At 33.0% G+C, this 51,726-nt stretch carries 56 protein-coding genes, 1 pseudogene and 1 riboswitch (1 of these 58 cut by a window edge); of the genes and pseudogenes, 10 read left to right on the forward strand and 47 right to left on the reverse strand.

Translation table 11 applies throughout. The features are described 5' to 3' along the window. Positions 1-190, forward strand: the final stretch of a protein-coding gene (hflX, locus tag FC55_RS03520; RefSeq protein ID WP_003701299.1) for a GTPase HflX. The gene continues 1,070 nt to the left of window position 1, outside the view; only the last 190 of its 1,260 coding nucleotides appear in the window; the start codon falls outside the window, past its left edge; its stop codon occupies positions 188-190. 128 nt (positions 191-318) lie between these two features. On the opposite strand, the gene FC55_RS03525 is transcribed toward hflX, so the two are convergent. After that, positions 319-1,155 carry a MurR/RpiR family transcriptional regulator gene (locus FC55_RS03525; RefSeq protein ID WP_003701298.1) on the reverse strand — a complete coding sequence of 279 codons (837 nt, stop codon included), beginning with the start codon at positions 1,153-1,155 and terminating at the stop codon, positions 319-321. Between the two features lie 130 nt (positions 1,156-1,285). Between FC55_RS03525 and FC55_RS03530 the strand changes: the two genes are divergently transcribed. Both FC55_RS03530 and FC55_RS03535 read left to right on the forward strand, forming a co-directional pair. Next, positions 1,286-1,963, forward strand: coding sequence for a ribose-5-phosphate isomerase A (locus FC55_RS03530; protein WP_003701296.1), 678 nt, complete (start codon positions 1,286-1,288; stop codon positions 1,961-1,963). After that, positions 1,956-2,933 carry a Gfo/Idh/MocA family protein gene (locus FC55_RS03535; RefSeq protein ID WP_003701294.1) on the forward strand — a complete coding sequence of 326 codons (978 nt, stop codon included), beginning with the start codon at positions 1,956-1,958 and terminating at the stop codon, positions 2,931-2,933. The genes FC55_RS03530 and FC55_RS03535 overlap by 8 nt, the downstream gene beginning before the upstream one ends. Before the next feature lie 54 nt (positions 2,934-2,987). Here the strand turns inward: FC55_RS03535 and FC55_RS03540 are convergent, their stop codons facing one another. Continuing rightward, entirely contained in the window at positions 2,988-3,380 is a 393-nt protein-coding gene (locus tag FC55_RS03540; protein WP_003701292.1) for a GNAT family N-acetyltransferase, read from the reverse strand. 249 nt (positions 3,381-3,629) lie between these two features. Here FC55_RS03540 and FC55_RS03545 point away from each other — a divergent pair, with 249 nt between their 5' ends. Then, entirely contained in the window at positions 3,630-4,949 is a 1,320-nt protein-coding gene (locus FC55_RS03545; protein WP_003701291.1) for an APC family permease, read from the forward strand. Positions 4,950-4,998: 49 nt separating this feature from the next. On the opposite strand, the gene FC55_RS03550 is transcribed toward FC55_RS03545, so the two are convergent. The 8 genes from FC55_RS03550 to FC55_RS03585 form a co-directional block, all read right to left on the reverse strand. Continuing rightward, positions 4,999-5,652 (reverse strand): amino acid ABC transporter permease, encoded by a 654-nt coding sequence (locus tag FC55_RS03550; RefSeq protein ID WP_003701289.1) that lies wholly within the window; start codon positions 5,650-5,652, stop codon positions 4,999-5,001. Between the two features lie 20 nt (positions 5,653-5,672). Next, a complete protein-coding gene (locus FC55_RS03555; protein ID WP_003701287.1) occupies positions 5,673-6,311 on the reverse strand; it encodes an amino acid ABC transporter permease in 639 nt (212 codons plus the stop codon). Further along, positions 6,308-7,138: a transporter substrate-binding domain-containing protein gene (locus FC55_RS03560; RefSeq protein ID WP_003701285.1), complete on the reverse strand. Its 831-nt coding sequence runs from the start codon at positions 7,136-7,138 to the stop codon at positions 6,308-6,310. Before FC55_RS03560 ends, FC55_RS03555 begins: the two co-directional genes overlap by 4 nt. 15 nt (positions 7,139-7,153) lie before the next feature. Next, a complete protein-coding gene (locus FC55_RS03565; RefSeq protein ID WP_003701689.1) occupies positions 7,154-7,891 on the reverse strand; it encodes an amino acid ABC transporter ATP-binding protein in 738 nt (245 codons plus the stop codon). 216 nt (positions 7,892-8,107) lie between these two features. Continuing rightward, positions 8,108-8,653 carry an SA1002 family membrane protein gene (locus FC55_RS03570; protein ID WP_420897142.1) on the reverse strand — a complete coding sequence of 182 codons (546 nt, stop codon included), beginning with the start codon at positions 8,651-8,653 and terminating at the stop codon, positions 8,108-8,110. 39 nt (positions 8,654-8,692) lie between these two features. Then, a complete protein-coding gene (locus tag FC55_RS03575; protein ID WP_035150203.1) occupies positions 8,693-9,610 on the reverse strand; it encodes a DUF6681 family protein in 918 nt (305 codons plus the stop codon). 15 nt (positions 9,611-9,625) lie between these two features. Beyond that, positions 9,626-10,102, reverse strand: a complete 477-nt coding sequence (locus tag FC55_RS03580) for a hypothetical protein (RefSeq protein WP_003701278.1) — start codon at positions 10,100-10,102, stop codon at positions 9,626-9,628. 98 nt (positions 10,103-10,200) lie between these two features. Beyond that, entirely contained in the window at positions 10,201-10,632 is a 432-nt protein-coding gene (locus FC55_RS03585) for a Fur family transcriptional regulator (RefSeq protein WP_003701276.1), read from the reverse strand. A 218-nt stretch (positions 10,633-10,850) separates the two neighbouring features. Here FC55_RS03585 and FC55_RS03590 point away from each other — a divergent pair, with 218 nt between their 5' ends. After that, the gene (locus FC55_RS03590; protein WP_003701275.1) at positions 10,851-12,248 is read left to right on the forward strand and encodes an APC family permease; all 1,398 of its coding nucleotides are present in this window, start codon (positions 10,851-10,853) and stop codon (positions 12,246-12,248) included. A gap of 134 nt (positions 12,249-12,382) precedes the next feature. Here the strand turns inward: FC55_RS03590 and guaB are convergent, their stop codons facing one another. The 10 genes from guaB to FC55_RS03640 form a co-directional block, all read right to left on the reverse strand. Beyond that, positions 12,383-13,867 carry an IMP dehydrogenase gene (gene guaB, locus FC55_RS03595; protein WP_003701273.1) on the reverse strand — a complete coding sequence of 495 codons (1,485 nt, stop codon included), beginning with the start codon at positions 13,865-13,867 and terminating at the stop codon, positions 12,383-12,385. Positions 13,868-14,033: 166 nt separating this feature from the next. Continuing rightward, positions 14,034-16,886, reverse strand: a complete 2,853-nt coding sequence (locus FC55_RS03600; protein WP_003701272.1) for a DUF3427 domain-containing protein — start codon at positions 16,884-16,886, stop codon at positions 14,034-14,036. A 25-nt stretch (positions 16,887-16,911) separates the two neighbouring features. After that, the gene (locus FC55_RS03605) at positions 16,912-17,691 is read right to left on the reverse strand and encodes a tyrosine-protein phosphatase (RefSeq protein ID WP_003701271.1); all 780 of its coding nucleotides are present in this window, start codon (positions 17,689-17,691) and stop codon (positions 16,912-16,914) included. Between the two features lie 78 nt (positions 17,692-17,769). Continuing rightward, a complete protein-coding gene (locus tag FC55_RS03610) occupies positions 17,770-19,089 on the reverse strand; it encodes a hemolysin family protein (RefSeq protein ID WP_003701269.1) in 1,320 nt (439 codons plus the stop codon). A 125-nt stretch (positions 19,090-19,214) separates the two neighbouring features. Further along, the gene (locus tag FC55_RS03615) at positions 19,215-19,700 is read right to left on the reverse strand and encodes a hypothetical protein (protein WP_003701268.1); all 486 of its coding nucleotides are present in this window, start codon (positions 19,698-19,700) and stop codon (positions 19,215-19,217) included. Positions 19,701-19,760: 60 nt separating this feature from the next. Further along, positions 19,761-20,696 carry an RluA family pseudouridine synthase gene (locus FC55_RS03620; protein ID WP_035150198.1) on the reverse strand — a complete coding sequence of 312 codons (936 nt, stop codon included), beginning with the start codon at positions 20,694-20,696 and terminating at the stop codon, positions 19,761-19,763. 122 nt (positions 20,697-20,818) lie between these two features. After that, positions 20,819-22,039: an ABC transporter permease gene (locus FC55_RS03625; protein ID WP_003701264.1), complete on the reverse strand. Its 1,221-nt coding sequence runs from the start codon at positions 22,037-22,039 to the stop codon at positions 20,819-20,821. Further along, positions 22,039-22,722, reverse strand: coding sequence for an ABC transporter ATP-binding protein (locus tag FC55_RS03630; protein WP_003701262.1), 684 nt, complete (start codon positions 22,720-22,722; stop codon positions 22,039-22,041). Before FC55_RS03630 ends, FC55_RS03625 begins: the two co-directional genes overlap by 1 nt. Continuing rightward, complete coding sequence (locus FC55_RS03635) at positions 22,715-23,788, reverse strand: efflux RND transporter periplasmic adaptor subunit (protein WP_003701261.1); 1,074 nt, start codon at positions 23,786-23,788, stop codon at positions 22,715-22,717. The genes FC55_RS03630 and FC55_RS03635 overlap by 8 nt, the downstream gene beginning before the upstream one ends. A gap of 186 nt (positions 23,789-23,974) precedes the next feature. Then, positions 23,975-24,841: an ROK family protein gene (locus tag FC55_RS03640; protein WP_003701260.1), complete on the reverse strand. Its 867-nt coding sequence runs from the start codon at positions 24,839-24,841 to the stop codon at positions 23,975-23,977. Between the two features lie 277 nt (positions 24,842-25,118). Here FC55_RS03640 and FC55_RS03645 point away from each other — a divergent pair, with 277 nt between their 5' ends. Together FC55_RS03645 and FC55_RS03650 are read left to right on the forward strand one after the other, a co-directional pair. Next, positions 25,119-26,456, forward strand: a complete 1,338-nt coding sequence (locus tag FC55_RS03645; protein WP_003701258.1) for an MATE family efflux transporter — start codon at positions 25,119-25,121, stop codon at positions 26,454-26,456. Continuing rightward, entirely contained in the window at positions 26,453-26,839 is a 387-nt protein-coding gene (locus FC55_RS03650; RefSeq protein ID WP_003701256.1) for a VOC family protein, read from the forward strand. The genes FC55_RS03645 and FC55_RS03650 overlap by 4 nt, the downstream gene beginning before the upstream one ends. Positions 26,840-26,943: 104 nt before the next feature. On the opposite strand, the gene FC55_RS03655 is transcribed toward FC55_RS03650, so the two are convergent. Continuing rightward, a complete protein-coding gene (locus FC55_RS03655; RefSeq protein ID WP_003701255.1) occupies positions 26,944-27,789 on the reverse strand; it encodes an alpha/beta hydrolase in 846 nt (281 codons plus the stop codon). A gap of 90 nt (positions 27,790-27,879) precedes the next feature. Then, positions 27,880-28,584: a glucosamine-6-phosphate deaminase gene (nagB, locus tag FC55_RS03660; protein ID WP_003701253.1), complete on the reverse strand. Its 705-nt coding sequence runs from the start codon at positions 28,582-28,584 to the stop codon at positions 27,880-27,882. Between the two features lie 165 nt (positions 28,585-28,749). Between nagB and nagA the strand changes: the two genes are divergently transcribed. Continuing rightward, entirely contained in the window at positions 28,750-29,886 is a 1,137-nt protein-coding gene (nagA, locus tag FC55_RS03665; RefSeq protein WP_003701252.1) for an N-acetylglucosamine-6-phosphate deacetylase, read from the forward strand. Between the two features lie 52 nt (positions 29,887-29,938). On the opposite strand, the gene FC55_RS03670 is transcribed toward nagA, so the two are convergent. From FC55_RS03670 to FC55_RS03745, 16 genes are all read right to left on the reverse strand, one after another. After that, positions 29,939-31,075, reverse strand: a complete 1,137-nt coding sequence (locus FC55_RS03670; protein ID WP_003701251.1) for an ArgE/DapE family deacylase — start codon at positions 31,073-31,075, stop codon at positions 29,939-29,941. Between the two features lie 146 nt (positions 31,076-31,221). Continuing rightward, complete coding sequence (locus tag FC55_RS03675) at positions 31,222-31,980, reverse strand: 3-oxoacyl-ACP reductase (protein WP_003701249.1); 759 nt, start codon at positions 31,978-31,980, stop codon at positions 31,222-31,224. Then, positions 31,980-32,207 (reverse strand): DUF2829 domain-containing protein, encoded by a 228-nt coding sequence (locus tag FC55_RS03680; protein ID WP_003701248.1) that lies wholly within the window; start codon positions 32,205-32,207, stop codon positions 31,980-31,982. Before FC55_RS03680 ends, FC55_RS03675 begins: the two co-directional genes overlap by 1 nt. A 13-nt stretch (positions 32,208-32,220) precedes the next feature. Continuing rightward, entirely contained in the window at positions 32,221-32,718 is a 498-nt protein-coding gene (locus tag FC55_RS03685; RefSeq protein ID WP_011476359.1) for a QueT transporter family protein, read from the reverse strand. Positions 32,719-32,728: 10 nt separating this feature from the next. After that, a riboswitch (PreQ1 riboswitch) is annotated at positions 32,729-32,773 on the reverse strand. Positions 32,774-33,218: 445 nt separating this feature from the next. Further along, entirely contained in the window at positions 33,219-34,091 is an 873-nt protein-coding gene (locus FC55_RS03690; RefSeq protein WP_003701245.1) for a DegV family protein, read from the reverse strand. A gap of 71 nt (positions 34,092-34,162) precedes the next feature. Beyond that, positions 34,163-34,507: a fluoride efflux transporter CrcB gene (crcB, locus tag FC55_RS03695; protein ID WP_003701243.1), complete on the reverse strand. Its 345-nt coding sequence runs from the start codon at positions 34,505-34,507 to the stop codon at positions 34,163-34,165. Beyond that, the gene (locus tag FC55_RS03700; RefSeq protein WP_035150261.1) at positions 34,504-34,893 is read right to left on the reverse strand and encodes a fluoride efflux transporter FluC; all 390 of its coding nucleotides are present in this window, start codon (positions 34,891-34,893) and stop codon (positions 34,504-34,506) included. Before FC55_RS03700 ends, crcB begins: the two co-directional genes overlap by 4 nt. A gap of 57 nt (positions 34,894-34,950) precedes the next feature. Next, positions 34,951-35,274: a thioredoxin gene (gene trxA, locus FC55_RS03705; RefSeq protein ID WP_003701240.1), complete on the reverse strand. Its 324-nt coding sequence runs from the start codon at positions 35,272-35,274 to the stop codon at positions 34,951-34,953. A gap of 73 nt (positions 35,275-35,347) precedes the next feature. Continuing rightward, entirely contained in the window at positions 35,348-36,181 is an 834-nt protein-coding gene (locus FC55_RS03710; RefSeq protein ID WP_003701238.1) for a Cof-type HAD-IIB family hydrolase, read from the reverse strand. Between the two features lie 99 nt (positions 36,182-36,280). Next, a complete protein-coding gene (locus tag FC55_RS03715) occupies positions 36,281-37,417 on the reverse strand; it encodes an LCP family protein (RefSeq protein ID WP_003701236.1) in 1,137 nt (378 codons plus the stop codon). Positions 37,418-37,615: 198 nt separating this feature from the next. Then, positions 37,616-38,059, reverse strand: coding sequence for a threonine/serine exporter family protein (locus FC55_RS03720; RefSeq protein ID WP_003701235.1), 444 nt, complete (start codon positions 38,057-38,059; stop codon positions 37,616-37,618). A 14-nt stretch (positions 38,060-38,073) separates the two neighbouring features. Further along, positions 38,074-38,823: a threonine/serine exporter family protein gene (locus FC55_RS03725; protein WP_003701234.1), complete on the reverse strand. Its 750-nt coding sequence runs from the start codon at positions 38,821-38,823 to the stop codon at positions 38,074-38,076. 113 nt (positions 38,824-38,936) lie between these two features. Next, positions 38,937-39,137, reverse strand: coding sequence for a cold-shock protein (locus FC55_RS03730; RefSeq protein ID WP_003701233.1), 201 nt, complete (start codon positions 39,135-39,137; stop codon positions 38,937-38,939). 147 nt (positions 39,138-39,284) lie between these two features. Then, positions 39,285-39,932: a metal-dependent transcriptional regulator gene (locus FC55_RS03735; protein ID WP_003701231.1), complete on the reverse strand. Its 648-nt coding sequence runs from the start codon at positions 39,930-39,932 to the stop codon at positions 39,285-39,287. 126 nt (positions 39,933-40,058) lie between these two features. Continuing rightward, complete coding sequence (locus tag FC55_RS03740) at positions 40,059-40,949, reverse strand: RluA family pseudouridine synthase (RefSeq protein WP_003701229.1); 891 nt, start codon at positions 40,947-40,949, stop codon at positions 40,059-40,061. 2 nt (positions 40,950-40,951) lie between these two features. Then, positions 40,952-41,839, reverse strand: a complete 888-nt coding sequence (locus FC55_RS03745; protein WP_003701228.1) for a hypothetical protein — start codon at positions 41,837-41,839, stop codon at positions 40,952-40,954. 73 nt (positions 41,840-41,912) lie between these two features. Here FC55_RS03745 and FC55_RS03750 point away from each other — a divergent pair, with 73 nt between their 5' ends. Beyond that, complete coding sequence (locus tag FC55_RS03750; RefSeq protein WP_003701227.1) at positions 41,913-42,539, forward strand: phosphatase PAP2 family protein; 627 nt, start codon at positions 41,913-41,915, stop codon at positions 42,537-42,539. 44 nt (positions 42,540-42,583) lie between these two features. Here FC55_RS03750 and FC55_RS03755 read toward each other — a convergent pair whose 3' ends face one another. From FC55_RS03755 to FC55_RS03775, 5 genes are all read right to left on the reverse strand, one after another. Beyond that, positions 42,584-43,405 (reverse strand): hypothetical protein, encoded by an 822-nt coding sequence (locus FC55_RS03755; protein ID WP_003701226.1) that lies wholly within the window; start codon positions 43,403-43,405, stop codon positions 42,584-42,586. A gap of 52 nt (positions 43,406-43,457) precedes the next feature. Beyond that, complete coding sequence (locus tag FC55_RS03760) at positions 43,458-44,279, reverse strand: alpha/beta hydrolase (RefSeq protein WP_003701670.1); 822 nt, start codon at positions 44,277-44,279, stop codon at positions 43,458-43,460. Between the two features lie 72 nt (positions 44,280-44,351). Further along, entirely contained in the window at positions 44,352-44,693 is a 342-nt protein-coding gene (locus FC55_RS03765) for an AzlD domain-containing protein (protein WP_003701691.1), read from the reverse strand. After that, a complete protein-coding gene (locus FC55_RS03770; protein ID WP_003701222.1) occupies positions 44,693-45,472 on the reverse strand; it encodes an AzlC family ABC transporter permease in 780 nt (259 codons plus the stop codon). The genes FC55_RS03765 and FC55_RS03770 overlap by 1 nt, the downstream gene beginning before the upstream one ends. Positions 45,473-45,561: 89 nt before the next feature. Next, a complete protein-coding gene (locus tag FC55_RS03775; RefSeq protein ID WP_003701221.1) occupies positions 45,562-45,801 on the reverse strand; it encodes a hypothetical protein in 240 nt (79 codons plus the stop codon). Between the two features lie 93 nt (positions 45,802-45,894). Here FC55_RS03775 and FC55_RS03780 point away from each other — a divergent pair, with 93 nt between their 5' ends. Next, positions 45,895-46,722 carry an exodeoxyribonuclease III gene (locus FC55_RS03780; RefSeq protein ID WP_003701219.1) on the forward strand — a complete coding sequence of 276 codons (828 nt, stop codon included), beginning with the start codon at positions 45,895-45,897 and terminating at the stop codon, positions 46,720-46,722. A 47-nt stretch (positions 46,723-46,769) separates the two neighbouring features. Here the strand turns inward: FC55_RS03780 and FC55_RS03785 are convergent, their stop codons facing one another. The 4 genes and pseudogenes from FC55_RS03785 to FC55_RS09970 form a co-directional block, all read right to left on the reverse strand. After that, positions 46,770-49,526 (reverse strand): YhgE/Pip domain-containing protein, encoded by a 2,757-nt coding sequence (locus FC55_RS03785; RefSeq protein WP_003701218.1) that lies wholly within the window; start codon positions 49,524-49,526, stop codon positions 46,770-46,772. Between the two features lie 175 nt (positions 49,527-49,701). Then, on the reverse strand, positions 49,702-50,643 hold the full coding sequence (locus FC55_RS03790; RefSeq protein ID WP_003701217.1) for a zinc ribbon domain-containing protein: 942 nt from the start codon (positions 50,641-50,643) through the stop codon (positions 49,702-49,704). 119 nt (positions 50,644-50,762) lie between these two features. Then, positions 50,763-51,365, reverse strand: coding sequence for a hypothetical protein (locus tag FC55_RS03795; protein WP_003701215.1), 603 nt, complete (start codon positions 51,363-51,365; stop codon positions 50,763-50,765). 14 nt (positions 51,366-51,379) lie between these two features. Further along, positions 51,380-51,726 (reverse strand): annotated as a pseudogene (locus tag FC55_RS09970) (hypothetical protein); the annotation flags it as partial.

The raw sequence follows: 51,726 nt of genomic DNA on the forward strand, positions 1-51,726 counted from the left end.
CAAAGAAAATCTATTTCAGGACTACGTTACTCATACTTACTTAATTCCATTTTCTGAGGGACGCTACTTAGAAATAATTAACAAGCAAGCAAATATTTTAAAAACTGACTATCTTGCTGAGGGTACTAAAATAACAGCTGAATCAACGCCTATCATGGCACAACAACTCAAGCAATTCATTATAGACTAAAAAGAAGTTGAAAAAAACAACATTTCAAGTTAAACTACAGAAACTATCAACAGCAAAAACGCCAGAAATCAAGTTTTCATAACGTGATTTCTGACGTTTTTTAATTTTGAGACTTTTACCAACCTCTTTTATATTTTTGTAACAGCAATTAATTCTTCGTGATTTTTTATAGATTCTAGCATTTGTTTATCTTCAACAATTAACAATAGGAATAATAATTCTATTACTGACATAGCAGCAACTCGCGAAAAATAATATTCAGACTGCAATACTCTTTGGCGGAAAGTTGTTTTTATATGATAGTCTGCTAACAATGCTAATGGTGACTCAGAATGGTTTGTAATAGCTATAACCTTTATCCCTTTCTTCTTAGCTTCTTCTATTTGCTTTAAAAGTCTAGATGATTCCCCTGAATTAGAAATGGCCACGATACAATCTTGACTGCTCATATTTAAAGTCTGTGCCAAGGCATTCTCCCACATATTAGAAGAGATTGCTAAACGACCTATTTGATTAAATTTATACTCTGCATCTTGAGCCACAATATAAGTATCTCCTTCAGCAGCAAATTGCACTATCCGAGATTTTTTCAAAATATTCATTATCTCTTTTAATTCTGTTTTTGAAATTCCTTCTATTGTATTCTTTATCTCTACTATTTTATTATCCAAGATACTTTTTATAGAATTACCTACATCATCTTTATCTAATTCTTTATAGTAGTTATCTTCATTCTGTGAGGCCTTAGCTAACTCAACTTTCAACTGATGAAACCCAGACAATGACAAATTTTTACAAAAACGAGATACAGAAGCATCGCTCACCTGCGCTAACTTGGATAATTCTGAAATTGTGAAATCCACTGTTTTTTGAGGATTTCTCAACACAACTTCTGATATTTTTTTATCAGTTTGCGACATGTGAGGCATTTTTTCATATATAGTATCGATAATATTTTTATTCATTTGCTCACCTCGTTATTACTTTACTACATTTTAACTTACTATTAAATTCTACTCTTGACAAAATTAATTTTCAATATTATTATTTTGTTGAAAATTAATTTCTACAATAAATTTATTTGGAGGAATCGTTATGGATAATGTTATCAATCTTGCGTTCAATTTACTCCACCCTGACACTACTATTAGCTTAGGTGGAGGAAGTAATGTTAAAAAACTCGCTCATAAATTGAGTCAGCATCCTGAATTGAATATTAAAGTTTGTTCTCCTTCAGAATATACTAGACAAATTTGTCGTGATTTAAATTTAAATCTCATTGATATAACCGAAACCTCTACTATCGAATTGGGTTTTGATGGTTGTGACGCTATTGATTTTGATTTAAATGTCTTAAAAAGCAACGGTGGTATCCATACATTGGAGAAAGAGTATGCCTATAAAGCAGAAAAATATATTATTATATCTCCACCAGAAAGATTAAAGGCTTCTCTTAATCCAAATGTTCAACTTTGTTTAGAAGTTGTTTCTCCTTCTGTTGACTCTGTTTTATCTACAGCTAAACAATTAGGTTTAAAAGCCAAATTAAGATTGGGCAGTGCTGTTGCTAGTTACGCCCGTACACCTCTAGGCAATTATCTTATTGATTGCTACTGTGAAAGCTGGCAAGACATTAAAAAAATAAATAGCATACTAAGTTCACTTAACGGAGTTGTATCAACTTCATATTTTGAAAACATTGTCCACTCTGTTTTAACACTTGATAAAAACAATAATCCTATTGAAATAAAGAAAGGTGATTTACATGCATAAATATAATTGGGGCATTATCGGAACTGGTTGGATCGCACATGAAATGGCTGACGCTTTGAATGAAGTTAATGGCGAAATTTACGCTGTATCTAATCCTAATGAAGAATCTCTATATAAATTTGCTAAAGAAAAAAGCGTTAAGCACACTTTTATAAATCCTGATGAAATGATCACAGATCCAGATGTAGATATTATTTATATCGCCACTCCACATATATCTCATTATGACTATATAAAGAAAGCATTGAATGCAGGAAAACATGTTTTTGCTGAGAAAGCTATTACTACTAGTGCTAAACAATTAGATGAGGTTATTGCCTTAGCTAAGTCTAAAAACTTAATTTTAACTGAAGGATTCACTCTTTATCACATGCCTATCTATGAAAAAGTAAGAGACCTGATCTCTAGCGGTAAATTAGGCGATATCAAACTCGTTCAAGTAAACTTCGGTAGTCTTAAAGACTATGATCCAAATAATCGTTTCTTCGCAAAAGAATTAGCTGGTGGTGCTTTACTTGATATTGGGGGATATGCTACTGCCTTTGCTCGTATGTTCTTAAATGAACAGCCTGAAGTAACTCTAACAACGGTTAAATTCTTTGAAACTGGAGTAGATGAACAATCTGGTATCATTTTAAAGAATTCTCAAGAACAATTAGCTGTCATGGCTCTTTCAATGCGCGCTAAGCAGCCTAAACGTGGTGTTATATCTGGTACAAAAGGATATGTAGAAATAAATAATTATCCACGCGCAACAGAAGCTAAAGTAACATACACTCTAGATGCTCATACTGAAAGTCACGAAACAATAACTGCAGGCGATTCTGCTAAAGCTTTAAATTACGAAGTTATGGATATGCAACGTTATATATCACAAGGTCATGATGAAGGTCAGCTATCACTTTCACAAGATGTAGCTCATATTTTAAATCGTGTTCGTAACAATTGGGGTATGAATTATACTAAATAAAATAAAATCGGATGATGAATCAATTTTACCTTGATCCATTATCCGATTTATTTATTAGGAGTATTCTAAAATTTTTTGATCTTGTTCCTCAAAGCCTACGCTCTTTAACAGAACTAATTCTGAAGTATCTGTGTCACTAGTAGATATTATAATTTTAGGAACTGCTTTATAATAACTTTTTAAGTGTTCAATCAAGAATTTTCCCACTTTTGATTTATCAAAATTAGGTGATATTAAAAGGTCTTTTACATAAACAGTAGTTGCATTATCGCTAATTGCGTTAACTAACCCTGCCAAACGTCCCTGATCATAAGCAGCTATCACATAAGACTTCTTTAAACTCTTTCTAAAGCAATCATAATTTTCTAGTTCGTCTTTTCTTCCTAGCGCAGCATACAAATTCAGTAACTCACCTTTATTAAATTTAGGGTTTACTTTCAAATCCACAATATCACCTACTTTCGAAATATGAAAAAATGATTAAATAAAAATTATAATTGTTAAATATAATTATACTCAAAATCTCTAATTATTACAAGTTTACTTTTAATAATGTGTATTTTATGTATATATTTAATTAAAAGCTTTTATTTTCTAATAATTATTTATCTTTTAGCATCACTATGTTAACATTAATACTATGAGTTTTTTAAATAATTATAAAAATATCATTTTTACTCAGAAAGAAGGAGAAATATGCCAGAAAATAAAAATCATGTTCAACTTCAGCGTTCGCTAGGTTTATATTCAGCATTATCATTAGTTATTGGAACAATTATTGGCTCAGGAATATTTTTTAAACAATCTTCCATTTTGGCTAATGCCCATACTACAACCATGGCAATTGCTGCATGGGTTATTGGTGGTATCATTACATTAACTAGCGGCTTAACCATCGCTGAAATTGGATCTTTATTCCCTCATACTGGTGGATTATATGTTTATATCGAAAAAATATATGGCAAATTTTGGGGATTCTTAGCTGGTTGGGTTCAAATAATTGTTTATGGTCCTGCCTTAATCGCATCTCTAGGTGCATACCTTGCTATCTTAATTGGTGCATTTTTCCATTTTCCTAGAACTTGGACACCCGCAATTGCAATTATTTCAATTTTATTAATTTCATTGTTTAATTTGTTATCCAATAGATTTGGAGCTGCACTACAAATATTTACCACACTCTGTAAAATGGTTCCTATATTTTTAATCATTATCTGTGGAATTTTATTTGGAGATGAACACGCATTAGGACAAGTCGTAAATAACGGTCAAGCTTCCATTGGTAACTTCGGTGTTGCTGTATTAGCTACGCTTTTTGCTTACGATGGTTGGATCTTAATTGCTAATCTTGGTGGAGAAATTAAAAACCCTCAAAAAATTCTTCCATTAGCAATCATCTTAGGAACTTCCTTTGTGTTAATCGTGTATGTTTTACTTACTGTAGGAATTTTCAAGGCTATGCCAGCTAATCAGATAACTAAACTTGGAGAAAATGCTGCTCCTTATTTTGCAATTAAAATGTTCGGCTCAATTGGGGGTAAAATTCTCAATCTTGGAATTATTATTTCTATCATTGGTACAATCAATGGTAAAATTATGACATTCCCAAGAATTATGTTTGCGATGGCACGCGCTAACGAGCTTCCATTTTCAAAACAATTAGCTTGGTTACATCCTAGAATGTTTTCCCCTGTTGTTTCAGTTCTTACAATGTTTAGTTTTGCATCTATCTTGATATTATTCTTTAACCCTGATAGATTATCCGAAATTTGTATTTTTTCTATTTATTGTTTTTATCTCATTGCATTTTTCGGTTTATTTAAACTTCGTAAACAACGCAAGGATTTAGTTAGACCTTTTAAAGTTCCTCTATATCCTCTTACACCAATTATTGCTATTTTAGGAGCTATCTTCGTTATGCTTAGCGAAATATTCTCTGATCTTAACGGTGTGTTAGTTTCATTTGTATTTATCTTAATCGGTGTTCCAGTATATTATTGGAAAGTCAAAAAATAATTCCACAAAAAAAGTACGGCAATTCCAATCTGCCGTACTTTTTTTATCTCTAACCGTATCTTTTTTCTAATCTTCTAGCTACCAATGACAAGCAATAACATACTACAAAATACATAACTGCAATCATTAAGTACATTGGTACCATGTAAGTCGTATTTTGACTATATATAATCTGTGCATGATATAGTAATTCTGGTAAAACGATGATAGTTGCTAAAGATGTATCTTTAACTAAAGATATAAATTGTGATACTAAAGGTGGTATCATCTTTTGTAATGCTTGAGGCATAATTATATGCCACATTGCTTGTACATAGGTCAGCCCACTTGACCTTGCACCTTCCATTTGTCCAACCGGAACAGCTTGAATACCACTACGAACAATTTCTGCTAACATCGCAGATTCAAAAACTACCAAAGCAGTAACAGCCGCTAACATTGGTGTCATTCTTAAACCTAGCTCTGGTAACCCAAAATAAGTAAAGAAAATAATTAACAGCAAAGGAAGATTCCTAATAATATCAATCAAAAATCCTACAGCTGCAGATAAATATTTAATCTTAACATATCTGATTACTCCTAGAACTAAACCAATTATAAAGCTTAAAACAATTGAAATTACTGATACTTCTAGCGTTACCCACAATCCTTCTAAAAGAAAGCGTAGATTTATCCATGAATATGCTTGTTCAAATGTTGACATCTAAATCGCCTCCTTTTAATTTATGCCAATTTCTTTTCCAAATAACGCATGTAATAACTTAAAGGCAATGTCAAAATCAAATAAAACACACCTACAACTAAATAAGTATTAATTGTTTCAAAAGAAGCTGAAGCTATTACATCACCTTGATACATCAAATCAAAGCCAGCAACAAACGCTAATACTGATGAGTTTTTAATCAAATTAATAAATTGATTTCCCAATGGGGGTATTACTAATTTAAAGGCTTGTGGCAAAATAATGTATCTCATTGTTTGCCAGTAAGTTAAACCATTTGCTCGTGCACCTTCCATTTGCCCAACTCCAACAGCTTTAATCCCAGCTCTTACAGTTTCTGCAATAAAAGCTGAGGTATATAATGTTAAACCGATTGTTCCTGCAGTAAATCCACTTAATTTAATAAAAAATTGTGGCACTACTACATAAAACACCATGGTAATAACTAATAAAGGAATATTTCTGAAAATTTCAATATAAATATTAGCTATTGTCCTCACTAATTTAGAAGGGACTGTTTGCAAGATTGCAAATATTGATCCAATTATCAAACTGAAGAATAGTGCAATCACACTACATAAAATCGTATTTTCAAACCCCGTTAGGAAAGTTTGCCAATTTTCTGATAGTATATGTATCATCTTTCTCCAGCTCCTTTCGCATCAAACCCCTTAACATTTCCAAACCACTTTTGAATTAACTTATCATAAGTACCATCAGCTTTTAATTCATCTAAAGCTTTATCAATTCTTTTCATCATTTGAGTTTGGCCTTTATCTACAGCAATTCCATAAGGTTCATTAGTAAAGTTACCACCTACAACCTGATAACCAGGATTTTCAGAAGCAATCCCTGCCAATATACCATTATCTGTACTCATCGCTTGACCTTGACCAGATTTCAAAGCTGTAAATGCTTGACCATAATCATCAAATTCCAAAACTTTAGCTTTAGGAGCAAACTTATGAATATTTGCTACAGCAGTTGTTCCTTTTACAGCTAAAACAACCATGCCCTTTTTATTTAAGTCATGAACATTCTTAACTGTGCTATTCTCTGGTACCAATAGTGATTGACCAGCTGCAAAATATGGTTGTGAGAATTCAACTATCTTACGTCTTTCAGGCGTGATTGTCATCGCAGCAATTACAGCATCAATATTTTGATTTTTTAAGAGTGGTATCTTAGTTTTGGCTGTTGTCTGTACTAATTTTACTTTAGCATCCTTACCATACATTTTTTTCGTCAACGTCTTGGCCATATCTACATCAAAACCTTCAATTTGCCCTGTCTTAATGTTCATTAAACCAAATAATCTAGTATCTGCTTTTACACCCCAGGTAACTGTCTTAGTTTGTTCAGTTCTCTGAGCAATATTTGCTGCTTTATCTTTTTTTCCACATGCTCCTAAGAAAAAGATCATTAACAACGCTGAAAAAAGCAGTGTTACTTTTCTTAAATTTTTCATAGCTAACCCCTCTTTCTATTTGTGAGTAATGATCTTACTCAAGAATTGACGGGCTCTTTCTTCTTTAGGATTTTTGAAGAATGTTTCAGTATCATCATCTTCTAAAATTTCCCCATCTGCTAGAAATACAATTCTATTTCCAACTTCTCGTGCGAATCCCATTTCGTGTGTTACCACAACCATTGTAATTCCACGTTCTGCAACAGTCTTCATAACATCTAATACATCATCAATCATTTCAGGATCTAGAGCACTAGTTGGTTCATCAAACAAAATACATTTAGGTTGCATAGCTAAGGAACGCGCAATTGCAACACGTTGTTTTTGTCCACCAGATAACATTCTAGGATATGATTCTGCTTTACTTGAAAGACCTACCATTTCTAGCAATTCTAGAGCATACTTCTTATTTTCAGCTTCATCTTTATGTAAAACTATTCGTGGAGCTAACATAATGTTTTCTAATACTGTTTTATTTTCGTATAAGTTAAAGTGTTGGAATACCATTCCGACATCTTTTCTGATCTTATTCATATCTGTTTTCTTATCGGATAAGTCATAGTTATTAACAATCAATTGACCATTACTAATGTCTTCTAAGCCATTAATTGTTCTAATAAGTGTACTTTTACCAGAACCAGAGGGACCAATAAGTACGACAACCTCGCCTTTTTCTACCTTCAAGTTAATATTCTTTAAAGCATGGAAATTTCCATAATATTTATCAACATTTTTAAATTCAATCATCGACATATTCTGCTCCTCCTTTATTCCACGTTACATTTTATACATAATCAAAATCGTTGATATCACTTAATTATTATATAAAAATAATAACAACGTACTCTAATTTTAATCTTTTTATAATTAAAAAGCAAGTGTTTATTCAAAATACATGTTATATTAGGTTACATAGATATAAAAACACCATATAATTGTTAGAAAATCTAACAACTATATGGTGTTTTCTTAAATATCTTTTTTATAAACTTTATATAAAACTATCGTTATCCAAGTCGCAATTAATGCTGGAAAAATTGCAATAATTAGGTATGTAGGATTTATCAAATAACTTAAGTCTAAATTCAAAATATCAGGAATTTCCTTTACTACTTTATGTAATGTATCAAACATTACTTGATAAATAGTCATATAGATCAATATCCATTGAATGTAATACTCAACCATCGTCAATACAGTTGTTGGCAAATTAAACCTTTTTTGAAATTTCCTAAAAATTAAATAGTGAATTAAGCCAGAAAGAACTATTACCCACATTGATAACGTAAAAATCGATCCTATTCTTAAAGCATTAAAACTGTCAGCCAAAATAATTGCTAAACTAAATAAAATAATAAACAGAATTAAATTAATAATTACCATTCCAAATAAAAGTGCAATGGACTGTACAAAAATCAAACTTCGCGTTTTCCTAGCATTAAAAAAGATACTTATACCTATTAAGATAATTAAAATTAAACTCCAGTCTATTTTTATAACCCCCTTATAAAAAATACCTTGTAAGTAACTTTTACTACTTACAAGGTATCACTTTTACCTTCTTCTGTCTCTACGTCTGCTTAAATGTTCATCTTCAATACTTGAAGTTTTTTCATAGTAAGAAGAATCAAACTTAGGTGCAGCCTTTTTTTCGCGACTAGTATATGCAATTTTTGCATCAATTCTAAACGGTTCATTATCTTCCATCGCTGTAGAGCGTCCCGCTATCATAAATGGGCCACCTGTTAATACAACAGTTGCTAAATAAATATGATATTTCTTAGCTGCTTCACTAGCTGGCATTAAGCCAATTGTTTTGACTGTTCCTAATTGGTAACTTTCAATTTGATTAATACCACCATAAATAACTAATTTACCTTCTACATTTTTCAATTCAAAATATGGTAATGCTTGTGGTGTCTCGCCTAAAGCATATCTAACTTTTCCATCGCTTTTTATTTCTTTAAAGATGGTATTCTTACTCTTTCCATCATAGTCAAGATGAAGGTAATTAATCTTCTTCAAACTGTCAGCAACAATTTGAATATTAGCTAACTCCGCTTCAGAAGTTGTTATTTCTGCCGGTAAGAAATCTTGATTTTCATCAAAAATACCATTAGTTTGCACAAATCCTGCTTGTCTCATTCTAGCAACTTTTTTGCGAGCTTCTTCTTCAGGATCCTTAGGCTTAATTCCTAAAGCATTTTCGATTTTAGGAGAAATATCCCACTTAGCTTTCTTTTCTGTAAACCAATATATTGCATTAAGATAAGTAAAATATAACAACACTAGGAATGCTAAAATAAAAAGAAGTCCTCTTCCGATGAAGCCATTCGCAAAGAAACGCCATGCTACATATAAAAGATAGAAATTGCCTATACCACCTACTACAGTGTAGACTCTATTTTTTATCTTAACATTCATGTTGATATATCCTATCCAGGTATTTATCAACCCTAAAATACTAAACAATCATCTCACCTCTTTTTACTGATTATTATTCGTTGTTGTTCCGCCAGTTGTGTTATTGTTAGTTGTTGTATTTCCTGTCGTATTATTACTATCAGTAGTTGTATCATTACTGTTAGTATTATTATTTGTCGTTGTTCCACCAGTTGTATTATCAGTGGTTTTAGTAGAACTTGAATAAGATTTATTATTGCCATTTGTATTGCCATCATCAGTAGTAGAGTTAGTATCTTGATTTTGATCATTTTCACTATTATCATATGAACTACTATCATGTTTCTTGTCATCACTTTGACTTGATGACATCTTAGAATTATCTTGTTCTGAATTTGAACTAAAACTTGAAGAAACTGTTGACGTAGACACACTTTCTACCTTAGGCTTCCCTTCAGAAGTTCCAGTCGCAGTGTTAACTGCCACGTTAGTTGCGCCTAAAGCTAATACCGCCGATAAAATTGCAAATGGTGTGATAAACGGTGGTGTACGATATGCCATTTTTCTTCCTCCTATCTATACTTTCACTTTCTTACCTATATTACTACATACGTCCAAAAGAATACATGAATTTTTTATGATGAAGTTTTAAAGATTTACTAAGAGTTTTTACGACATTTGTCGCATACACCATATACTTCAAATCTATGTCCGTCAATTTGATATCCAGGAAGTTGAGTCTGTAATAAATCATCTAGAGGACAAAGATTAATTTCTTCAACCTTTCCACATTTCTCACAGATAAAATGATGATGATGCAAGTTTCCAAAATCACATTGATATTTTACACAAGCTCCTGATGGTTTTTCTTGTGTTTCAATGATTCCTAAATTATCAAAATCTTTTATATTACGATAGATTGTATTATGACTCATTCCTGGAAAAAGAGTATGCATATATTTATCCACCTGGGTAATATCCACATAACGGTGCTGATAATTACTCAAATATTCCAGTAAAGCTTGTCGTTGTTTGGTTATTTTTAAATTATGCTCTTTTAAAATACTAATTGCTTCCTTAACCAAAGTCATTCACCATCTCTCTAAATAGTAATCTTTACTTTCTAATTTATACTAACATCAATCATTTTAAAATGCTAATTTATTATTTTTTCTAATTTTTCAATTCCTATTTTATCGGCTTTTATTGCTAAAATCGATTACTAAAATTAATTTTTCTATTAACATTGACATTATACTCTAATAATTGCTATTATTGTCACTATATTAATAATGAATGGAGTGATTTAATGGGGATTTTAAATCGCATTCTAAGAAAAGAAAGTCTCGAACGTTACTTAGATTCCGACAATCACCTTGAACGTATTATCGGAACTAAAGATTTGATTGCCATGGGGATTGGTGTTGTTATTGGGACAGGTATTTTTATCCTTCCAGGAACTGTTGCCGCAACACATAGTGGTCCTGCGATTACTATTTCTTTCATCCTGGCTGCAATTGTTTGTTCTACTTCAGCTTTATGTTATGCAGAATTCTCATCTGCTTTACCAGTTGCCGGAAGTGCTTATTCATTCGGTAATGTTATCTTCGGTGAACTCATAGGTTGGATTTTAGGTTGGGCTTTAATTCTTGAATATATGTTAGCTGTCGCTGCTGTTGCAACTGGGTGGGCTTCATACTTCAACTCTTTTATTGCTGGTTTTGGAATTCATATTCCTAAAGCAGTCAGTGGTCCTTTTAATCCAGCTCAAGGTACTTACGTTAATTTAACTGCTATTTTAATTGTATTGTTTATTTCTTTCTTGTTAAGTAGGGGTGTGCAAGCATCTATTCGTCTTAACAACATTATGGTTTATCTAAAAATTGCAATTATTTTATTATTTGTCATCGTTGGTGCCTTTTTTGTGAAACCTGCTAATTGGAATCCATATATGCCATTTGGAATCAAAGGTGTCTTCACTGGTGCCTCAACAGTTTTCTTTGCTTATTTAGGATTTGATGTTATTGCTTCATCAGCTGCTGAAGTTAAAAATCCCAAGCGTTCAATGCCAGCTGGTATCTTAGGAACTTTATCAATCACTACTGTCCTATATATTGCTGTAGCAGCTGTTTTAACTGGAATGGTCAAGTATACAAAACTTGATGTTGGAAATCCTGTATCATACGCTATGCAACTAGCTCACCAAGATTGGTTTGCCGGTATCATCGCCTTAGGTGCTTTGATCGGTATGTTTACTATGATCCTTTCAACTACATTCTCATCTTCTCGCCTAATTTACTCAATTGGTCGCGATGGTTTACTACCTGCTTCTTTAAGTAAATTAGATGAAAAGACACATACACCTAAAGTTGCTCTATATGCTGTAACAGTTGTTATAGCTTTAACTAGTGGGTTTGTTTCTTTAGACCAATTAGCTAACTTAGTTAATATTGGAACTTTAGTTGCTTTTACTGTTGTTTCTCTAGGTGTTATTCCTTTACGTCGTCGTAAAGATATTGATAACAGCAAAGGATTCAAAGTTCCATTTTATCCTGTACTTCCTATTGTTTCTGTTGTTTTATGTTTAATCATGCTATCTCAACTTTCATTAGAAACATGGGTTGCTTCCGGTATTTGGTTCTTAATTGGTTTAATTATCTACTTCAGTTACGGTATTAAGCACAGTAAGCTTTCCGGAAATAAATAATTTAATATAACCCAAAAAGGTGCTAGTAATTAGTTAATTAATACTAATCGCTAGCACCTTGTTAATTGCAATTTTTCTATAATTAAAAAGGAATTACGTCATTATTCGCGTAATTCCTTTTTTATTTAATCTTCTTATTTAGAATAGTTAGGAGCTTCTTTAGTAATTTGTACATCATGTGGATGTGATTCAACTAAACCAGCACCTGTAATTTGTACAAATTGAGCTTCATTTGTAAGTGTTGCTAAATCAGGAGCACCACAGTAACCCATACCTGCACGAAGTCCACCGTCCATTTGGTATACAATATCTGCTACGCTACCTTTGTATGCAACACGTCCTTCAATACCTTCTGGAACAAGTTTGTTAGCTTCGTTAACACCACTTTGGAAGTAACGGTCAGAAGAACCATGTGTAGAATCCATAGCACCCAAACTACCCATTCCACGATATGTCTTAAAGCGACGTCCTTGATAAATTTCTGTTTCACCAGGTGCTTCGTCTGTACCAGCTAACATTGAACCTAGCATTACAGCATTACCACCAGCAGCAATTGCCTTTACAATGTCACCAGAGTACTTAATACCACCATCAGCGATGATTGTCTTACCGTATTCACGAGCAACACCTGCAGCATCATAAATTGCAGTAATTTGAGGAACACCTACACCAGCTACAACACGTGTTGTACAAATAGAACCTGGTCCAATACCTACTTTAACTACATCAACACCAGCATCATATAATGCCTTTGTTGCTTCTGCAGTTGCAACATTACCAGCAATCAAAGTTGCTTCTGGGAAATGTTCACGAATTTCTTTAATCTTACGTAATACACCAGCTGAATGTCCATGAGCTGTATCAATAACTAATGCGTCTGCACCTGCATTTAAAAGAGCTTCTGCACGTTCAAAAGTATCACTTGTAACCCCAACAGCTGCAGCTACTAACAAACGTCCGTGTTCATCTTTAGCAGCATGTGGAAATTCTACTACCTTTTCAATATCTTTGATTGTAATTAATCCAGTTAATTGACCTTCTTCATTAACCATTGGTAATTTTTCAATCTTATATTGTTGTAAAATTTCTTCTGCTTTTTCTAAAGATGTACCTTCTGGAGCAGTAATTAAGTTTTCCTTAGTCATTACATCGTCGATTTTAACTTTGCTATCAGTAACAAAACGTAAATCACGGTTTGTAATGATACCACAGAATTTACGGTTTTCAGCATTTTCAACGATTGGAACACCACTAATACGATATTTGTGCATAAGTGCTTCTGCTTCAAAAACCTTATTATCAGGAGTCAAGAAGAATGGATCAATAATAACACCTGATTCAGAACGTTTTACTTTACGAACTTCATCAGCTTGACGTTCAATTGTCATATTCTTATGAATAACACCTAATCCACCTTGACGAGCCATTGCGATTGCCATTGCAGATTCTGTAACTGTATCCATTCCCGCACTAATGATAGGGATATTTAATTTGATGTTTTTCGCAAGTTGAACACTTAAATCAACTTCATTAGGTAAGACATGGCTTTCAGCCGGAATTAATAGTACGTCATCGAATGTATATCCTTTTTTAACAAATTTAGTATCCCATTTGGACATTGTTAGAACTCTCCTTTACGTAATTGTTAATATGTTGTCTTACAGAATACAAAATATTTCAAGAAAAAGCAAGTATTCTTAGTTAATTTTTAAATTCTTAATCTTATTCTTATTTTTAAGGTTAAAATTCGTTTTTTAGCTATCTTATTTACGAACAATTAATATATTATTCAGTAAATAACAAATCATACATTTTAGTTTCTAATGGGTGTTGCAACTCTATGTTCATTCCTACTGCTGTCTTTTTCCCAACGATTTCTTCACGAACACTATCTGATACAATCTTACCTTCTCCCAAATAATAGAAACCTTTTCCATCGGCATCGCTACGCTTTACAAAAAGATGTAGTTTTATTTTATAATTTCCCATTTTATCTTTTGCTAAAAGTCGTTGAACCTCATCTGAATCTATATGTCGAGGAGATCTGGTATACCATCTCAAACTTTTACCATTTTGTAAATCATTACGATATTTAGCATTTCTCTTATCTTCAGAATCTTTCTTATAGGTTATAAAAATTGGACATTCTTTTTCACCTACACGATATCCATACATTGGTGCACTGACGTCTTTTTCCCAATTTAATAAGCGGCATACATCTTTACGAGTGTATTTTTTATAGAATGTAAACTGCTTTTTATGTTGATATTCTTTATTCAATAATAATCCCGTTTGAATAACATCTTGCCATAACTGATAGAATTTAGGATTATTCAAACTTGTTTTAATTTGATCATTAAGTTGATAATCTAACAAATTGACCTTTTCTACGATAGGAATTCCACCATACTGTTCAGCTTTAGTTGTCTTTCCAGCCTTCACATCAAAGAAAGATAAGTTCAAAATATTTTCAACAGAATTCATTAATTCCATATTGAAGTAAATTTGTTTTTCTTGTAATTCTTGCTCATAATCAGATAAACTGCATACTTTATTTTTAGTCAATAGATCTAATAATATGAGTTCGTGAGGTCTCATTCCATTCAATAATTCTTTGGTTATAAAAGCTAAAACTTGTTCTTGATACAAAGTTAACTCAGAATCTTCTCCCATTTTTTGCAAGAAAATATCATAGTTATCAAGATTTCCGTTATTAGCAAAAACAATTGGAGAAACTGATCCAAATCTATAAAAATCTTGTAGCAAAGGCACTTTACCAAGTTTATTTTTCAAATCTTGATAAGCTGTTCTCATTTCCTTCATTGAATCTAACTTCACTTTATCCAATGATTGCAAAATCTTTTCTTGAGCAATTTCCGTAAAATTAATCGTTGAAACATCAATTACTGGTGGGACCCTTAACTCCGCTTTAGCTTCGTCAATACTGCGACTATTATCTTGAGTTAAAGCAATTGGAATCAAATAATTATTTTTATAATTACCAATAAAATCTAGTACTGTTACGAAATCTTTTCCTGGATATTTTCTTAATCCACGCCCTAATTGTTGAATAAATACAATACTTGATTGTGTATTTCGTAACATCACAACTTGATTGACACAAGGAATATCGATACCTTCATTAAACAAATTAACGGTAATAATATATTCTATTTTCCCTTCCTCTAATTCTCTAACTACTGCTCTTCTACGTTCATTACTATCTTGATTAGTTAGAGCTTTAGCTTGATGTCCTGCATCTGTAAAAGCCTGAGCCAATTCTAATGCCTCATCTTGACGACTACAGAAAACCAAGCCATGAACTTTTAGTCCAGAGTAACCATAATAATCTAATTGATCCAAAATATATTTCACACGCTTAGGGGCTGTTAAATAGCGTAGATTTGTTGTTTCATCTACTGTAATACCATCTTCTTCATAATCTTGAACCCCAATATAGTGAAATGGACTGAGCATTTTATTTTCTAAAGCATCACGCAATCTAATTTCGTAAGCTAAATTATAATCAAATAAGGCATATACATCCTGATTATCCATCCTTTCAGGTGTCGCCGTCATTCCCAACCAAAAATCTGGTTTAAAATAATGCATGATTTTTTGATAAGATGGCGCTGCTGAACGATGTGCCTCATCAATCAAAATATAATCGAAATAATTACTTGGTAATTGGTCTAATATTTTATCTTGACTTACTGTTTGAATGGTAGAAAAAATATACTTTGCTTGAGTATCTTGCCTATCACCACTTAACATTCCATACAATCTCTCACTTCCACCGATTACCTTCTTAAAACTTTCCATCGCTTTTTTAGCAATTTGTTCCCTATGAACTACAAATAAAAATCGTTTAGGCTGGTATTCCTTAACCGCGAATGCTCCTAAATAAGTCTTACCAGTCCCAGTAGCAGACACAACTAAAGCCTTACTCTTCTTTTCAGCAACTATTTTTTCTAGCTCTTTTAAAGCAGCCATCTGCATCTTATTAGGAACTATCTCACTTTTGGCTTTGTTATTAATAGACTTTTCTGTTACTCGTAAATTTTGCCAAACTTCTTTATAATTATCTATCCAAGCTTGTGTCAGTACTTGGGAATTTTCTATAATTCGCTCTAACTCTGAATGGGTTTGCTGATATAGACTACCATTTTCCGTTGAAGTTAGTTTTATCGCCCATTCATAATTACTTAACATCGCAGCTCTAGTAAAATTAGCGCTGCCAACAATCATCGTATAATAATCTGAATGTTCAAACATGTATCCTTTCGCATGAAAGCCAGATTCTTCGGCAAGATAAACATCTACATTCTTTAACTTTAGCAATTCAGTAAATACTTTGGGTTGATTAAAATTAAGATACGTACTTGTAACGATCTTGCCCCTTATCCCTTTTTTATCTAAATCTGCCAAAACAACTTTCAAAGGAGTTAACATATCCAAAGTTATAAAGGCTACCGACCAAATAAAACTTTTACATGTTTTTAATTCTTGTTTCAGACTTGTCCAAATATGTTGATCATTAGCATTGACTAACATTTTAGGAGTTAATAATTCATGCCCGGAATAATCAGCAGCATACAAGCCGTTAAGCATCGCTTCCTTCAATGTTTCGTTATCCATTATCTACTTCTCATCCTTTGCATTTTTATTCTAAATATAATTCTTGCAATCTTTCAATTTTAGCTTTTGTCATTCCCAATTTTTCTTCCAAAAATCTCGCAACAGATCCACTTACTACTCGACACGCTTTAGGTAAAACTTCGATTGTTTCAGCGATAACTGCTGTTTTACTGTTTAATCTCTGTGCTATTTCTGTTTGCGATTCACTTTCTAACGCATCATTTATTGTTTCAGAAGAATAATTATCAAAAAATAGATTGGTATATAAGTAATCTTCCACAATTTGTTTTTCACTCACACCTAATGCACTCAAAATTAAAAATGCAGCTACTCCTGTTCTATCTTTTCCAGCTGTGCAATGGAAAACCACACTTTCTCCCTCTTTATCATTTTCCAATAAGACATTGAACATTTTACGATAAGCAGCTTGTGCATGAGGATCTAACAACATTTGAAGATAAGTTTGTCTTCCAAAATCCATATTGCTAGCTCCTAATCGCATATTGTTGATGATTCCTAAATTTTTAAACAAGCTAAAAGAAAATGGGTACACAGTATCTTGGAAATATTGTGCTTTATCTGGATACTTATCTGGCGAATAATTAGATTCTTCGGGTGAGCGCAAATCAATAATATAGCGAACTCCATATTGATCTAGATAATCTACATCATTCTTGGTTAGTTGTGCCATACTTCCACAACGTAATAGTTTGTGCCATTTAATTTTTCTACCATCCTCGGTTAAATAACCGCCCAATTCTCTAAAATTTATACCTTCTTCTAATTCTAACATTCTATGTTCCATAATTAATTTCACCTACAATTCAAAAAAACTAGGTCTACCTTAATTATAATAGACCTAGCTTTTATTACTCAAAATATATTACTTCTTCATTTCGCAAACTTCGACCCAATCAACATAATTTCTATTGAATTCGGTAACTTTAACTTTCAAGCCACCAAGTTCAACTTCAGTTCCCAACTGAATCTTGTAGTTATCTTGTAAATATCCTGCCAATGTTACGCTTTCTGATTCTAAGAAATCTTTTTCTTGGAATCCAAAATAACGCTCAAAGTCGTATAAAGTTGTCTTACCTGAGACTTTATATGTCCCATTGTGATTATCAATAATATCATCTGGTAAAACATCATCAGCTTCATCTAAAACTGTTCCGAAAACTTCTTCATAAATATCTCTGTCAGTTACAATCCCACTAGTTCCACCATATTCGTCTAATACCACAACCATTGGAACTCGTTTTCTTGTCATTTGTCGTAACAAACCTTGTAATTCTGTAGTTTCAGGAACAGAAATAATTGTTCTCAATAACTTAGAAATCTTGATCGTATCATCTACACGTGATTGACGAATCAAATCATAAATATAGACATAACCTAAAATCTTATCTTTATCATTATTGGCTACTACCGGATAACGTGAGTGTTTTTCTTGAAGATATTTATTCAAAACATCTTTTACAGTAGCAGTAATATCTACCACTTCAACACTTGTTCGATCAATCATAACATCTTTAGCAACTTTGTCATTAAATTCAAATGCACGTCGCATATATAGATAGTCTTCTTTGTCTATCGAACCACCAGTAACTGCATTCTTTGATAAATTTAAGATTTCATTTTCTGACAATACATCTGTGTCTTCTCCAGCTGGTTTTAATCCCATCGCTTTAACTATACCGTTAGCAGAAGCATTTAATAACCACACAAATGGATAGAATAGAATATGGAAGTAATGTAGTGGGCGAACCACAAACATCATCACTTTCATCGGCATATCAATACTTATGTTCTTAGGTACAATTTCAGTTAAAACAACTTCTAAATATGTAAGTAAAACAACACCTAAAACTGCACTAATTGCCATAATAGTTGTGTGATTTAACGGTGTAAAACCAAAAAAGTCAGCAAAAATTTGCGATAAGGTATCTGCTCCAAGCCAACCTAAGATGATTCCTGTCAATGAAACACCTACCTGAGTTGTAGATAGATATTCGTTCATGTTATCGACCATCTTCAAAGCCATTTCGAGCTTTTTCTTGTTACCTTCTCCATCCTCTAACATACTCTCAATTTGACTTTTACGTACTGAAACAATTGCAAATTCAGCTGCCACAAAGAAAGCAGCAAAGAAAAATACAATTACTACAACGATTAAATTGCTAACCGCCTGACCACTAGACAAAATGCATTCCCCATTTCTCAAAATATTGATGTCTTAATTAACACCTTTTAATTTCATCTACTGATTTTTTAATTCTTATATGCTCTATCATAGCATTTTTTACGTAAAATTACCTTATACTTAGATTAATTATTTGTATCTTCTTCAGAAATTTCTGCACTTTCAATTACTGCAATTTTTTTGGCAATATTTCCTGCAATCTTTGCTTCATAATTTTCTGGATTTGCGAGAAATTCATCGACACTTCCTAAGGTGTCTATCCTGAATCCTGATGCATTCAATTTAGGTGATTCAACTATTAAATTCACTACTACTGGTACCTTTTCTTCCAATCCATTAAAGAAATTATCAACCTTATCAATATTGCTATATGGTAAATTAATTATTCCGGATTCTAATCTAACAAAAACTGGGCCATCTGCATAATCAATAACTAACTCAATTTGAGTTAATTTATTATCTTTAATAGAACTTTCAAATTTATCAATCACCGGTACCATAACATCAGCTACTCCCATGCTGTCTACGTCTGAGGCTCTAGCTGTGATTGTCTCCTTGTGATAATCCTCGTTTTCAATCGCAGTAATGAAATTTCCTACTTCGATTTCCATTTAGTTCACGTCCTTAAAAATTATTCTAAGATATAATCTACTATAACTGGTTATACATTATCAATATTTTTTGTAAAAATTTAGTTTTTTATTCTCTTTTATCTTTTCCTCATAATTTGCAAAATATTCAGGTATATCTGCCTTTAACTCTAATTCTCTCATTGAAAATGGCAATGTTAATTTCTGTTTGTAGCCATGTAACATCATATGTTTTTCTTTACTTACATGATTATATAGAACATCTCCTACAATAGGATGTCCCATTGCCGACAGATGTACGCGTAATTGATGCGTTCTTCCTGTTTCCAATCTTAAATAAACTGCTGAATTATTTCCAAATTCTTTAATTACTTGATAATGTGTTCTAGCTGGTAGTGCGCCTATGCCGTCTACTTTTCGCTTACGCTTATCATTTTCATCCTTACCAATTGGTAGATCAATAACTCCTTCTTTTTGATCAAAGATTCCTTCTGTTATAGCTAAATAGGCACGCTTGATTGTGTGCGTACTAATCAAACGAGTCAATATTGGTACCACAACTGGATTCTTAGCCACTATCATCGCCCCACTGGTCAACATATCTAAACGATGTACCATATAAGGATGCTCATCTCTTGCATCCAAGTACCCAGCAATATAATTCATCAAAGTTCCTGTTTCATATGGTTGATTGGGGTGACTCTTGATTCCTTGAGGCTTATTTACTACTAATAAATCATCATTTTCAAAAATAATCGGAATTTTTCTACCTTTATCTACAATATAATTTGAGGTAGCTGTCCTAAATTCATCACCTTCAAAGATTAATTCAATCTTTTGATTTCCTTGAACAATTGTATTCATCGGATAATATTTACCATCAATTTTTACATTTTCCCTAATTCTTAAAAAATGGATAAATTTCCGTGGAAGTAACCACTTTTCAGACAATAAAGCTCGTAATGAAATTCCACTAAATTCAGCATTGACTATTCTTTCAAATTTATATTTACTCATCATTTCCCTCATTTCTAATCCGAGCTAATTATAATAATTTTCGTGAAACATGGCAAAATAAAAAGTAGCCTTACCCAATTATGAAACTGTATCATAACCAAATAATTCTACTTCATTATTTTTTATCTCAATATATCAATTAAATTCTTATTGGCTGCCTGTCTAGCTGGTAATATACCGAAAATCAAACCAACAGCACTAGAAACTCCAAACGCTAATAAGAAGGCATTTAGCGTAACATGTGCTTTGATTTTAATTCCTCCACCTAGGCTTAGCAATGGTGCCAGTAGATGTGATAAGCCTGCACCTAAAACAAAACCAATTAGACCACCAGTTACAGTCAGAACCATCGCTTCAATTAAAAATTGTAACATAATGTTAGTTGGAGTTGCCCCTACCGCTAATCGGATACCAATCTCTTGAGTTCGTTCTGAAACTGAAATATACATCATATTCATAACGCCGATTCCAGCGATGAACAAAGAAATTGCCGCAATTAAACTGATAAATCCTGTTATCATATTAATTTGTGAAGAAAATGCCTTTAGTTCTTTTTCCATATCGTAATATGTATATGTTCCTTTATTCATGGCACTTCCATTTTTTTCAAGATACTTAGCAATCTTTTTAGATACCTTGCTTGCCGGAGCATCTTGAGGGAATGTTAATTTAATTACATCACCTTCATTGGCATTTTGACCATCGTAGTATAACTTATATGGAACAACAACATCAGTTCCTTTTGCACTTAATGTCCCATATTGATCATATTTACTTCCGCCACCATAAACACCAATAATACGATAAGTTGTCTCATTAGATGAAATTGAAGTTCCAACTGCATTTTGAGCAGTTCCAAATTCTTTTTTTGCCAAGGATTCCTTTATCATCGCTACTGGCTCTTTCATCTGTAAGTCTTGTTTAGTAATCTCTCTACCAGCTATTAAGTCAATCGACTTTTCAGGTTTCTTTTCTAAATTAATACTTACAGATTTTTCCTCATCGCCAATAGTCATCTTAGAATTGATTAATGAATCATGTTCTATCTTCACATCTTTAAATTCTGAACCAAATTCCGTCTTAATATTAGCAATATCTTCTTCAGTAAAGCCATGTACTGTCGATCCCATGTCTACTGAAGAATATCCAATTTCTGTCGTTTGTTGTCCTTGTTTAGAATTACCAAACTTATCATACATTGTCTTTTTAACACCATCACCCATGCCCAGAATTGTAATAACGGCAGCAATCCCGATCATTATACCGATAATTGTTAAAAAGCTTCTTTTCCGATTAGTTTTCAAAGATTGAAAGGCTGTTCTCAATAACTCTATAAACTTCATTATATCTCATTCCTTTCATCTTTTATCATGTGACCATCAAGAATTGTTACTACCCTTTCACATTGCTCAGCAACGTGTGGATCGTGTGTAACTAAAATAATAGTTGTATGACTTTCTCGATTAAGTTCCTTAAATAAATTCATAATTTCTTGGCTAGTTTGTGTATCCAAAGCCCCAGTTGGTTCGTCAGCAATTAAGAATTTAGGATTCGTAGCTATTGCTCGTGCTATCGAAACACGCTGTTGCTGCCCACCAGACATATTTTTAGGCAATTTATTTTCATAACCAGCCAGACCTACTTTACTCAAAACTTCGCTAACTCTTTCCTTAATCTCCGCACGTTTCTTACCAGCATACAATAATGGTAAAGCCACATTTTCTGCCACACTAACGTCTCTTAATAACTTAAAATTTTGAAAAACAAACCCTACATTTTCGTTCCGAAGTTTTGAAAAATCTTTTCTATCATAATCATGAATTGGTTCATCATTATAATAATAAGTCCCCTCAAACTTATCATCTAAAAAACCAATAATATTTATCAAAGTAGATTTCCCTGAGCCAGATTCACCAATAATTGCTACCAATTCTCCTGCATCGATATTTAGATTAATATCATGTAACACATGAAATTGAGAATCGCCTTGTTGGTAGTATTTATTAATATTTTCTAGCCTAATCATTATTTTCTACCTGCTCATTATTTTTTAGGTCTTTATCTGGATTAGTAACTATCTTATCGCTATCTACAAGGCCTTGATCTACAATAAAATAGCTATTAACTTCTTTACCTGACACTTTAGTTGCTTGGGCTTTTCCAGCTTTATTTACAACGTATACTTTTCCATCTCTTACAGCAGCTTTAGGAATTTTTATCCCCTTTTGTACTACTGACATTTTGACTGTCTGACCTAACATAAATTTCTTAGCATCTACTTTAGCATTTAAATCATATTTAGTATTATTGCCCTTGCTATCTTTTGTTGGCACTTCTGACAAATATGATATTTGTGTTTCTTGAACCTTATTAGTAGCAACTGCCTTAACTTGAATATTTCCACCTAATTTAACCTTGCTATAGTCATATTCTGAAATTTGTGCTGAAACTTGTCTATCATCCGAATATAAAGTAACAACTGGCTGATTCTGTTTAGATGTATCTACTTCAACATATCCAGCATATGGAGCTGTTAATGTTTGATTGACTTTACTAGATAAAGTATTTAATTTATTTTTCGCAGCATTCACACTTGCTTGGGCATCGGCATAAGCATTTTGTGCTTCTGTTAATTGTCCTTGTAACTCACTATATCCATCATTACCTGATCCCACACTGCTCATTTGCTTCTTAATATTATTAATACTTTGTTGTTGGGAGTTCATCGCTCTTTGAGATTTATCAATTTCACCTTGAACTTCCACAACCGAATCTTGCTTATCTGCATTGTGTGTAGTTAGGATAGCTTGTCCTTGCTCAACATGTTCACCATTCTTAACATTAATGCTTTGGATATCACCACTAGGAGTATCTAAAATTTCCTTTTGAACTGGCTCAACACTTCCTGTTAACGTAAAGCTAGTTTGTTGTGACACTTTAGCAACGCGATATTTTGAATCTTCACTTAAATTTTTATCTGAAATTGCAGAATGTACAGCTACTCCAGCTACCAATAATACTACAACTCCACCAACTATTACCCAGCGTTTTTTCCCTGTAAATTTATTTCGTAAACTTCTTTTTTTCTTCATCTTCTATCCTCCAAATTATTTCCCTAGATCAATTATGTTCTTCACTATATATCACTAATCATCTTCATTGGTTAATTACTTACATAACTAACTATACACATAACAAAGACTTAACGCAAGTATTTCTTAAAAAATTCCAATAAAAAAATGGCATGCCTATTAATAGACACGCCATTTAAAAAATAATTATTCTGCTTCCATTGCTAGTAAGAAGCAACCTGTAATTCCAGCATCATCGCCTAATTCTACATGAACGATATAGTCATCTAAATCAGGTGTTGGAACATAATCATTCATTTGCTTTTTAAATGATTCTCTTATCATTGGGAATAATTGTTCTTGCTTAGAAACACCACCACCAAAAATAATTTTTTCTGGTGATAAAGTTAAAGTTAGATCTACACATGCTTGTGCTAAGTAATATGCTACAATTTCCCAAGCCTTATCATCTTTAGGAATATCATAAGCCTTAACACCACCTTGTCTTGCTTCAATTGCAGGACCAGCAGCTAAACCTTCTAAACAGTCATGATGGAATGGACACTTTCCTTCGTACTTATCTTCGGGATGACGACGCATAATGATATGTCCAATTTCTGGATGTCCGTATCCTTCGATAACTTTACCATTGATAACAACACCGCCACCGATACCTGTTCCAACAGTTAAGTAAACACAACTATCTTTACCTAAAGCTGCACCTTTTTTCAATTCACCGTAAGCAGCTCCATTAACATCCGTTGTCCATGCATAAGGTACGTCAAATCTCTTCTTCATTTCACCTAAGAAATCATAGTTCTTCCAGCCTGGCTTAGGTGTATTGGTTATATAACCATATGTACTAGATTTGCGATTAACATCAATTGGTCCAAAAGAAGCAATTCCAATGGCTTGAACTTCATGCTTTTCAAAGAACTTGAAAACATCGCTCATTGTTTCTTCTGGTACTGTTGTAGGAATTGAAACCCTTTCTACTATATTTAAATTTTCATCAGCCACTGCACAAACAAACTTTGTTCCACCGGCTTCAATTGCTCCGTATAATTTAGTCAATTTATCTCACCTCTATTAATTGGTAAACGTTTTCCTCTATAACAACTATTATTTTATAACATATCATTTAAAAGGTAAAGAAAAATATGCTAAACGTTTGACATATAATATAAATTATTTTCAAGTAGATAATTACCTTTATTATTCTGATAATGTGCTATAATACTTTTTTGAAATAAGGATGCAAAATCGCCGGGTTTTGCCACAATATCTAAACTACAAGTGAACTGACAGGCGGCAGATTTTCTGCATAGGTTTGCTTATACGGAGGGTAATTATGCAAAATACTGTTTATTCAGTAAGACGTGAAGTTTCCGGTTATATCGTGAAAAATATCTTCGCATCTTTAGGAATATCATTATACGTTTTGGTTGATACTTTATTTATAGCTCTTGCAGCTGGTTCAATCGGTCTTGCAACTTTAAATATTGTATTGCCGATTTTCAATCTTTTTAACTCTTTAGGGTTGCTTTTAGGTGTTGGTGGTGCCGCTATTTTTTCTTTAAATAAGGTTCGTCACCCTGAAAGAATTGAAGGACTTTACAGTGAACTCATCATTTTTTGTGTGGGATTAGGAATTCTCTTTGCAATAATTGGAAATCTTTTTCCTCATCAAATTTTGACTTTAATGGGTGCTAATCAACAAACCATCAATATGGCAACCACTTATTTTCGTATTGTTTCCTGTGGTGCTCCATTGTTTATGGCAAATTATGTTACTATTAACTTTGTTAGAAATGATGGCAACCCCTCGCTAACAATGCGGGCTGCTTTAACACAAACAGCTTTTGTAATATTCATGGATTGGCTTTTAATTTTTGGGTTAAATTTAAAAATGGAAGGTGCTGCTTTAGCAACTATTTTTTCTCCTTTAACTAGTCTAACGGTTTTAAGTAGACATCGCCATTTTGCACAACGACAATTAAAACTTTTTAAAACCAAAGTCCATCTCAAAACGGTCCTAAAAGCTGCTCGATTAGGTATTCCATCTTTCTTGAATGAAATGAGTACTGGAGTTAGCATTTTTGTTTTCAACTTAGTACTTCTAAAGTTAGGTGGAAATTATGCGATTGCTGCTTATGGAGTTATTGCTAATATTGGGATTGTTTTCTTAGCAATCTTCAACGGTGTTGCCTTAGGGGTACAACCTATTGCTAGTCGCGAGTATGGTAAACACTTATACCAAAACGTAAAAATTGCTTTAAAAATTGGATTGCTTGTTACTTTTTCAATAGCTATAATCAGTTATTTCTTACTTCTTATTTTTAAAGCTCCTATTGTCGATATTTTCAACGCTGAACACGAAGCTCAACTTGTTGCTTATGCAGTTAAAGGTATTCCTATTTACTTTATTAGTATCTTTTTTAGTTGTCTAAACCTTGTTTTAATGCTATTTTTAGCAGCTATTAACGATGCTAGAGGTGCCTTTTTCTTGTCGATTTTACGTGGATACATCATCCTATTGCCATCAATTATTATTTTTGCTTACTTTGGTGGCATAGCTGGTGTCTGGGCAAGTGTTCCATTTACCGAATTTATCGTAGCAAGCTTAGGTATATATCTAACTAATAGAAAAATTTCTACTATGCAAATAAGAAAGGAATCTTTATTGTGAAAATCAAACGTTTAGATCACATCGTATTAACAGTATCAGATTTAGCTCAGGCTGAACGCTTCTATCATGAAGTATTTGACATGCCAGTCATTAAGGATCAAACTACCGAAGATGTAATTACACTTCGTTGTGGACATCAACTTATTCGTCTACGTAAAGCTGATAAAGATAGTGACTTGCGTGCTAATAATCAAACAATTGGTGCAGCTGATATTTGTATCGTCTCTGGAGATAAAATGTCTGATATTGAAAACCATCTTAAGAGTTATTTTGTAAATATCGTTGCTGGCCCTATGACAAAAATGGGATCTGAAGGCGAAATGACATCGATTTATCTACGTGATTACGATCAAAATTTGATTGAAATTTCAACTTATAAATAATCTAAAAAATCTCAAGCTGATATTTTGGATACCAGTTTGAGATTTTATTTTTTATACAATTGTCAATTCTAGACACAGGACCAATTTCCTAATTTATGCAAATCCTATTTAGCCCATAAGAAACCTATCAATGCTTTATCAACCCCTTTGCTTTCATGCAATTTACTATGTTGTCCATATTTTCCACTTATTTTTAATTCTTGATATGACTTCTCACGACTATTTAATAAGTATTTTAAAGATTTTGATGAATTATTGCTTACCCTTCCATCTGACTTATCACCTATGTCTCCATAGATGTTTAGGACATCAATTTGATTCTTAGGATAACTCTCTCTAATTGCCAATAATTTCTTATAACTCTGCCTAAAGATATTTGGCTTACCATTTTTTTCCAATTTACTTTCACCTAATTTGTCATCCATTCCCAAAATACCATTAAAGTGACCAGCAATATCTACTTGCTTTTGAATTTGAGGTAAATTCTTATCTCCACCATAGTTCAGCAAGTAAAACATAATTGACATATTTCCCATCGAATGTCCCACTACATTAAACTTTTTTATGCCGTATTTCTTTTGTAGGGCTACTACTACATTTTTCATCCATTTAGCATCTTCGTTATAATTTGCGTTCTTATTATCTTGATAATTCACTTCAACAATTGGATTTTTTGCGTTCTTTTTCATACTTCCTATTAATTCAACTTCACCCTTAGCCGAAACATCAGCTCTGATGATTGTATTAGTTACACCTTTATTTTTAGCATAATTTGCTATTTGTCGTTCCGCACGATAACTACTCCCCCAACCATGGAAGAATAAAGTAGGAACATTTGAATTAATATAATTATTCTGAGCAGCTTGTACTCGATAAAGTCTTACTCCACAAAATACTATTAATAAAACAGCTAGTAAAACTAACCATACAGATTTATTTTTTCGTAACACCCCACATCACCTCAAAGCCTATTATAAAGCTTAGAGCTTACTTCAAGGCAAGAAAAAAAGCACATGGAAATTCCATGTACTCTCTAACTATTATTTCAACAATGAAGCTGCTTCTTCATCAATAATTACTACAACATCAGGGTGATTTTGTAGTACACTTGCTGGAACTTCAGGTGTTACTGGTCCTTCAATCATTGCCTTAACAGCTTCAGCTTTGTTCTTACCAAATGCTTCTAATAAAATTGTGTCAGATTTCATTATTGTTCCAATTCCCATTGAATATGCGTATTTTGGAACATCTTCTTCATTGTCAAAGAAACGTGAATTTGCATTAATAGTTGATTGTGTCAAAGCCACTTTATGAGTCTTACCATCAAATGATGATCCTGGTTCATTAAAACCAATATGACCATTACGTCCAATTCCTAAAAGTTGTAATCCAACATGATATTCTTCTAACAACTTATCATAGCGCTCACATTCTTGATCAGCATCTTCAGCCATTCCATTTGGTAAAAATGATTTTGCAAATGGCTTAGCATTGAATAAATGTTCCTTCATGAAATAAGCGTAACTTTGTTCATCTTCTGGTTTTAATCCTACATATTCATCTAAATTTACAGAGATACTATTAGAAAAATCAATATCACTTTTTACTAATTCATCGTATGTTGTTTCTGGAGTACTACCTGTAGCTAAGCCGAATACTTTGACCCCATTATCTAAAGCTTCTTTAAATACTTTTAATGCTTCTTTTCCGCCTTCTACTTGATCTTTAACTTTGATTACTTTCATAATAAATACTCCCTCTTCCGTTTTGGTCTATACCAATTATACAACTAATATTTCTATTTGTAAACTCTTGCATTCATGGTCTATACCATTTATTATTAAGTTGTTACTTAAGTTAATAGAAGTGCGAGTTTATCGCTATTATTTAAAATAAAGGTGGTCAAATATATGAGTACAGTTTTAAAACATGGACTTATTTATACTGGTTCCGAAAAAATTGTAGATGGATATTTACGATTTGATAAACAAATTATCAATGTTGGACCAATGTCTGAATATAAAGCCCAAGTATCTGATGATAAAATTATTGATTTGGAAGGACAAGTTGTAGTTCCTGGCTTTATCGACGTTCATAGCCATGGTGGTTATAGCTTCGATTCCATGGATGGCGATGCTAACCAAATTGATGAAATGGTTAATGATATGGTCCATGAAGGTATTACTACATATTTCGCTACAACTATGACTCAATCTCATGAAAATATTGCGCATGCGATGGTTGGCATTAAAGAAGCTGCTGCAAAAAATCCAGTTATTCAAGGTATTCATCTTGAAGGACCTTTTGTTTCACCTGTTTTCAAAGGAGCTCAACCAGAAGAATATATCGAATCTCCTGATATCGATGCTTTCGCTCATTGGAATGAACTATCTGGTGGCATGATTAAATTAGTTACTTATGCTCCTGAAAATGAAAATACTACTGAATTTGAAAAATATTGTATTGAACACAACATCGTATTATCTGTAGGTCATAGTAATGCTACACGTGCTCAAATGAAAGGCTCACTTGCTAGTCACGTTACTCATTTATACAATGCTCAACGTGAATTGAAGCATCGCGAACCAGGTGTTACTGGTCATGCCCTTCTCGAAGGAAATATGTATTGCGAAATCATTGCTGATGGATTCCACGTTTTCCCAGATATGATTAAACTAGCTTATGACCTTAAAGGACCAGACAAGATTGAATTAGTTACTGACTCCATGCGTGCAAAAGGTATGCCTGAAGGAGTTTCAGAATTAGGTGGTCAAAAAGTTATCGTTAAAGATAAGCAAGCTCGTCTAGAATCTGGTAATTTAGCTGGTTCTGTATTGCAATACCAAGATGCCTTTAAGAATATTATGAAATTTACTGGTTGCGGTATTGAAGAAGCTGTGAAAATGTCTTCTGTTAACCAAGCTCGTGAATTTGGCTTAACTCAAAAAGGTGCTATTGAAGTTGGCAAAGATGCTGACTTAAATGTGCTTGATTCTGATTTAAATGTTGTTAAAACATTTAGTTTTGGTCGTTTATTTGAAAAATAGTTAATTAAAATCCCTACCAAGTTACTTTAATTGCAACTTAGTGGGGATTTTTCTAATCATTAATAAAATATTTTTCAGCTAACTCTTGATAAATATCAATAAAATCTAGATAAGCTTTCTTTTCCACATATTCATCTACTTGATGACTTACCAATGGATTACCTGGACCAAATACTATAAATGGATAATCTTCTTTCTTTTCCTTTAGTAAATTAGAAGCATCCGTAATACCTGGTGCAATGGTCTTAACGACTTCTCTTCCACGGCTTTCAACAATTTCAGCAGCTAAATCAGCAATTACTGAATCTGGTGATTTTAGTACTGCATCTTCATTCATTAAAACTTCTCTCGTTAATGTAGCGCCATTTTCATTTTTCTTTTCAAGATATTCATCTAACTTCTTAATTACATCATTTCCGTCAAAATTAGGTAATGTCCGAACATTAATTTCCGCTTCAGCGTAATCAGGAATTGTATTTACTTGTTCTCCACCTTTAAAGACTGTCACATTGAATGTAAGTGGCCCTAATACATCATTTTTTGGTGGATTACTGAAAAATTCATTTAATTCACTAAGTAATTCAATTAGTGGATTTACAGCATTATACCCAAGATTTGGCATTGAACTATGTGCAGCTTTACCTCTAGAAGTAATCTTCAAATCTAATGAACCTTTTTCCGCATAAATTATTCTGTAATACGTAGGTTCACTAATCACTAAGGCAGAAACATCTTTCATATAGCCATGTTCGTAAAAATATGCTGATCCTTCTTCCCCTATTTCTTCACCCATTGTCAGCATCAAGCGAATTCTTCCGTTTTTTAATCCTTTTTGCTGCAATTCAATTAAAGAAACGATCATCGCTGCTACCCCAGACTTCATATCTGATGTTCCGCGACCATAAAGTTTCCCATCTCTTTCAACTAATTTAAATGGATCACTATGCCAACCATCACTTTCCTTAGCTGCAACTACATCTAAATGCCCTGAGAATCCTAGAATGGGACCTTTTTCTCCTATTTCTGCAACTAAATTGGCCCTGTTCCCTTTAACTTTTAAAATTTTAGATTCGATTCCATATTTTGCAAATAAATCCCTTATATATTTAGCTACACTCACTTCATCATCGTTTACTGATGGGATTTCAACAATATCTGCTAATACTTTGATTTTATCCATTTCATTCATAACAATTACCTCGCCTTTAACCCAGATTATAAACCTTGATTTTCAGCCGAATCAACGGACATATTTTAATTTTTTTGTCAAATAATTCTGTCTTAATAAGAAAAAAGATAGCAATCGATTCATGATCAATCACTATCTTTTCAATTCTATTTAACTGTCCATCCACCATCAATTGTAAAAACAGTTCCGTGAACATAATCAGCTCTTGGACTTGCCAAGTAAAGTGTCATTTCTGCTACTTCTTTAGGTTTTGCCCATCGTTTAGCTGGTGTGAGTCTGGCTACTTCTTTAGCCATCGCCCCATCTCCAGCAAAATCAGCTGCATTCATCGGTGTATTAATTGCTCCTGGAGCTATACAATTAACTCGAATTCCCTTATCAGCGTAATCATAAGCCAATTGTTTAGTGTATCCAATGATTCCATGTTTCGCTGCTGTATAAGCTGCTCCACCGCCACCAGCAACTAATCCTGCAATAGAAGCCATATTTACAATAACTCCATGTTTCTGTTTCAACATTACTGGTAAAATTTCATTAGTCAACAAGAACATACTTTTTAAATTGATATTAAAAATATTGTCCCATTGTTCTTCATTAGTATCTAAAGTTGGTGCATAATTATCTAGAATACCTGCTGTATTTAATAAAATATCCACAGTTGATATTTCTTTTTTTATTTTTTCTGTCCACATGTGAATATCTTTTTTCTTTCTTATATCCACTTGTTGGAAACTTAAAGTCGGAAATTTTTGCTCTACTTCCTTAATTTCTGCACTTTCTTTAATATCAGCTCCATAAACTATTGCTCCTGCTTGTAAAAATGCTTTAGCTTGTTCTAGTCCTATTCCAGAGCTGACACCTGTCATAACAACTACTTTTCCTTCAAATTCTGGATAAAGGTTCATTATTCTACAATCTTCCAATCATCAGCCAATACATCGCAAGAAGTTGGCATAAATTGTGATAAAGCTGGTTCTTCTTTTGTTCTAATCATCAAATATGGGTTAACTTTCTCTCCATTAAGAGTATCATTATCAACTACGAAAATGTATTCTTCAGAGCCACCCCACCCTTCAGTACGAACAGCTTTTTTACCCTTTTTTAATTCTGGTAATACTTCTTCAAAAGTCATAATCTTCCCTCGCTTATCTAGTTAAATCAATACGTTTACTTAAAATCCACATTAAAATTGAACCAATTAACATTGAACCAAATTCACCGATTGCTACAGTGAAATATGTTGGCCAAAATGGTAGCTTACTTACATAATATAATTCCAATGCTACACTCCATGTCATAACAGTACAAATTATAACTGTAATTAAGAGCTTTAATGGGACTGATTTTACATGTTTACTTAATAAATAACTTAAACCCGTCATAACTAACGTTCCTAATGAACCAAAAATGACATCAACGATTCCCATTGGGGACCAAAGATTTGCAATTGCACATCCAATTGTCAATGCCCATATATAACGTTTATTGAAGACTACCAAGTTATTAAATACTTCTGATAGTCTGAATTGAATTGCTCCAAAACTTAAAGGAGCTAAACCTAGTGTTACTGCTGCATATAAAGCTGCCACTAAAGCACCTTTAATCACCGCAATAAGTTTTTCGTGTGATTGTGTATCAACCATATAAATTACCTGCTTTCTAGTTTTTTTAACTGGGATGTTTACGAACCAGTGTGGAAAAACCACGAAATACAGTATAACAAACTTTTTTAAATAACAAAAGCGACCACAAGAACTATTTAAATTCTCGCAGTCGCTTTTTCTTATGGGTTAATTTTATTTTTTGCAACGTTCTAGGCTCCAATTATTCATTTGACTTTTCTTCAGCTTCTTGAACAGAGGAAGCCTTTACAATTGTGTTAGTTACGTGACCATCTTTAACAGTTTCAACTAAATACCACTTCATATGCCTCACCTCCTAAAAATTTAGTAATGCTATCTACAATCAATATGATAACACTTTCACAAGCAATGTTCAAATATTTTTATACCGTTTTCATAACTTTTATTAAATACTTAATAATTTATTCATCCATTACTTGATTTTAGCTATTCTATATCTTTTGCAATTTAATTTCAACAAAAAAACACTAAAACTTAGGAGTTTTAATGTTTCTTAAAAATTATTCATATAAAACGGTTTTCCAATCTAAGCCAAAACTTATCCCTATACTTTTCTTTCCTGTATAAATAGCTAAAGATATTGGAAGTTCATCTTTTTCAATTTTAGCAGTTGGAAAATTTTCTTGTAACAATTCATATAATTCGTCAAATTGACTATTATTCTCATCGCCCATTAGGGTAATCCGCATCTGATCATTCATACTGTGATACTGAGAAATAATTAGCTCTAATACCTCACTATAGGCCCTTTTCTCTCGATAGTGTGTATTTACCATCGCTAATTTCCCGTTCTCATTAAATTTCATCATTGTTAATGGACGCAAAAATAGATTCGACATTGAATTTACACCGTTCGATACATATCCCGTCTTCATTAGTTGATAGATATCAGAAATAAGCATATAAGTGCGATTGTTATTTCTTAAATTAATAAGTTGATCCACAACTTGATTAACTGTTTTTCCAGATAAAAGCATTTTACCAGCCAATTCAACCATTTGTCCTTGTATGGCTCCACTAGAGTAAGAATCAAATACAGTTATCTTTCTATCTGAAGTTTTTGCATATGATGATACGACTTTAGGCAAACTACTGATTCCGTTAGCTAAAGAAATATACAAGAACTCATCATAGCCCTCTTTTTCTAGACTTTCAAAATATTCTTCTAGATAAGCCGTTGATATTGGTTCTAAAACCGGAGTATCAGTCCTTTTGTCTAACATTTTATCTCTTAGATAAGGCGTCATCCCTGTTTTTTCTGGATATCTACTACCTTCAAATTCAATAGACAATTCAATTTGATGAATATTAAGTTCTTTTATCTTATCAACTGTCAGACAAGCTGAAGTATCAGTTAAAATTGCAACTTTCATTTATTTATCCTTTAAATTATTCTATTCAAAAACGACACTACTATTCCATTCTATCATACTTTTTGTTTGTCTTATAACTTTCCTAACCAAGATCCACAATATGCAGCCAGTATTCCACATATCACTGTTAATAATAGATATATAAGCATCATTTTTCGCTTGCGATTATTAACAAGTGTTACTAATTCTACTTGAAATGTGGAAAAAGTTGTATATCCACCTAAAAATCCAGTCCCTAGCAATAACAATATGTGACTACTTGTGATTTTGCTGTGTAAAAATCCTAATAATAGGGCTCCAGTTATGTTGATAATAAAAGTTGCCCAAGGAAATACTCTAGTTCTGCTCTTCAATGCTTGTGTCATTAAATACCGCACAGATGCCCCCAATCCAGCTCCTAAAGCTACTTCTATCATCTTCGATCACCAACTTTTCCTAATTTTATTCCTAAAATCATTCCTGTATATGCTAATAGGAAACCACCTACCACACTTATCAACAAGTAAAAGGTAGCATCAGTAAATGTAGATAAGCCTAAAACATCCACTGTAAATGTGGAAAAAGTTGTGAAAGCTCCTACCATTCCTGTCCCTAGACCTGTACTTAACCAAGCTGGTAATTTTTGTCTTTCAATCACATAATATGTCAGGAAAGCTAAGCAAAAACTTCCAATTAGGTTAACCAAAATAGTTCCCGTAGATGCTAGCTTAAGACCTAACAAATATCTTAGCGTGCCACCTATCATTCCAAAGAAAAAGACACTTATTAAAGTGCCTAATTTCACGTTTTGCACCTCAATCATCTCCACTAATTAATCCTTATAGTATAAGTTAGATTTGATCGAATTGCAAAACTATCTCTATTCTACTTCTGCAAGTTTTTCATCTAAGTAATTTGCCATATCTTTTTTAGGATGGAAACCTACAACTTTTTCTTTTGCTACTCCATCTTTAAATAAGATCATCGCTGGAATACTCATAATTTTATATTCCATCGCTAAATCTTGATACTTATCTACATCAACTTTAGCAAATTCTACTTTTCCTTGATAATCTTTTTCCAATTCTTCTAAAACTGGATTCATCATTTTACATGGTCCGCACCATTCTGCCCAAAAATCAACCAAAGTTAGCCCTTCCTTAGTTACATCAGCTAAATCCTTAGGAGTGATATTTTTAGCCATTTAAATCCCTCATTTCATATAACTTAGTAATTTTATCTTACCACTATCTCGGAGTTATACACAAAATTACTGCTTAATCTATTTTATTATAAATAAATTTATCCACTGCTTCAGCAACGGCATCATGATTATTATCTCGCTTGCAAATATAATCTGCTTTAGATAAAACTTGTTCATTAGCATTTCTAACAGCTACACCTACTCCGGCAGCTTCAATCATTGGTAAGTCATTACTATTATCACCAATTGCAATTGTTTCTTCTGGCTTAATTCCTAACATTTCAGCTAATTTCAACATCCCTGTACCTTTATCCGTTGAAATGTTATTGAATTCAATATAACGACCTGAAGAATATGTGGTCTTGAACTTATCGCCAATTTCTTTACGTGCAATCTCATTAAAGGCAAGTCTCTTATCCATATCATTAATATTGATAATAATCTTAGTAATAGGAGTGTCTTTTAAGAAATCAATATTAGGTTCTTGCAATTCAGTCCACTCTACTCCACGTGGTTGCAAGTAATCTTTTTCGTCTTGATTGACATTCCACATGTACAATTCATCCAAAGTATAAACGTGGATACAGCTTTCAGGATAATATCTCAAACTGATATCAAACAATTGTTTAACAATATCAAAGGCCAATCCTTCAACATGTACCACCTTTAAATCTTTATTTTCAACAATTGCTCCACCATTAAAACTAACTACATATTGATCTTTAGTTTGGTAAATTCCTAATGTCTTCAAATTTTCTTGAACAGAAAGATAGCTTCGACCTGTATTTAAAACCACCTTTACTCCGTCTTTAATCGCTTTTTTGAGAACGGATACATTTTTAGGCGTAATTTCAGCGTCATCATTCAATAAAGTTTCATCCATATCAATCGCTACTAATTTATACATATATCATTCATTCCTTTGTTTTAATTTAACTTCAATTTATATTGTAACACATTACAGCAAAGAAAAAAGAACCAGCCTAAACCGGTTCTCTTCAATCATCTAATATCCACCATAATAAGTGTTATCATCATTACTATAATTAGTATCTTCGCCTTCTGAACTGATATTCACATCATTATCACTGGAAAGTGTATTTCCTGTTTTAGCCTTAGATAAACCAAGTGCTTCTCTAAGCTTATTAGTAATACGTTGTTTTTCAGTTGTTGATGCTACTTCAAAAGATTCTCCATTAATCATTTCAGAAGTTCCTTGTAAGAAGTCTGAATCCATATCATGTGTAGCAACACGATACTTAGTTCCTAGTGTTAATAAATCATCAAATGTTAAGTCTGTCTTCATCTGCTTAGAAATAGTACTTAGGAACTTTTGATTAACTAAGCTTGTTAACCCTGAACTCTTAAATGCAAGTTTAGTTAATACTTGACGTTGACGTTCTTGCCTACCATAATCTCCGCGTGGATCTTCATGGCGCATACGAACATATGCCAAAGCTTTTTCCCCGTCCATATTAACTTCCTTACCCTTTTTGAAAGTATATCCATCATAGGTAAAGCTAATGGTTGGTTCTACTTTAACTCCTCCAACTGCGTCAATTAATTTTTCTAACCCACCCATATTGATAGTTGCATAGAAATCAATTGGCACATTTAAGAATTTTTGCACAGTTTTAACTGCTGTTGCTGATCCACCATATTCGTATGCTGAATTTATCTTGCTTGGAAAGTAATCTTCATAACCATAAACAGCTACCTCAGTATCACGAGGTAATGATACTAACGTCATCTTCTTGTCTTCAGGATTCAAGACACAAAGTATCATTGTATCTGTTCTTCCTTTAAAATCACGTCCTAAAGCTCCAGTATCAGTACCCATTAGCAAAATTGAGATAGGTCTTTTCTTCTTCAAAGCGTCACTAACATTTCTGGCCTTTGTAACTTGAGTTGAACTATAAATTGCATTAGCAGCTTGTTTAGCATTAGTATATTTTCTATAAGCATAAAATCCCCCAATAATTGCTACTACAATAACTATAACTGACCATAGTAATTTATGTCCTTTTTTTTTCGGTTTATTATTACGTTGATGATAGCGTTGAGAACGAGTCATATGCTCTGTATCTATATAACCATTCTCATCACTTTGAACAACATAATTATCATCTCTTCGTGATGGCATTTTCTCCTCCAAAATTATCGAAAAAACAATCCGCTTATAATAATATACTTTGAATCATTTTTTTCAAATTATGTAATAATCATAGTGCCAGTTTACCAAAAAATTATTAGATAACAAACACTTATATTAAAACGTATTTAATTCTTTAAAAAATATTAACTCAAGTTTTCATTTTGTTACTTTTGTGTAATAATAGCGTTAACTTTCTTTTACAGTCCTTATCTTAAAGTAAACCTGACCTACTAATTCAGCTAAAAAGAATCCCATCGCTATGGCTCCAGCTATCATCCCTACTTGTACTAAATATTCAATTGCTAAAGAGTTATTTCCTAAAGCAAAATAGCGAATAGCACGATAAGATTGTCCACCTGGCACTAATGGTACTAAGCTAGGAATATTAAAAAGAATCATAGGCATCTTTTTCACACGTGCAAAAATAATCGCAGTAACTCCAATTGCAAATGCAGCTAAAAGATTAGCTAACATATTACCTAAATCAAGGTGCTTAATAAATAAATAGACCATCCAACCTAATACTCCAATAATTCCACAACCATTTAAGGCCCTTCTAGGAATATTTAAAAGTACTCCAAAGCCTACAGATGCAAGATAGCTGAATAAGATATTGATTAATAAGTTCACCTTAACCTTCCCCCTTACATGAATCTTAGAACCATCGCAATCCCTAAAGCAATTGCACTAGCTGATAATAATGCTTCTGTTCCTCTAGCTAATCCACTTAATAAATGGCCAGCTAAAACATCTCTTACAGAATTGGTAATTGGTACTCCTGGTACTAACGGCATAACACTCCCAATAATTATCATACCTACTGATATTCCCAAGTTATTTCTAACAGCTAATACGGATAAAGCACCAATTACTAACGAAGCTAAAAATTCACTTACAAACTTTATTTTAAATGTTGTATTGATAAAGTAATAGCAAGCATAACCCAATCCACCAATAACTGCAGTTGTGATAAAATCTTGCCAATGACCATTGTACATTATCATCAGAGTGCAACTTATCATTGCTGCAGCCAATACTTGCCATGTCCAAGCAAAAAATGGTGCTTTTTTATCGATAAATTCCAACTTTACCTTCATTTCTTCAACTGTGATTTTTTTCAATTGAAAAGCACGTGAGATGTCATTGACTCTTGATACTTTTTCTAAATCAATTGTTCTTTTTTGAATTGGTTCTACCTGTGCCAATTTATAATCTGGAACTGACATCATGATTCCGGTGGTAGTCTCAAAAATTTTTGGTTCTTTAATTCCACCATTTCGAGCTATACGTTTTAAAGTATCATCAACTCTTGCCATATCAGCTCCACTTTCAATCATAATTTTTCCAGCTAACATGACAGAATCTATTAATTCTTGCATTTGCGTATCTTGCATTGTAACTAACCCCCACCGTCTTCAAAATTTATCTAATCATATCACGATATTTAAAGCAAAAAAAGACTGAAAAGAATTTCTTCTTTCCAGTCTATCATTTATCTACTTAATTATTAGTCTTTAACAACGTTAGCAGCTTGTAAACCACGATCGCTACTTTCAACGTCAAATGTTACATGTTGACCTTCTTCTAAAGTCTTGTAACCTTCACCTTGAATAGCTGTGAAATGTACAAATACATCATCACCATTTTCACGTGTGATAAAACCGAAGCCCTTTTCTGCGTTAAACCATTTAACTGTTCCTTGTTCCATAAATGAAAAATCCTCCTTGTGCCTAAGCACATAATAATTCTGTAATTCTGAGTGGCACATAATAGAGAAATTTCATTGAAACAATCTAAATGAAACCTAGTCAAAAATACAATTCTAAGTATAACATACTTATTGGCAATAACCAAATTATTTCACGAAAATATAATGAGCAGCTTTATATCCAATACTTAATTCAGCCCCATCAGCTAACCTTTTAACCTTAATTGGTCCTTCAAATGGAAGATATTCTAAAACTTCAATCTTGTCTCCCAATTTAAGTTCCAAATCATCTAAATAAGTTAGCAACTCATGGTTATCAATAAATCTGTCAACTTCAACCGTTTCTCCAACTTTAATTTCAGCTAAAAATTCGTGACTTTCTTCTTCATATTCCCCAGCTTCTGTTGGAATAACTCCACCATGTGGACATTCACGTGGGCTATTAAGAAATTGATCAAGCTTTTTCATTAACTTATCGCTAGCTACATGTTCTAAAACTTCAGCTTCATCATGAACTTCTGATAATTGATAATCCAATTTTTCTACTAAAAAAGTTTCCCATAGACGATGACGGCGAACTAATTTTTCAGCTACTTCAATTCCTTCATCAGTTAATGAAATTCCTGCATATGGTGTATGTGCAGCTAAACCCTCTTTAACTAATTTATTAACCATTTCAGTTACAGAACCAGCAGCAACATTTAAACTCATCGCTATTTGCTTGTTAGAAACCTTTTTCTTAGTTCCACCAAGTTCAAAAATAATTTTTAAATAATCTTCTTTCTTAGGTGTCATTGTCTCACCTCTATTTTTTCCAAATTTAAATTACTCGTCACTCATAAATGTAAAACGTTTACTACCTAATTATAACAGATTTCAAACACTATAGTAATTTAAATTTTGGTCCACCAAAAATAAATCTTAATTTTTAAATTTAACTATCAAATTTTCTAAATCTTTTGGCATCTTACTTTTAAATAACTTTTCTTCTTGAGTAAATGGATCTACATAAGCTAACTGATATGCATGGAGTGCCTGTCTTTCTAATCCCCAATCTAATCTGCCACCATATAGCTTATCGCCTATCAAAGCATGATTAATACTACTGAAGTGAGCTCTTATTTGATGCGTTCTACCTGTATGTAGCTTACATTCAACTAAAGTAGCTTTATCTCCTAAGTATTCTCTAACCCAGTACTCAGTTTTGGCAATCTTTCCTGTATCAGTTACCATTTGTCCGATTCCATTTTCTCTAGGTCCAAGTGGTTTATCTATTATGCCATGCTTTTCTGCAATAATTCCTTCGACCACTGCCAAGTATCTTTTATCTATACTATGTTCTTCAACCTGTTTGTTAATCAATCCTTGAGCAAAACGATGCTTAGCTACAAGAACTAAGCCACTTGTATCTCTATCTAAACGAGTAATTACATGCGGAACTAAGTCTTTTGATTTTTGTTGCCATAGATGAAATTTAACCCGATTAACTAAGGTATCGGTACGATTACTAGGACCTGGAACACTTGAAAGTAATGGTGGTTTATCTACCACTAGCCAATTGCTATCCTCATAAATAATATCTAGCGGTTCTTTACTTATTTTGACATTTTCATCTGATTTTTCTGGTGGTAAAATCAAAGTTATTTTTCCTTTACCAACTTCAATAGATAATGACCTTTTTTTGCCATCTACTAAAACTTTTCCATTTCCTTTTTTCAAACTACTTAAAGTTCGATGACTGACACCCTTATTCTTTAAAAATTTTTTGAGTGTCATTTTCTCGTCACTTTCTTTATTCCACGTAAATTTCATCGCTAAACCTTTCTAAAGAAACTTACTAATAATGCCACTATACCAATTACAGATTCGATTATTCCCATATTCACAATCTGACTTAAAATTGCGTGGGCATAGTTTTCAACAATACTTCCCAAAATTCCTGATTGATTAATTAAACTTGGAAATATCTCTGCAGGCACACTAGTATATCCAATGATGCAAAAGATTATCCCTGTAATCAAAAATGCTAAACCTGTATAGTGCAACCAACCAAATAAACTTCTCTGTAATAATAATACTAAGATCAACATTATCACTGTAATGATACTTCCTGCAGTTATCATCAGCGTCACATAACCACTGATATGGCTGGCAGCATCATATACTTGTTGTAACTGTGTACTTGGAATTTGTTGGCTGATGTAATTATTTAATACAGAAGCCAGTGACTCCACTACTCCACTAAAGACAGAAGCGTCAACAGGTACTCCTGAGCTTGCAATTTCCTTATTCACATTTGTTTGAATTTGACTGCTTAAAGTATTAGTATCCACAATTTGTGTAACTTGTCCGTCATAAATTCTTTTAATTGCAATCTCAACATCTTGTCTAAATTGCTTCTTGGTAATTAAACTATCCGCATAACTTGCTGGAATTCGGTACATTTGAGCAGATGAGGCTAATGTTTGATTGGCTTCAGTATATAATTTCCCAATATTTTCATCTTTAGCTAATTCCTTACTGGTAAAATCTGCGTTCAAAACCGTAGTCTTTATCAAAAGTCCCATAGTTGCGACACTTAAAGCAGCCACCATGATTAAAGTAAATAACCGACTTATCCACTTAGCACGAAGTTTCTTGGGTTGCTTTAACATTTTTTCAGCTTGTGTTCTTCGCATTTCTTGTGATGAATCTTTCCCCATAATCAGTTTCCTTTCTTTAAAAATAATTTAAATGGTATAATCTAGTAGATATTATTTATTAAGGAGTTTTTTGATGTTTGTTCCACAAAATAAGTATAGACCTTTTATCGCATCTATTTACTTAGCTTTATTTCTAATTTTATTAATCTTAGTTAAAACTAACAGCACAATCGTTACATCATTTGATAAATTTGTACAGAACTTACTTCTACCCATTACCAATCCTACTAATACAAGAATTGTTGAAAAAATTACTTATCTAGGTGGCCCTAGAATTGCCGCAATTCTTTCAATTATCGTTAGTCTATATATGTTCATTAGACATAACTTCAAGGCTGGAATTTGGTCAGCCAGCACCTTGGTAATTGGAAATCTTATCAATGTACTAGCTAAAAATTTAATCCAACGTCCACGTCCTAGTGATAAATTAGTCGCAATTGGTGGCTATAGTTTTCCAAGTGGACATACCTTTGGAACTGCCTTATTTATCTTTTTCGTAGTATTTTTAATTGTTCCTCAAATTAAGGATGTTACGTTAAGACGAATTCTAACCTTCCTAGGTTTCCTTTGGATTCTTATTATCGCCTTAACGCGCGTATATTTACATGTACATTATCCTACTGATACTATTGCCAGTGTTTTATTAGTCCTATTTTTATGGGAAAGTTCACTTATAATCTGGCGTAGAATCAGTGATTAACCCTAATAATTATTAAAAGCAGCACTCTAGGTGTTGCTTTTATTTTACTTATTTTCATTATTAGGTTGTGGCTCAGCTGCAGAATTATTTGTTTCTGGCTTAGATTCCAAACTATTTTTTACATTGTCTTGACCACTATTTCTATCATCATTTTTATCGTCACTTTTCTTGGGCTCATCATTTTGATTTTCCGCTGACGATGATGAACTAGCAGCAGCTTGTTGTGCTTTTCTAGCTTCTTCTTGTCTTTGTTGTTCACGTTGTCTTCTTATTGCAGCTTGTTGATTTTGAATTCTAATTTGTTCCAAAATACTATTATTTCTTTCTTGCAATTCACGTGCATCTTTTCTTACTTGTGAATAATACTTTTCGTCAATATTTTTTCCATCTAAAATCTGAACTAGATTTTCATTCGATTGGCTATAAGCTCCCATTTCAGTAAGTCTTACAGCTTCATTATAAAGATCATCATACTTTTCACGTTGCTTTAGTACTGATTCTAGAAACTTATCTTTCTTCTTAGCTCTTTGGGTTAAAATTGATAAAGACGGAGATACTTTTGCAGTTGATCTAAATGTTAACTGTGCTTGTTCATAATCATCTTGTTTCAATTCAGCTAAGCCTTCTTGATAGAGTTTAACTTGTTCTAATCGTTGTTTAGCTACTATATCATCTGGTTTCTTACGTAGAGCATCTTGCAAATTAAGTTCTGCTTTCTTATATTCTGCAGCTTGAGCATTAGTTATTGCTTGAGACATTAAATTATCAAACTGCTTTTGTGTTTCACGTTTTTTAGTATAGCCAAAGCCAACAAATACAAGTGCCACTACAATTGCTGTTATTAACCAAAACATCCACCGCTTCATCATCTCACCCCATTTCTCTATTCTAGTCTAGTATAGCATTTACTCACCAATTCTACTTAAGAAGTGCTTGCATCCAACTATGGAATAAATCTACCCATTGTGCAGCTTGTGGTTCAATATCTTCAGGACGACCTACACGAGCTGTTTCTTCGTTAGCTAATGCCAAACCATGAGGGCCATGTGGGAAGATATGATATTCTGTTGATACTCCAGCTTTTCTCAATGCTGAGGCAAATAATAAACTATTTTCCATAGGAACAGCCTTATCTTCAAATGTATGCCACATAAATACTGGTGGTACATCCTCAGTAACTAACTTTTCAAGTGATTGGTTAGCTAAAGCTTTTTCATCTTCAATTCCATCTTTACCTAAAATTTGTTCAAAGGAACCTTGATGCCAAAAATCTTTATTAGTTGTGATGACAGGATAAGATAATACTAAACCATTTGGCTTAATTTCTTCTGGCTTATATCCCATTTGTTTTAATTCATCGCTATTCCATTTAACACCTAAACTAGCAGCTAAGTGACCACCAGCTGACATTCCCATAATAATAATCTTATCTTCACGAACATTCCACTCATCAGCATTATCTCTAACTAATTTTACACTTTGGGCTAATTGTTCCAAGGCTACAGGATATCTAACTTGGCAAGTATAGTTTAATACAAATGCATTATATCCCATAGTTATTAATTTCAAAGCAACTGGATCAGCTTCTCGATCTGAAACAAAATGGTAACCCCCACCAGGACAAATGATAATTGTAGCATGCTTATCTTGTACTCCCCAGTCGTTTTTCTTTTCAATTGTATATCCCATTAATTCAGCTGTATGACCTGCAACTGTGATCTTTTCTGTTATTTTTTGCATAATAAAATCCTCCTTAAAACAAAAAGCCACCTTAGTGATAATATGCCTAAGATAGCTAATAAACCTTATATTCTAAACTGTCAAAAATGTGGCTAAAATTGCTACTGCTACCAATCCAAAAAGAACTGAAAGTCCCATGGAACGTGAGCGATAAGCCACAACAATAACGATTATTGCTGCTAGTAACTTAGCCATATATTCTAAACCTACAAATGTATAGGTCTTTGTATTAACAAAAAGGTCTCTGACTACGAGTGCCGTAAACAAAGATACTGGCACGTATTTCATCCATTCATTAAACCATTCTGGAATCTTACGAGTTGAGAAGAATTTCAATGGTAAAAATCGAGGAATGAAAGCCGCAATCATCGAACAGATAATAAGTATAAAATGGTCCATTGACGAATATTGCATCATTTTTCTCCTGACTTACTAATAACTTTCCGACTTGCCTTTGGCTTGATCTTCTTCAACCAGAAATTGCCCTTGGCTTCACCTTTTTTAACGATATTATGTTCAATCATAAAACCGATAAAGGAAGCTAACAATGTAGCTACTATTAGTCCCATTGTACTCTTCAAAGTAACTAACGCAACAATTGCAATTACCCCTGAAATAAAACTAACTAAAATTGTTAGTTTGTTGCGAATTTGCATAACAATCATATAAATAAACATTGCAGTTAAAGCAAAGTCGACAATATCTAGATAATTCTCCATTGGTAATAAATTACCAACTAAACTCCCAATAAAATTAGCTACAGACCAAAATAGTAAGGACCAGTGTTCTACAGCTAAGGCATCTTTAGGCGTCCAGCTCTTATCAGTTGCGAATTTTAAGTAGTTTACAGCATAATTTTCATCATTCAGTGAAACGGCAAAGAAATATAAAAACTTCTTGCTTGTTCCTTTAATATATTGTGACAAACTTGAACCCAACAACGCATAACGTAACTCTAGGAAAAATAGCATAATAACTATCGTTTGCATTGGGGTATTCGTAGTTAACATAGAAGCTATCAAGAACTGAGCTCCACCTGAGAATACTAATACGGATACCAATAAAGTTAATAGCGGGTTAAAACCGGCAGCATGTAATAAAATTCCGCACGCTAAACCGATTGGCACATAACTTAGGCATAATGGTAGAGACACCTTGAATACTTCTACCCAACGTGCTTCTGTTTTTTCCACGAATAAGCCTCCATTTTAAGAATAAAGTCCTCACAATCCAATTATAACACATGATTATTTAAACTTTAAAATAAAAATTAATATCAGATTTATTTGATTATCTGCATTTTACTATAGCTAATAATAATTTTTCCCTTAGCGTCTTGATAAGTAATTGATTTATTATACTCATCGTCAAAAATTATCATCGCTGAATTATGTAATTGTTTATCGACTACTCCTGTAAAAGTATGACGATGAAACTTAAATTCAACATGTGTACCTTTAACGAATTTTTTACCAATTTCACTAACTTCTATATTTTTGTCTTCGTTAGTAGCTTTTGCCATTTTAATCACTTCCTATTTTCATTATACCCCTTTTTTAGAATTTGAAAAATGTGGTAACATTGAGTCAAATATATTAATTAAGGATGTGAAGTCATGAAACTTATTTCATGGAATATCGATTCTTTGAATGCTGCTTTAACTAGTGATTCTGCTCGTGCCAAACAATCACGTGAAGTCTTAGCAACTATTATTGATGAAAATCCAGATATAATAGCAATTCAAGAAACAAAATTATCAGCTACAGGTCCAACTAAAAAGCATCAAACTATTTTAGCTGAACAATTTCCAGATTATGAAATTACTTGGAGAAGTTCACAAGAACCAGCTCGTAAAGGTTATGCCGGTACTATGTTTCTTTATAAAAACAATTTAAATCCTACTGTCAGTTATCCTGAAATTGATGCACCTGAACCAATGGATTCTGAAGGTAGAATCATCACACTTGAATTTGATAATTTTTACGTTACTCAAGTATATACTCCTAATGCTGGCGATGGTTTGAGACGTTTAGCTGAACGTCAGGTTTGGGATGAAAAGTACGCTGACTACCTAGTTTCATTGGATCAAAATAAACCTCTTCTTTCTAGCGGTGATTTCAATGTTGCTCATAAGGAAATCGACTTAGCTCATCCTGGTAATAATCATCATTCTGCTGGTTTTACTGATGAAGAAAGAGCAGGCTTTACTAACTTGCTTAATAAGGGCTTTACAGATACCTTCCGCTATGTTCATGGCGATGTTAAGGATGTTTACTCTTGGTGGGCTCAAAGAAGTCGTACAAGCAAGATTAACAACTCTGGCTGGAGAATTGATTATTGGCTAGCAAGTAATCGTATTGCTGATAAAATTGTTCGTTCTGAAATGTTAGATTCTGGCGAACGTCGTGATCATACTCCAATTGTATTAGAAATTAATATCTAGACGAAAAAAGAGAGATTTTCGAATTTTGAAAATCTCTCTTTTCTATTCTAATCTTCAATACTTGTTGGTTCTTCTGAATAACTTACCTTTCCACTTGTACGTAAGTAACTCATAGAAATCCATAATAGCAATAAGCTTGCTACGATAAAGATTAATTGAACTGTTAATGAAATTGTCATTTGGCTGCTTCCTAAACCACTGGATAATGATTCACGGAATCCGTAAACAGAGTAAGTCATTGGTAAGTATGGGTTGATTGCTTGGAAGAAACCATTCATACCCTTAGTAATTTGAATTGGGAAGGAACCACCACAGGCACCTAATTGAATTACTAAGAAAATCATACCAATGAATCGCCCAGGGTTACTGAACAACATCGCTAATACCATAATTATGAACATTGCCGCCAGTGAGAAGGAAATAGCGTTCATGAATGTAGCAAATGGATGGTCTGGATGTAATCCAGCTAACATCATCAATCCTACTTCAACAATAGCATTTCCTACCGCTACAACAGCACCGATACTTACTTTACTGAAGAACCATTCTGTTGCAGAGCCATCAGGAGTTGATAGTCGACGAATTGGGTAAACTAAGTTAAATACCAATGCACCAACATATAAAGCAACTGATAACATGTATGGAGCTAATGCATAACCATAGTTAGGAACATATGAGTAGTTCTTATGTTTCAATGTTGTAGGTGCAGCGAACATATTAGCATTTACACTATTCAAGTTTTGACTATTAACTTCCTTAGCACCAGCACTTAAGCTCTTAGCTAAAGTTCCGTTACCTTCACTAATTTTGTTTGCACCATCAATTAATTGACCGGAGTTAGCAGCTAATTGTTGAGTACCACTTGCTAATTGGTTTACACCATTTGTCAATGTTGGTACTTGGGCGTTAAGTTGTCCGAGACCACCAGCTAATTGGTTACCACCGTTTGCTAATTGACTTACACCACTTGTTAATGCTGGAATTTGTGCATTCATTTGGCCTAAACCACTAGCTAATTGATTGCCACCATTTGCTAGTTGATTTACACCACTTGTTAATGCTGGAATCTGTGCATTCATTTGACCTATTCCACCAGCTAATTGTGCGGAACCAGAAGTCAATTCTCCATTTTTATCAGCTAATTTGCTTACACCATTTGCCGCACTTGCTACACCATTAGTGTATGCTTCTACACCATCATTTAGCTTAGAAGAGTAGTATGCTAAATCTTTAGTTGCTTTTTGTAAATCTACTACTTTTCCTGATAATGATTGTAAGTTTTTTAAATTATTAGGATCGATACTGATTCCATTCAATACACTAGCTGCATTAGTCAATTTATCAGACATTGATGATAAACTGGATAGTTGACCTTGAAGTCCTGATAGCTTAGTATTTACACCATCCATCTGAGCCTTAATTTGACCTGCTGTTGTACCTGCATCTGAAATTGCATTACCAGCTGCTTGGTTTTGTTGTAAAGCTGCTTGTAATTTTTGCTTATCAGCGTCTGTTAAGTTGCTAGAACCTAAAACAGCTTGAATATTTGCAGATGAACCTTGAACACTACTTCCAGCAGTCTTCAAGTCACTACCTAATTTATTAGATAATTCTGTAGATGAACTTTGAACAGCAGTTAATTCATCCTTCATTCCACTCACACTGCTTTGTAGAGTAGCTATAGCTTGCATTGCTGGTTGTAATTGTTGTTTTACTACTTGCAATTGTTGTAACCCATTAATTAATTGGGTAGTATCTCCACTGTTAAATTGACTAACATCAATTTTAGCCACTTCATCGGCTAATGCTTTATTACCATTAGCAATTTGTTGAGTTCCCAGTTTCAAGTCGTTTGAACCAGCATTTAACTTTGTTAGACCTTTCTGTAAATCAGTTACTTTACCTGTATAAGTATTAATCCCTTCATTTAAAGAATTACTACCATCAAATAACTTTTTTACACCCACTGGTAATACAGCTGTCTTACCTTGTAATGTATTCAATCCAGATGATAAAGTCTTAGAACCTGTTGCTAATTGATTTACACCTGAAGCAAGTGTCCCTGTTTTACTTTGCAATTGGTTTAATCCATCTGCCAACACACTAGCACCAGTTGTTAACTTCAACACACCGGCACTCAATGGAGCAACACCGTTCTTAAGTTGGATAACACCATCGTTAACTTGGTCAACACCTGCTGTATAAACTTTCAAGCCATCAGACAATGTATATGCACCATCTGAAAGTTGTGTAGCACCTTTAGCAGCTTTATTGAAACCTTTACCAACTTTCTTCACTGTGTCAAACATTGTTGTGGCATAAGCTTCGGAAACAGAATCACGAACAGAAGAATTTACTTGCTTAGCTCCTTCTTCGCCGATAACTTTACCAATGTAGTTCAACGCATCATTAGTGTTATATGTTAGTTGCATCTTCTTAGGATGCTTGTCTAACACAGTCGTAGCATTTTTAGAGAAGTTCTTAGGAATTGTAATTACCATATAGTACTTCTTATGGCTCAATCCATATTTAGCTTCTTTTGCGTTAACAAAATGCCAACCTAAATCTTTATTCTCTCTTAATTCTTTCTCTAAGTCTTCACCGACTTTAAATGTCTTTCCTTGATACTTAACTGGCTTATCGTTATTTACCACTGCGACAGGTAAATACTTAGTATTGCCATAAGGATCCCATACTGATTTTAAGAAGAATAAACTATATAGGAAGGGAATAATCATAATAGCAATAATTGTTGCCGTTAAAATCTTATGTTTACGAATGTTATTAAATTCTTCAGCTACCATTTTCAAAGTAGCATACCCCCTCTTTCTCAATTTATATTCTAACGTTATATAATATACACTTTATGTTACCACTTATACAACAAACAGATAACGCCATTTGTCGCATTCTAAGCATTATTAATTCGCAATAATAGAGAAAGATTGCTATTTTAATAGACATTTGTAGATGTTATGATTATTCTCCATAAACAGTTGTTTCATTTGCTAATTCATTTACTTTATTTACAAGATGATGACTATTGATATAATCTACAATTTCATCTTGAGTAGTTTCACTTATTCTACTAAAACCAGGTGTATTTTTAACTTGAGAATAGAAATAAACTTCTCTATTTCTTCCTAATTTGTATCCACAAGAACTATCGATTTGTCCTGGTGCCAATTCATAAAGGATTGGTGTTTCGTCAGCTTCAGTTTCATCACTATCTAGTTTAACTAAACTAACATATAACTGCGAATTCTTTAAAGCAAGATCATAATTACCTTTAAACAAAGGAGCGTTTGCTTTTAAAGCTCCATATACCAAGATCGAAGCTGCATTTTGCTTATTAGTCAAAGATGTTACTGATAATTTTTCCGAGTTATCTGACATCTCTTTTTCTGAACTAGAAGAAGTTTCAGAATGATTTTTTGCTCTTGAACTCTTTTCACTACTAGATTTATCTTTTTGCAAAACAGCTGAATTGCTATCCCTTGAATTTTCAGTTTGTCTATTAGCTTTGAAATATCTCAAACTAAATACCCCAATAACAACTACAATGATTATCGCTACTGCAACGATAATATTTCTTAGATTATTAGATTCAGAAATTCCTTGAGATCTTCTTATATTTTTAGAATTTATTTCTGGGTCATCTTTTTGGTTTCTATTTGTACTATCTGAATTTTCTTCCGGTAAATCTCCATATGTATTGTCCCTATTATTAGATACGGTATCATTTGATTGCACTTCTAATAATTTACTTCCACAATTCTCGCAAAAAGAAGACTCTACTGAGTTTGAAAAACCACAATTTGGACATACTATCTTTTTATCTTCTGATAATTTATTCCCACAATTCTCACAAAAAAGCGCATCCTTAGAATTTTCTGTCCCACATTTACTACACTTCTTCATCGTCTATTCCCCTTTTCTATCTTTTAATTATGATTTATTTTCTTAATTATACTACTATAAAATAAAATAGAGAAACTAAGGAATATATTAATTATCCTTAATTTCTCTATTGTATCAATTTATTCATATCTGCTCAATAAATAGTTATTTGCTTTTTCATTTTCAAATTCTGTTGGGTATCGACTAACAACATATCCTTCTTCATCGCATAAATCATAATTACCATCAATATAGTAATTGCAATCCTGAAAACCATATTTAAAATAAATATGTACATATCCATCGCTACTTTTAGCGGCTGGAATTAGCTTTGCACCATCTATAGAGTCCTTTAACTCTTCCCAATTTTGTTCATCTGCATTTTGATAACTATAACGTTCACTTAATGCCCACAACAAACATTGAGGAACTGTCATATTGGCTAAATCAACATCTTCTTGATTTCTTTTTTGGTTAAATGATTCTATAATAGGTTCCGAATCTCTTCTCGCAACAGTAGAACTTGACCTTTCAACTGAATTTGACGTAGAACTTGAAATACTTTCTTCATGTGATAAACTTGAACTACTTTTTTTAACAGATTCTTTTTTCTCTACTTTCACATTGCTACTGCTAGAACTTGACTTATGCTGCTGAATATAAGGCATTCCAAATACCCCAACGATTACACCAGCCAATATAACAATAGCTATTATCGTTATGATTGATCCACTTTTTTTCATAAAAACATCACCTCTTACTCAGGCATAGTAGTACTGTAAGTCAAATATTGACCTTGGTTTACTACTTCTACTTCATCACTACTACCTAGAGGCTTAAATTCAAAAACAAAAACTGGTCCTCCACCCAACTGAACGGAACCAAACTTTCCAGTTCTAACATATTCTATCGGCTCCTGTCTTCCACTAATGATAATTGCTTCACCGTCAGAAGTGATAGTAAAAGAGGTTGGAAACATTTGGGGATACTCTGCACTATCCCTATCTACCGCATAATAAGTTTTTCCGGCATAGTTTTGTAATGCTGGAAATTTTACATCGGATCTATAACTAGATGCACTACTTGTAGATTCACTAGAACTTT

Origin of the sequence: Ligilactobacillus salivarius DSM 20555 = ATCC 11741 (genome assembly GCF_001435955.1) — a bacterium.
GTDB lineage: Bacteria > Bacillota > Bacilli > Lactobacillales > Lactobacillaceae > Ligilactobacillus > Ligilactobacillus salivarius.

Coding starts and splice junctions, on each gene's coding strand:
- FC55_RS03525 (WP_003701298.1), bottom strand. CDS start 1,155: ATGAATAAAAATATTATCGATACTATATATGAAAAAATGCCTCACATG.
- FC55_RS03530 (WP_003701296.1), top strand. CDS start 1,286: ATGGATAATGTTATCAATCTTGCGTTCAATTTACTCCACCCTGACACT.
- FC55_RS03535 (WP_003701294.1), top strand. CDS start 1,956: ATGCATAAATATAATTGGGGCATTATCGGAACTGGTTGGATCGCACAT.
- FC55_RS03545 (WP_003701291.1), top strand. CDS start 3,630: ATGCCAGAAAATAAAAATCATGTTCAACTTCAGCGTTCGCTAGGTTTA.
- FC55_RS03550 (WP_003701289.1), bottom strand. CDS start 5,652: ATGTCAACATTTGAACAAGCATATTCATGGATAAATCTACGCTTTCTT.
- FC55_RS03555 (WP_003701287.1), bottom strand. CDS start 6,311: ATGATACATATACTATCAGAAAATTGGCAAACTTTCCTAACGGGGTTT.
- FC55_RS03560 (WP_003701285.1), bottom strand. CDS start 7,138: ATGAAAAATTTAAGAAAAGTAACACTGCTTTTTTCAGCGTTGTTAATG.
- FC55_RS03565 (WP_003701689.1), bottom strand. CDS start 7,891: ATGTCGATGATTGAATTTAAAAATGTTGATAAATATTATGGAAATTTC.
- FC55_RS03580 (WP_003701278.1), bottom strand. CDS start 10,102: ATGGCATATCGTACACCACCGTTTATCACACCATTTGCAATTTTATCG.
- FC55_RS03585 (WP_003701276.1), bottom strand. CDS start 10,632: ATGACTTTGGTTAAGGAAGCAATTAGTATTTTAAAAGAGCATAATTTA.
- FC55_RS03590 (WP_003701275.1), top strand. CDS start 10,851: ATGGGGATTTTAAATCGCATTCTAAGAAAAGAAAGTCTCGAACGTTAC.
- guaB (WP_003701273.1), bottom strand. CDS start 13,867: ATGTCCAAATGGGATACTAAATTTGTTAAAAAAGGATATACATTCGAT.
- FC55_RS03600 (WP_003701272.1), bottom strand. CDS start 16,886: ATGGATAACGAAACATTGAAGGAAGCGATGCTTAACGGCTTGTATGCT.
- FC55_RS03605 (WP_003701271.1), bottom strand. CDS start 17,691: ATGGAACATAGAATGTTAGAATTAGAAGAAGGTATAAATTTTAGAGAA.
- FC55_RS03615 (WP_003701268.1), bottom strand. CDS start 19,700: ATGGAAATCGAAGTAGGAAATTTCATTACTGCGATTGAAAACGAGGAT.
- FC55_RS03620 (WP_035150198.1), bottom strand. CDS start 20,696: ATGAGTAAATATAAATTTGAAAGAATAGTCAATGCTGAATTTAGTGGA.
- FC55_RS03625 (WP_003701264.1), bottom strand. CDS start 22,039: ATGAAGTTTATAGAGTTATTGAGAACAGCCTTTCAATCTTTGAAAACT.
- FC55_RS03630 (WP_003701262.1), bottom strand. CDS start 22,722: ATGATTAGGCTAGAAAATATTAATAAATACTACCAACAAGGCGATTCT.
- FC55_RS03635 (WP_003701261.1), bottom strand. CDS start 23,788: ATGAAGAAAAAAAGAAGTTTACGAAATAAATTTACAGGGAAAAAACGC.
- FC55_RS03645 (WP_003701258.1), top strand. CDS start 25,119: ATGCAAAATACTGTTTATTCAGTAAGACGTGAAGTTTCCGGTTATATC.
- nagB (WP_003701253.1), bottom strand. CDS start 28,584: ATGAAAGTAATCAAAGTTAAAGATCAAGTAGAAGGCGGAAAAGAAGCA.
- nagA (WP_003701252.1), top strand. CDS start 28,750: ATGAGTACAGTTTTAAAACATGGACTTATTTATACTGGTTCCGAAAAA.
- FC55_RS03670 (WP_003701251.1), bottom strand. CDS start 31,075: ATGAATGAAATGGATAAAATCAAAGTATTAGCAGATATTGTTGAAATC.
- FC55_RS03675 (WP_003701249.1), bottom strand. CDS start 31,980: ATGAACCTTTATCCAGAATTTGAAGGAAAAGTAGTTGTTATGACAGGT.
- FC55_RS03680 (WP_003701248.1), bottom strand. CDS start 32,207: ATGACTTTTGAAGAAGTATTACCAGAATTAAAAAAGGGTAAAAAAGCT.
- FC55_RS03685 (WP_011476359.1), bottom strand. CDS start 32,718: ATGGTTGATACACAATCACACGAAAAACTTATTGCGGTGATTAAAGGT.
- FC55_RS03690 (WP_003701245.1), bottom strand. CDS start 34,091: ATGAAAGTTGCAATTTTAACTGATACTTCAGCTTGTCTGACAGTTGAT.
- crcB (WP_003701243.1), bottom strand. CDS start 34,507: ATGATAGAAGTAGCTTTAGGAGCTGGATTGGGGGCATCTGTGCGGTAT.
- FC55_RS03700 (WP_035150261.1), bottom strand. CDS start 34,893: ATGATTGAGGTGCAAAACGTGAAATTAGGCACTTTAATAAGTGTCTTT.
- trxA (WP_003701240.1), bottom strand. CDS start 35,274: ATGGCTAAAAATATCACTCCTAAGGATTTAGCTGATGTAACTAAGGAA.
- FC55_RS03710 (WP_003701238.1), bottom strand. CDS start 36,181: ATGTATAAATTAGTAGCGATTGATATGGATGAAACTTTATTGAATGAT.
- FC55_RS03715 (WP_003701236.1), bottom strand. CDS start 37,417: ATGCCATCACGAAGAGATGATAATTATGTTGTTCAAAGTGATGAGAAT.
- FC55_RS03725 (WP_003701234.1), bottom strand. CDS start 38,823: ATGCAAGATACGCAAATGCAAGAATTAATAGATTCTGTCATGTTAGCT.
- FC55_RS03730 (WP_003701233.1), bottom strand. CDS start 39,137: ATGGAACAAGGAACAGTTAAATGGTTTAACGCAGAAAAGGGCTTCGGT.
- FC55_RS03735 (WP_003701231.1), bottom strand. CDS start 39,932: ATGACACCTAAGAAAGAAGATTATTTAAAAATTATTTTTGAACTTGGT.
- FC55_RS03740 (WP_003701229.1), bottom strand. CDS start 40,949: ATGAAATTTACGTGGAATAAAGAAAGTGACGAGAAAATGACACTCAAA.
- FC55_RS03745 (WP_003701228.1), bottom strand. CDS start 41,839: ATGGGGAAAGATTCATCACAAGAAATGCGAAGAACACAAGCTGAAAAA.
- FC55_RS03750 (WP_003701227.1), top strand. CDS start 41,913: ATGTTTGTTCCACAAAATAAGTATAGACCTTTTATCGCATCTATTTAC.
- FC55_RS03755 (WP_003701226.1), bottom strand. CDS start 43,405: ATGAAGCGGTGGATGTTTTGGTTAATAACAGCAATTGTAGTGGCACTT.
- FC55_RS03760 (WP_003701670.1), bottom strand. CDS start 44,279: ATGCAAAAAATAACAGAAAAGATCACAGTTGCAGGTCATACAGCTGAA.
- FC55_RS03765 (WP_003701691.1), bottom strand. CDS start 44,693: ATGCAATATTCGTCAATGGACCATTTTATACTTATTATCTGTTCGATG.
- FC55_RS03775 (WP_003701221.1), bottom strand. CDS start 45,801: ATGGCAAAAGCTACTAACGAAGACAAAAATATAGAAGTTAGTGAAATT.
- FC55_RS03780 (WP_003701219.1), top strand. CDS start 45,895: ATGAAACTTATTTCATGGAATATCGATTCTTTGAATGCTGCTTTAACT.
- FC55_RS03785 (WP_003701218.1), bottom strand. CDS start 49,526: ATGGTAGCTGAAGAATTTAATAACATTCGTAAACATAAGATTTTAACG.
- FC55_RS03790 (WP_003701217.1), bottom strand. CDS start 50,643: ATGAAGAAGTGTAGTAAATGTGGGACAGAAAATTCTAAGGATGCGCTT.
- FC55_RS03795 (WP_003701215.1), bottom strand. CDS start 51,365: ATGAAAAAAAGTGGATCAATCATAACGATAATAGCTATTGTTATATTG.